The 55401-nt window shown below is 65.6% G+C and carries 56 protein-coding genes (2 of these 56 running past the window's edge); 22 read left to right on the top strand and 34 right to left on the bottom strand.

Annotated features, from left to right (window positions below):
• A protein-coding gene (locus ACX938_RS12170) for a dihydrolipoyl dehydrogenase family protein (protein ID WP_459431254.1) crosses the window boundary here: on the top strand, nucleotides 1-1005 show its 3' portion. 348 nt of this gene lie to the left of the window's left edge; the window shows 1005 of its 1353 coding nt (coding positions 349-1353); its start codon lies off the left edge, out of view; it ends in the stop codon at nucleotides 1003-1005.
• A 12-nt stretch (nucleotides 1006-1017) separates the two neighbouring features.
• Here ACX938_RS12170 and ACX938_RS12165 read toward each other — a convergent pair whose 3' ends face one another.
• On the bottom strand, nucleotides 1018-1866 hold the full coding sequence (locus ACX938_RS12165) for a cation diffusion facilitator family transporter (RefSeq protein WP_170394727.1): 849 nt from the start codon (nucleotides 1864-1866) through the stop codon (nucleotides 1018-1020).
• Nucleotides 1867-1928: 62 nt separating this feature from the next.
• On the opposite strand from ACX938_RS12165, the gene ACX938_RS12160 reads away from it, so the two are divergent.
• A complete protein-coding gene (locus ACX938_RS12160; RefSeq protein WP_170394730.1) occupies nucleotides 1929-2279 on the top strand; it encodes an ArsR/SmtB family transcription factor in 351 nt (116 codons plus the stop codon).
• Here the strand turns inward: ACX938_RS12160 and ACX938_RS12155 are convergent.
• Both ACX938_RS12155 and ACX938_RS12150 read right to left on the bottom strand, forming a co-directional pair.
• Nucleotides 2267-2860: a methyltransferase family protein gene (locus ACX938_RS12155; RefSeq protein ID WP_459431253.1), complete on the bottom strand. Its 594-nt coding sequence runs from the start codon at nucleotides 2858-2860 to the stop codon at nucleotides 2267-2269. The genes ACX938_RS12160 and ACX938_RS12155 overlap by 13 nt on opposite strands.
• Nucleotides 2857-3792: a cation diffusion facilitator family transporter gene (locus tag ACX938_RS12150; RefSeq protein WP_459431252.1), complete on the bottom strand. Its 936-nt coding sequence runs from the start codon at nucleotides 3790-3792 to the stop codon at nucleotides 2857-2859. The genes ACX938_RS12155 and ACX938_RS12150 overlap by 4 nt, the downstream gene beginning before the upstream one ends.
• Before the next feature lie 71 nt (nucleotides 3793-3863).
• Here ACX938_RS12150 and ACX938_RS12145 point away from each other — a divergent pair, with 71 nt between their 5' ends.
• Nucleotides 3864-4319, top strand: a complete 456-nt coding sequence (locus tag ACX938_RS12145; protein ID WP_459431251.1) for a MerR family transcriptional regulator — start codon at nucleotides 3864-3866, stop codon at nucleotides 4317-4319.
• A 179-nt stretch (nucleotides 4320-4498) separates the two neighbouring features.
• Here the strand turns inward: ACX938_RS12145 and ACX938_RS12140 are convergent, their stop codons facing one another.
• From ACX938_RS12140 to ACX938_RS12095, 10 genes are all read right to left on the bottom strand, one after another.
• Nucleotides 4499-4915, bottom strand: coding sequence for a ribbon-helix-helix protein, CopG family (locus ACX938_RS12140; RefSeq protein WP_459431250.1), 417 nt, complete (start codon nucleotides 4913-4915; stop codon nucleotides 4499-4501).
• A 9-nt stretch (nucleotides 4916-4924) separates the two neighbouring features.
• Nucleotides 4925-6919, bottom strand: a complete 1995-nt coding sequence (locus ACX938_RS12135; protein WP_459431249.1) for a conjugal transfer protein TraG — start codon at nucleotides 6917-6919, stop codon at nucleotides 4925-4927.
• 17 nt (nucleotides 6920-6936) lie between these two features.
• Nucleotides 6937-8694, bottom strand: a complete 1758-nt coding sequence (locus tag ACX938_RS12130) for a relaxase/mobilization nuclease domain-containing protein (RefSeq protein ID WP_459431248.1) — start codon at nucleotides 8692-8694, stop codon at nucleotides 6937-6939.
• A gap of 247 nt (nucleotides 8695-8941) precedes the next feature.
• A complete protein-coding gene (locus ACX938_RS12125) occupies nucleotides 8942-9574 on the bottom strand; it encodes a lytic transglycosylase domain-containing protein (protein ID WP_459431247.1) in 633 nt (210 codons plus the stop codon).
• Between the two features lie 64 nt (nucleotides 9575-9638).
• Nucleotides 9639-10160 (bottom strand): S26 family signal peptidase, encoded by a 522-nt coding sequence (locus tag ACX938_RS12120; protein ID WP_459431246.1) that lies wholly within the window; start codon nucleotides 10158-10160, stop codon nucleotides 9639-9641.
• On the bottom strand, nucleotides 10157-10615 hold the full coding sequence (locus ACX938_RS12115; RefSeq protein WP_459431245.1) for a DUF2840 domain-containing protein: 459 nt from the start codon (nucleotides 10613-10615) through the stop codon (nucleotides 10157-10159). Before ACX938_RS12115 ends, ACX938_RS12120 begins: the two co-directional genes overlap by 4 nt.
• 4 nt (nucleotides 10616-10619) lie before the next feature.
• A complete protein-coding gene (locus ACX938_RS12110) occupies nucleotides 10620-10901 on the bottom strand; it encodes a helix-turn-helix transcriptional regulator (protein ID WP_459431244.1) in 282 nt (93 codons plus the stop codon).
• 176 nt (nucleotides 10902-11077) lie between these two features.
• The gene (locus ACX938_RS12105; protein ID WP_459431243.1) at nucleotides 11078-11623 is read right to left on the bottom strand and encodes a DUF2285 domain-containing protein; all 546 of its coding nucleotides are present in this window, start codon (nucleotides 11621-11623) and stop codon (nucleotides 11078-11080) included.
• A gap of 28 nt (nucleotides 11624-11651) precedes the next feature.
• Nucleotides 11652-11822, bottom strand: coding sequence for a transcriptional regulator domain-containing protein (locus tag ACX938_RS12100; RefSeq protein ID WP_021100690.1), 171 nt, complete (start codon nucleotides 11820-11822; stop codon nucleotides 11652-11654).
• Between the two features lie 131 nt (nucleotides 11823-11953).
• A complete protein-coding gene (locus ACX938_RS12095; protein ID WP_459431242.1) occupies nucleotides 11954-12226 on the bottom strand; it encodes a DNA -binding domain-containing protein in 273 nt (90 codons plus the stop codon).
• Between the two features lie 140 nt (nucleotides 12227-12366).
• On the opposite strand from ACX938_RS12095, the gene ACX938_RS12090 reads away from it, so the two are divergent.
• Nucleotides 12367-12588 (top strand): helix-turn-helix domain-containing protein, encoded by a 222-nt coding sequence (locus ACX938_RS12090; protein ID WP_459431241.1) that lies wholly within the window; start codon nucleotides 12367-12369, stop codon nucleotides 12586-12588.
• A 102-nt stretch (nucleotides 12589-12690) separates the two neighbouring features.
• On the opposite strand, the gene ACX938_RS12085 is transcribed toward ACX938_RS12090, so the two are convergent.
• The 11 genes from ACX938_RS12085 to ACX938_RS12035 all read right to left on the bottom strand — a co-directional run bounded on the left by ACX938_RS12085 (nucleotide 12691) and on the right by ACX938_RS12035 (nucleotide 26323).
• A complete protein-coding gene (locus ACX938_RS12085; protein ID WP_459431240.1) occupies nucleotides 12691-13008 on the bottom strand; it encodes a type II toxin-antitoxin system RelE/ParE family toxin in 318 nt (105 codons plus the stop codon).
• On the bottom strand, nucleotides 13005-13274 hold the full coding sequence (locus ACX938_RS12080; protein WP_459431239.1) for a hypothetical protein: 270 nt from the start codon (nucleotides 13272-13274) through the stop codon (nucleotides 13005-13007). The genes ACX938_RS12085 and ACX938_RS12080 overlap by 4 nt, the downstream gene beginning before the upstream one ends.
• A gap of 180 nt (nucleotides 13275-13454) precedes the next feature.
• Entirely contained in the window at nucleotides 13455-16955 is a 3501-nt protein-coding gene (locus ACX938_RS12075) for a DEAD/DEAH box helicase (protein ID WP_459431238.1), read from the bottom strand.
• Complete coding sequence (locus ACX938_RS12070) at nucleotides 16942-17700, bottom strand: HamA C-terminal domain-containing protein (RefSeq protein ID WP_459431237.1); 759 nt, start codon at nucleotides 17698-17700, stop codon at nucleotides 16942-16944. Before ACX938_RS12070 ends, ACX938_RS12075 begins: the two co-directional genes overlap by 14 nt.
• Nucleotides 17701-17947: 247 nt before the next feature.
• Nucleotides 17948-19198, bottom strand: a complete 1251-nt coding sequence (locus ACX938_RS12065) for a three-Cys-motif partner protein TcmP (protein WP_459431236.1) — start codon at nucleotides 19196-19198, stop codon at nucleotides 17948-17950.
• 7 nt (nucleotides 19199-19205) lie between these two features.
• Nucleotides 19206-19964, bottom strand: a complete 759-nt coding sequence (locus ACX938_RS12060) for a DUF5131 family protein (protein WP_459431235.1) — start codon at nucleotides 19962-19964, stop codon at nucleotides 19206-19208.
• Nucleotides 19965-20307: 343 nt separating this feature from the next.
• Nucleotides 20308-20646: a DUF736 domain-containing protein gene (locus ACX938_RS12055; protein ID WP_459431234.1), complete on the bottom strand. Its 339-nt coding sequence runs from the start codon at nucleotides 20644-20646 to the stop codon at nucleotides 20308-20310.
• A gap of 658 nt (nucleotides 20647-21304) precedes the next feature.
• Nucleotides 21305-21757 (bottom strand): hypothetical protein, encoded by a 453-nt coding sequence (locus ACX938_RS12050; RefSeq protein ID WP_459431233.1) that lies wholly within the window; start codon nucleotides 21755-21757, stop codon nucleotides 21305-21307.
• 118 nt (nucleotides 21758-21875) lie between these two features.
• Nucleotides 21876-22802, bottom strand: coding sequence for a DUF2493 domain-containing protein (locus ACX938_RS12045; protein ID WP_459431232.1), 927 nt, complete (start codon nucleotides 22800-22802; stop codon nucleotides 21876-21878).
• Between the two features lie 251 nt (nucleotides 22803-23053).
• On the bottom strand, nucleotides 23054-24097 hold the full coding sequence (locus tag ACX938_RS12040; protein ID WP_459431231.1) for a DUF7146 domain-containing protein: 1044 nt from the start codon (nucleotides 24095-24097) through the stop codon (nucleotides 23054-23056).
• Nucleotides 24098-24196: 99 nt separating this feature from the next.
• A complete protein-coding gene (locus ACX938_RS12035; protein ID WP_459431230.1) occupies nucleotides 24197-26323 on the bottom strand; it encodes a ParB/RepB/Spo0J family partition protein in 2127 nt (708 codons plus the stop codon).
• A gap of 170 nt (nucleotides 26324-26493) precedes the next feature.
• On the opposite strand from ACX938_RS12035, the gene ACX938_RS12030 reads away from it, so the two are divergent.
• Nucleotides 26494-26883, top strand: coding sequence for an antitoxin Xre-like helix-turn-helix domain-containing protein (locus ACX938_RS12030; RefSeq protein ID WP_459431229.1), 390 nt, complete (start codon nucleotides 26494-26496; stop codon nucleotides 26881-26883).
• Nucleotides 26880-27569 carry an RES family NAD+ phosphorylase gene (locus ACX938_RS12025; RefSeq protein WP_459431228.1) on the top strand — a complete coding sequence of 230 codons (690 nt, stop codon included), beginning with the start codon at nucleotides 26880-26882 and terminating at the stop codon, nucleotides 27567-27569. The genes ACX938_RS12030 and ACX938_RS12025 overlap by 4 nt, the downstream gene beginning before the upstream one ends.
• Before the next feature lie 65 nt (nucleotides 27570-27634).
• Here ACX938_RS12025 and ACX938_RS12020 read toward each other — a convergent pair whose 3' ends face one another.
• On the bottom strand, nucleotides 27635-28825 hold the full coding sequence (locus ACX938_RS12020) for a DUF932 domain-containing protein (protein ID WP_459431227.1): 1191 nt from the start codon (nucleotides 28823-28825) through the stop codon (nucleotides 27635-27637).
• A gap of 89 nt (nucleotides 28826-28914) precedes the next feature.
• Complete coding sequence (locus ACX938_RS12015) at nucleotides 28915-30003, bottom strand: site-specific integrase (protein ID WP_459431226.1); 1089 nt, start codon at nucleotides 30001-30003, stop codon at nucleotides 28915-28917.
• A 113-nt stretch (nucleotides 30004-30116) separates the two neighbouring features.
• Between ACX938_RS12015 and dusA the strand changes: the two genes are divergently transcribed.
• Nucleotides 30117-31112, top strand: a complete 996-nt coding sequence (gene dusA, locus ACX938_RS12010) for a tRNA dihydrouridine(20/20a) synthase DusA (protein WP_459431225.1) — start codon at nucleotides 30117-30119, stop codon at nucleotides 31110-31112.
• Nucleotides 31113-31281: 169 nt separating this feature from the next.
• Here the strand turns inward: dusA and ACX938_RS12005 are convergent, their stop codons facing one another.
• From ACX938_RS12005 to ccmI, 3 genes are read right to left on the bottom strand one after another with little or no spacing between them, the layout of a single operon-like run.
• The gene (locus ACX938_RS12005; RefSeq protein WP_459431224.1) at nucleotides 31282-31527 is read right to left on the bottom strand and encodes a DUF1289 domain-containing protein; all 246 of its coding nucleotides are present in this window, start codon (nucleotides 31525-31527) and stop codon (nucleotides 31282-31284) included.
• A 12-nt stretch (nucleotides 31528-31539) separates the two neighbouring features.
• Nucleotides 31540-32013, bottom strand: coding sequence for a Holliday junction resolvase RuvX (gene ruvX, locus ACX938_RS12000; RefSeq protein WP_459431223.1), 474 nt, complete (start codon nucleotides 32011-32013; stop codon nucleotides 31540-31542).
• The gene (ccmI, locus tag ACX938_RS11995; RefSeq protein WP_459431222.1) at nucleotides 32010-33245 is read right to left on the bottom strand and encodes a c-type cytochrome biogenesis protein CcmI; all 1236 of its coding nucleotides are present in this window, start codon (nucleotides 33243-33245) and stop codon (nucleotides 32010-32012) included. The genes ruvX and ccmI overlap by 4 nt, the downstream gene beginning before the upstream one ends.
• 204 nt (nucleotides 33246-33449) lie before the next feature.
• On the opposite strand from ccmI, the gene ACX938_RS11990 reads away from it, so the two are divergent.
• From ACX938_RS11990 to rarD, 9 genes are all read left to right on the top strand, one after another.
• A complete protein-coding gene (locus ACX938_RS11990) occupies nucleotides 33450-34694 on the top strand; it encodes a sarcosine oxidase subunit beta family protein (RefSeq protein ID WP_459431221.1) in 1245 nt (414 codons plus the stop codon).
• Nucleotides 34695-34836: 142 nt separating this feature from the next.
• Nucleotides 34837-35199, top strand: coding sequence for a hypothetical protein (locus ACX938_RS11985; RefSeq protein WP_459431220.1), 363 nt, complete (start codon nucleotides 34837-34839; stop codon nucleotides 35197-35199).
• Between the two features lie 90 nt (nucleotides 35200-35289).
• Nucleotides 35290-35619 (top strand): sarcosine oxidase subunit delta, encoded by a 330-nt coding sequence (locus ACX938_RS11980; RefSeq protein ID WP_459431219.1) that lies wholly within the window; start codon nucleotides 35290-35292, stop codon nucleotides 35617-35619.
• Nucleotides 35616-38618: a sarcosine oxidase subunit alpha family protein gene (locus tag ACX938_RS11975; protein ID WP_459431218.1), complete on the top strand. Its 3003-nt coding sequence runs from the start codon at nucleotides 35616-35618 to the stop codon at nucleotides 38616-38618. Before ACX938_RS11980 ends, ACX938_RS11975 begins: the two co-directional genes overlap by 4 nt.
• Nucleotides 38611-39171, top strand: a complete 561-nt coding sequence (locus ACX938_RS11970) for a sarcosine oxidase subunit gamma (protein WP_459431217.1) — start codon at nucleotides 38611-38613, stop codon at nucleotides 39169-39171. Before ACX938_RS11975 ends, ACX938_RS11970 begins: the two co-directional genes overlap by 8 nt.
• Nucleotides 39172-39334: 163 nt before the next feature.
• Nucleotides 39335-39943, top strand: a complete 609-nt coding sequence (locus ACX938_RS11965) for a superoxide dismutase (RefSeq protein WP_232752942.1) — start codon at nucleotides 39335-39337, stop codon at nucleotides 39941-39943.
• 129 nt (nucleotides 39944-40072) lie between these two features.
• Nucleotides 40073-40303, top strand: coding sequence for a hypothetical protein (locus ACX938_RS11960; protein ID WP_232752941.1), 231 nt, complete (start codon nucleotides 40073-40075; stop codon nucleotides 40301-40303).
• On the top strand, nucleotides 40303-40758 hold the full coding sequence (locus ACX938_RS11955) for a host attachment family protein (protein ID WP_232752940.1): 456 nt from the start codon (nucleotides 40303-40305) through the stop codon (nucleotides 40756-40758). The genes ACX938_RS11960 and ACX938_RS11955 overlap by 1 nt, the downstream gene beginning before the upstream one ends.
• 95 nt (nucleotides 40759-40853) lie before the next feature.
• A complete protein-coding gene (gene rarD / locus ACX938_RS11950; protein WP_459431216.1) occupies nucleotides 40854-41771 on the top strand; it encodes an EamA family transporter RarD in 918 nt (305 codons plus the stop codon).
• Here the strand turns inward: rarD and ACX938_RS11945 are convergent.
• The gene (locus ACX938_RS11945) at nucleotides 41693-42265 is read right to left on the bottom strand and encodes an LOG family protein (protein WP_232752938.1); all 573 of its coding nucleotides are present in this window, start codon (nucleotides 42263-42265) and stop codon (nucleotides 41693-41695) included. The genes rarD and ACX938_RS11945 overlap by 79 nt on opposite strands.
• Before the next feature lie 127 nt (nucleotides 42266-42392).
• On the opposite strand from ACX938_RS11945, the gene ACX938_RS11940 reads away from it, so the two are divergent.
• A complete protein-coding gene (locus ACX938_RS11940; protein ID WP_459431215.1) occupies nucleotides 42393-44450 on the top strand; it encodes a LysM peptidoglycan-binding domain-containing protein in 2058 nt (685 codons plus the stop codon).
• A gap of 140 nt (nucleotides 44451-44590) precedes the next feature.
• Here ACX938_RS11940 and ACX938_RS11935 read toward each other — a convergent pair whose 3' ends face one another.
• Nucleotides 44591-45517, bottom strand: a complete 927-nt coding sequence (locus tag ACX938_RS11935; protein ID WP_232752936.1) for a LysR substrate-binding domain-containing protein — start codon at nucleotides 45515-45517, stop codon at nucleotides 44591-44593.
• Nucleotides 45518-45593: 76 nt separating this feature from the next.
• Between ACX938_RS11935 and ACX938_RS11930 the strand changes: the two genes are divergently transcribed.
• The 3 genes from ACX938_RS11930 to ACX938_RS11920 all read left to right on the top strand — a co-directional run bounded on the left by ACX938_RS11930 (nucleotide 45594) and on the right by ACX938_RS11920 (nucleotide 50160).
• Nucleotides 45594-46823, top strand: coding sequence for an acyl-CoA dehydrogenase (locus ACX938_RS11930; RefSeq protein ID WP_232752935.1), 1230 nt, complete (start codon nucleotides 45594-45596; stop codon nucleotides 46821-46823).
• Between the two features lie 89 nt (nucleotides 46824-46912).
• Nucleotides 46913-49069 (top strand): thiamine pyrophosphate-dependent enzyme, encoded by a 2157-nt coding sequence (locus ACX938_RS11925; RefSeq protein WP_459431214.1) that lies wholly within the window; start codon nucleotides 46913-46915, stop codon nucleotides 49067-49069.
• A gap of 287 nt (nucleotides 49070-49356) precedes the next feature.
• Nucleotides 49357-50160: a LuxR family transcriptional regulator gene (locus ACX938_RS11920; protein WP_232752933.1), complete on the top strand. Its 804-nt coding sequence runs from the start codon at nucleotides 49357-49359 to the stop codon at nucleotides 50158-50160.
• A 347-nt stretch (nucleotides 50161-50507) separates the two neighbouring features.
• On the opposite strand, the gene tsf is transcribed toward ACX938_RS11920, so the two are convergent.
• Nucleotides 50508-51386, bottom strand: a complete 879-nt coding sequence (gene tsf / locus ACX938_RS11915; protein WP_459431213.1) for a translation elongation factor Ts — start codon at nucleotides 51384-51386, stop codon at nucleotides 50508-50510.
• 109 nt (nucleotides 51387-51495) lie between these two features.
• Nucleotides 51496-52266 (bottom strand): 30S ribosomal protein S2, encoded by a 771-nt coding sequence (gene rpsB / locus ACX938_RS11910; protein ID WP_232752931.1) that lies wholly within the window; start codon nucleotides 52264-52266, stop codon nucleotides 51496-51498.
• Between the two features lie 550 nt (nucleotides 52267-52816).
• On the opposite strand from rpsB, the gene ACX938_RS11905 reads away from it, so the two are divergent.
• Entirely contained in the window at nucleotides 52817-53032 is a 216-nt protein-coding gene (locus tag ACX938_RS11905; protein ID WP_459431212.1) for a hypothetical protein, read from the top strand.
• Between the two features lie 70 nt (nucleotides 53033-53102).
• Here the strand turns inward: ACX938_RS11905 and ACX938_RS11900 are convergent, their stop codons facing one another.
• Nucleotides 53103-54404 (bottom strand): HupE/UreJ family protein, encoded by a 1302-nt coding sequence (locus ACX938_RS11900; protein WP_459431211.1) that lies wholly within the window; start codon nucleotides 54402-54404, stop codon nucleotides 53103-53105.
• A gap of 144 nt (nucleotides 54405-54548) precedes the next feature.
• On the opposite strand from ACX938_RS11900, the gene ACX938_RS11895 reads away from it, so the two are divergent.
• Nucleotides 54549-55401: the 5' portion of a PfkB family carbohydrate kinase gene (locus ACX938_RS11895; protein ID WP_459431210.1), read on the top strand. 41 nt of this gene lie beyond the right edge of the window; only the first 853 of its 894 coding nucleotides appear in the window; its start codon is at nucleotides 54549-54551; the stop codon falls past the right edge of the window.

The raw sequence follows: 55401 nt of genomic DNA, 5'->3' as shown, positions 1-55401 counted from the left end.
ACGGGAAGCAACACGCTGGAGGTTGATGGGAAGACATATCTGTCGAAGCGGTTCCTTGTCGCCGCCGGTGCCATGCCCAGGCCGCTCGGCTTCACAGGGGCCGATCTCGTGATCGACAGCACGAATTTCCTCAACCTTGAGGCCCTTCCCGAACGGATTCTCTTCATCAGTGGCGGCTTCGTATCCTTTGAGTTCGCGCATATCTCGGCGCGGGCCGGAGCCAAACCCATCATTGTGGATCGCGGGGCCCACCCATTGGGCAGCTTCGATCCCGATTTGGTCGACATGCTGGTCCAGCGCGGCGCCGGTATCGGCGTGGACCTCATGCGCGAGACCGAAATCGTCTCGGTCGCGGAAACCAGTGGAGCATTCACTGTCGAGGTTGCGTCGGGCGATCAGACCCGGACAATCGAAACCGATTTGGTCGTGCATGGCGCGGGCCGGGTTGCAGCCCTGGCCGACCTGAATCTTGAGGCGGCTGGTGTCGACCACAGTGACAAGGGCATCGTTGTAGCCCCCCATCTGCAAAGCACGACAAACAGCGCGGTCTATGCCGCAGGAGATTCCGCCGACACCGATGGCATGCCGCTGACGCCGGTCGCAGTGATCGAAGGGAAGGTCGCGGCCTCCAACATGCTCAAAGACGCGCAAACCGCACCGGATTATGCCGGTATTCCGACGGCCGTCTTCACCGTTCCGGAAGTGGCGCGTGTCGGCATGTTGGAAGACGAGGCAAGGGACGCCGGGCATGACATAGATGTCCGGTTCACCGACACTGGCGGTTGGTATTCGAACTATCGGATCGGCGAAACCTCCGCCGCCGCGAAGATCCTCGTCGATAGGTCGAATGGCAAGATTCTCGGCGCGCACCTGTTCGGCCCGGAATACGGCGAGCTGATCAATTTCTTCGGGTTGGCGATCAAGCTGGGCCTGACGGCCAAGCAGCTTCAGTCGATGACGGCGGCCTATCCAAGTGTCGGATCGGACTTGGGGTCACTTCTTTAACGCAAGCGCCCCCTACTCGTCCTTCAGATCATTCCGCGCGTCGCGGATGATCATCCACGACGAATGCAGGAAAAGCCCCGCGATCGCGAACGCGACGATCAGGTCGGGCCATGCACTGCCAAGCCACGCGACCAGCCCGGCGGCGATGACCACGGCGAGGTTGCCGATGGCGTCGTTGCGCGAAAACAGCCAGACGGCCCGCATGTTGGCATCGCCCTTGCGGTGCTTCAGCAGCGGCAGGACCGCGAGGACGTTCACGATCAGCGCACCCACCGCGAAGGCTCCCATCAACCCGGCTTCGGGTGTCGTTTGGTTGAGGACACGCCAGAGCGTGCTGCCGACGACGCCGAGGCCCAGAAGCCCCAGAAACACGCCCTGGATCATCGCTGACCGCGCACGCCATGTCAGGCTCCAACCGATGGCGAGCAGGCCCAGAAACGTGATCGCGCCGTCGCCGAGGAAATCGAGCGCGTCCGCCTTCAAAGCCTGCGACCCGGACAGGAACCCGCCGAACATCTCGACCACGCCGTAGCCGAGATTGAGCAGGACCACGATCCAGAGGGCGCGGCGATAACTCGGGTCCTTGTAGGCCGGATCGGAGGATGTATCGCCGTCCTCGATCTTCTCAAAGCCGTAGCCGGTCGCATCGAGCGCGGGCCGCACCTTCGACAAGTCACCCTCCGCGATCCGTAATGTCATGACGTGGGTTGCGGCAGACACCTTCACATCGCCTTCGGCCACGCCCGCAGACCGGGCCGCGCGCTCGATCTCGGCCGCGTCCTTGGCGCAGTCCATGCCCTGCACCCGCATTCGGATCGGCGTGGAGGCCGTCGGCAACGTGCTGTTCTCGGCCTGGTTCATGTGCGATCCTCTTCAAAGTGGCGAGCAAAAGTGCCGCCGCTAACGTATCAGTGGATAATGATATGACGACGCAAGACGTTCAAGACGATCTTTTGGCACCCGACGCCCTAGAACTGCGGGCAAAGCTCTTTCGGGGCCTCGGCGATCCCAGCCGTCTGGCGATCCTCGATGCGCTGGTGGCGGGCGAACGCAGCGTTCAGGAGATTGTCGCTCATACTGGGTTGGGGCAACCCAATGTCTCGAACCATCTGCGCTGCCTTCTGCATTGCGGGCTGGTCAGCCGCCGCAGCGAAGGTCGATTTGTCCGGTATCGCCTGGCGGACAGGCGGGTTGCCGAGCTGATCCGTGCCGCGGATCGGCTCCTTGCCTCAACCGCGACCGGGCTCGGCGACTGCGAACGCTACACAGAGTAGTCAGCGTTCTGTCGGCTTGGAAACCCGAAAAACCGCGGCGTCCGTTTCCGATACGTGCGGTAGGGCGCGCCATAGACCTCTTCCAGCCATGGCTCTTCGGCAAAAGGGGCGAGAGCAAAGGCGACCACACCGCCCGTCGCGATGATCAACGCAGCGGGAGTGGCGGACAGGATTGCCCATCCGACCAGGATGCCCATGTCTGCCACGTATTGCGGGTTGCGCGACCAACGATAGAAACCATCGGTTTTCAGCTCGGCTTCCGCGCCGCTGGTCGCGTCGAGGCCGATGCCCAAGGCAGCAGGCCAGACCACGGCATTGCCCGCCATGATCAGCGGCAGGCCTACGCTCCAACGAAGCCAGAGCGGCCAATCCAGAGCATTCCATCCGGCGGAGCCCACAAGGATCGCGCTACTGAAGACCGCGAGGGTCGGGAGCCAGACCATGAGTTGGCTGAGCCAGTTCACCCGTTGCGGGGGCCAGAGACGGCGGGATGGGACAAGGATCGACCAAAGCAGCATCGCAATAAGAACTGTTTCACAGACAAGCGCGACGGTCAGCGCCACGGAAGCAAAGTCGGTCATCCGTGCCGCTCCTCGCCATGCCCGCGCCCGCCGAACTCGGACGGGTCGTCGCAGGCGTGGCGCGCGCATTCCAGCTCCAGCGTTGTGTGCTCGATGTCGAAGCGGTCTGCCAGCGCTGTTTTGATCCGCTCCTTCACCGCGTCTGCGTCGGACCAACGGCCCTCGGTTATTACGATATGTGCGTCGAGGGCCGCTCGGTGTTCGTCCATCTGCCAGAAATGCGCGTGGTGGATGCCGGTCACCCCGTCGATTCCGCGCACGGTCTCCAGCACCGCTTGCGTCTCGATTTCCGGTGGTGAGCCGAGCATCAGGATACGGATCACCGGGCCAATTTCCCGGAACGACTGCCAAAGTATGTAGCCTGCGATCAGCACCGTCACGAGCGGGTCGATCAGCCGCCAGTCGTAAAGCAGGATCAGCGTGCCAGCGACAATCACCGCGACGGAGCCGAGCGCGTCGGCGACGTTGTGCAGGAACGCCGCGCGGATGTTCACACTGGATTTGGACATGGCGTAGGTCAGCGCAGCCGTCACGGCGTCCACGATAAGCGCAATTCCGGCGATGATGACGATCAGCCAGCCCTCGACCGGCTGCGGATCGGCAAAGCGCATCGCGGCTTCGTAGAGCAGGTAGAGGCCGATCACGATCAGCGTGGTGTAGTTGATGAGCGCGGCCACGACCTCGACCCGACCGTAGCCGAACGTCATGTCGGCATCGCGAGGTCGCCGCGCGATTTTCCGGGCGGCGAAAGCGATGATGAGCGAGATTGCATCGGAAAAGTTGTGCAGCGCATCGGCGATCAGCGCCAGCGAACCGGAAACGATGCCGCCGACGATCTGAGCAACCGTCAGGCCCATATTGACTGCGATGGCGGCGAAGACCCGGCGGTCGCCCGCTTCCGGATCGACGTGATGATGATGGCCGTGCCCCATAGTAGCTCCTTTCGATTCGTATCACTTCAGTGTAGATACGATCTACAGCGACTGGAGGTTCAAGAGGCGACATGAAAGAATATTCCATCGGGCAGATGTCGCGCCGGACGGGTGTGAAGGTGACGACGATCCGCTACTACGAAAGCCGGGGCCTGATACCGGCACCGGCGCGGACGACAGGCGGGCAGAGGCGCTATGATGCAGCGGCGCTCGAACGCCTCGCTTTCCTCCGTCACGCGCGGGAACTGGGCTTCGGGCTCGATGACATCGCCGATCTGATGGCCTTGGCAGAAGCCCCGTCAGAGGATTGCGCACCTGCCCATGAGATCGCACGCAAGCAGCTCGCGGCGGTGGACCGGCGCATGACCATTCTCGCGCAGCTTCGGGAAGAACTGGTGCGGATGGCCAGTGCGGACGATCCAGGCCACGCCGGAGAGTGTCGCGTCATCGAGGTTCTGGGGGATCACCGGCTCTGTATCGGTGCGCATGATCTGCCGGACGGTAGCGCAGACTTATCCGGAAGCTAGGCGAAATTCAGTTGCTTGTGACAACATCGACGGTTTCGTCGAAGGACCGAAAGCCGCCGTTGGCGCAGCCGCAGCGAATGCACGCTTTGTCCGCACATCTCACGTTGATGACGGATGCTGGGAACGACCGCTTTGCTCTGTCGGGAGGCGCGAAAGACGACTGGTGACCCGGCTAAACCTTATTCCATGGAGGCTGATACGTCCTGTGAAAGCTCCTTGGTCAGGGTCGATCCCTTGGCCAACCGACGCGCGAGCGTTTGAACGAACCCACCATACCGCTCCTTCCCCTTCGCCTTGGCCGCTGCGTAGGTGGCATCCGGCAGCGGTGGCGTTGTCGTCAGCCAGAAGCGAACAAACAGCGCCAGCGCCTCGGTCGTGATCTCTTGGTCGCGTTCCAGCCGCTCGAGCGACCTTGTCAGGCGGTCCAGCCTGCGGACGATCGCGGCCTCGCTCTGTTCGGCGCTGTCGGGGGAGAGGAACGACGCCAAGGCCGCTTCGATGATCTGGGTTTTGGGGACGCGCCGCCGCGCGGCGAGCGCGTCGATTTCATCGAAGAGGGCTGCGTCGACATAGGCGGTGATCTTGGCTTTCTTCATGTCGTCACCTCACAGTTCGATGCCATCATCCGGATCGAGGGCCGCTTGACGCGCGACGGTGCGGAAGCGGGTTTGCATGGCGCGGGCGCGTTGGGCCTCGTCGTCGGGTTCGTCTTCGAGGTCTGCGAACTCCTCGCGCAGGAACGGCAGTTCGGGCGCCACATCCTCATGATCCGGGATCTCAGGTTCTCGTCGGATGCCACCATCCCCGTCGTCAGCGGGCTTGTTCGTGGCAGCTTCCCGAGGCGGCGCTATCGGCTGAAGACAGCTCCAATCATCGGATCCCGCAGGGCTGACGGATCCAGATGCTTCGACGATAGGCGGCTTTTGGATTCTCGCCGTCAGTTGCGCATCGCGGAAGTACCGCACTTTTTGTGCCCGGATCGGGGCTGCGCCCGACACGAGAATGATTTCGTCGTCGGATGGCAGCTGCATGATCTCACCAGGCGTGAGCAAGGCGCGGGCGGTTTCCTGACGCGAGACCATCAGATGCCCGAGCCAGGGTGACAGGCGGTGCCCGGCATAGTTTTTCATCGCGCGCAGTTCGGTTGTGGTACCGAGGGCGTCTGACAGGCGCTTCGCCGTGCGCTCGTCATTGGTCGCGAATGCGACGCGGACATGGCAGTTGTCCAGGATGGCGTTGTTCTGGCCATAGGCCTTCTCGATCTGGTTCAGCGACTGGGCGATCAGGAAGGCCTTGAGGCCATAGCCCGCCATGAAGGCCAGTTGGCTTTCAAAGAAGTCGAGACGTCCGAGGGCGGGGAACTCGTCGAGCATGAACAGAAGGCGGTGCTTGCGGTTGGTGTTGTGCAGCTCTTCCGTCAGACGGCGGCCGATCTGGTTCAGGACCAGCCGGACCAGCGGTTTCGTGCGGGAAATATCCGACGGGGGCACCACGAGGTAGAGGGTGAGCGGCCGCGCATCTGAGACCAGATCATCGATCCGCCAGTCGCAGCGCCGGGTCACGGCGGCGATCACAGGGTCGCGGTAGAGGCTAAGAAAGGACATGGCGGTGGACAGGACGCCGGAGCGTTCGTTCTCGGACTTGTTCAGCAGCTCGCGCGCGGCTTGGGCAACAACAGGATGCGGGCGATCTCCGAGATGGGCAGTCCGCATCATTGCATTTAGTGTGGCGGCGATGGGACGCCGAGGATCTGACAGGAAGGCGGCGACGCCTGCCAGTGTTTTGTCCTTCTCGGCATAGAGAACATGCAGGATCGCGCCGACCAGAAGGGAATGGCTGGTCTTCTCCCAATGATTGCGCCGCTCGAGCTGGCCTTCGGGATCGACGAGGATATCCGCGATGTTTTGCACGTCCCGCACCTCGCGCTCCCCGCGGCGAACCTCGAGCAGCGGATTGTAGGCGGCGCTGGCGGCATTGGTCGGATCGAAGAGCAGGACACGCCCGAACCGCGCCCGCCATCCGGACGTCAGTTGCCAGTTCTCGCCCTTGATGTCGTGGACAATCGCGGAGCCGGGCCAGGTCAGCAGGCTTGGGATGACGAGACCGACGCCCTTGCCGGAGCGGGTGGGGGCGAAGCACAGCACGTGTTCCGGGCCGTCATGCCGGAGGTAGCGCTTGTCGAGGCGGCCGAGCACGACCCCGTCTTCCGCGAAAAGTCCGGCGGCGGTGATATCTTTGAGGCCTGCCCATCTGGCCGAGCCATAGGTCGTCACGTCGCTGGCCTCGCGCGCCCGCAGGACCGACAGCAAGATCGCGACGGCAATGGCGGCGATCCCGCCTGCGCCGGCGATTGTGGCTCCTTCCATGAAGACGCGGGGCGCGTAGGCGTCGTACCAGTACCACCAGGTGAAGACCTGCCACGGGCGATAGATCGGCAGGCCGAACAGGGTGGTGAGAGGCGCGCCAAGCTGGGGCTGGAACCCCAGACGGAACGCGACCCATTGCGTCGCTGCCCAGACGAAGAGCAGCGCCACGATACTGACGATGAGGATCTGGCCCCAGAGGATCTTGGTGGCCGATGACGTTTCCTGACGGCTCATGGTGATGTCCTTTCTGCTCAGAGGCTCAGCCCGCGCTTGCGCCCGAGGCTCCAATCGATCCCGCCGCCGGGCGTTATCGTGCCCGTGACGGTCTGGCCGAGATGGCGTTCGAGTTGCGGGGTCCAGGGGACGAGCGAGAATCCGAGGCCGTCGTCGATCATGGCGAAGCGGCCCGAGGCGAGATCCAGGCGTTGACGAAACGTCCCTGCGACGGGTTCGCCCTCGGTTGGTTTGTGGTGGGGAAGCCCGGTTTGTGTGCTGAGGTCTTGAGCGATGGCGTCCAGTCCGCGGTTGCGCAGGGTGGCCAGCAGATCGCGGGCAAAGGTGACCCGCTGCCCTTGCCGTCGGGCGAGGCCTTCGGCGACAAGGTGATCCGAGCGGCGCTCCAAGGCCTGGCGAACATCTGCGCCAAATCCGGCACCACTCAGCGGCGCGCGGTCCCGGGCAAGATGCAGGCGGTCGAGCCAGGTGGCGCCATCCGCCTCGATCTGGGCGGCCAGCGAAAGATCGGAACGACCGACAAGAGACAGTTGCGGTGTCCCGTCCGTTTTCCCCGTCCAGAGCCGGGTTTCGACGATACCACCTTGCGGCGTGTCGCCGGTCGCATCGAGATCCCGGAAACGCAGGTGATGAACGCGACCGTCAACACCGTCGATGATCGCGTAGCCGCTACCGGCGTGGTCGTCATGAAAGCCGCGTTCCACGAGCCGCCCGAGGATCGGCGCGGTGGGCGTGCCTTCGATGGCGAAATCACCCGCCGCGCGGTTGCGGTCGGCGCCCATGGCCCGGTGCATCCGTTTGATGATGTCGCCGCGCATCCCAAGCTCGCGCAGAGTGTCTTCGGCGTTTGGTTTCAACTCCCAGACGGCAGGGGCGATTTGTTCGGCCAGCCCGAGCCTCTCCAGTGTCTGGGCACGCCCGATCATCAAGCGGCGCAGCGCCGGATCGCGGGGCTCCGGCGTGCCGCGCCGCAGGTCGGCGATGCTGGCATGATCGTCCGCCAGGGATCGTAGGCCCCGGTCCAGATCAGTCCAGCGTTCCGCTGTGACCTGCGTTTCGAGCGCTTGGGAAATCTCCCGCGCGCTGCGGGGGCCCAGTTCCAGTTGTACGAGGTCTTCTGCGCGCGCTCGAAGCCCCCGGCTGATGTAGTCACGCGAGATGACGAGATCGCGGCCATCGTCGGCCTTTCCACGCACCAAAATGTGGATATGCGGATTGTCGGTGTTCCAGTGATCGACGGCGACCCAGTCGAGTGTTGTGCCGAGATCCCGTTCGGCTCGGGCCATCAGATCCCGGGTGAAGGCGTGCAGATCCTCGAGATCGCCCGCGTCTTCCGGCGAGATGATGAACCGGAAATGATGCCGGTCGTCTTCGCAGCGCGCCGCAAAGCCGCCCCGGTCGAGATCATTGCTTTCAGGCCCAAACAAGTCTGCGTCGCGCCCGTCCTGCCCGACGCCGTCGCGCTGCAGGTAGCCGAGATGTTTGGCCATGGGCGCGGAGCGAAAGCGCTTGCCCTGGTGCCGTACGATGCGAGCCTTCACGACGACGCGCCGGGACGTGCGGGTCAGACCTTTGGCGGTTCGGGCAAACCGTCCACGCCCGAAAGCGGCGTTGCCGGAGCGCGTGCTGCCCGCGCCGATACGATAGCCGGTATGTCCGGATTTCCGCGCAGCTCGCATGACCTCGTTGACGAAACGTGTCGGTTGCTTTGAGGTTCTGCCGCCGTCGCGGATACGTCCGGGCCGGATACGAAGGTCGTCGTCGCGCCGGGTCATGGCCGCACTCGCTCGCAGAACATGCTGCCGCACAAAGAATATCGCAAAATCAGTAATTTAAATGAAGTCCTGCGGCATGCAGCTTGGATGTGCCGCGCAAATCGTCGCAGAGAAACAACAGCTTGAGGTCCGCTTGCGGCACCTCTTTTATCTCGCGCTCTTTCTGTTGAGACCCTGCGCGTCGACCCGCCCCGGCACATTCCTGCGACGGGGCTTTCCAGACCTCGCCATGGGGCGAATCCGCAGATCATTGTGTTCGCCCCTGGCTGAGAGGCACGAAAATCCCGTTCTGAGACGCGTCAGACGCAATCCGTTGGGCGTCATCGCCGGGGGTCTGACCCTCCTCGGCCATTGCCGCGAACAACGGGGCGTCGCGCCAGTCCTGCGTCCTCTGCGGGCGACTGACTGCGCGCGCAACGTTGGTCCCGTCGCCGATGAGTGGCGCGAGGATGGCAAGGTAATTGCGGGTTTCACGCGGCAAGGCGCGACCGGTATCAAGGTGCTCCTGGTAGCGCGCAGGCCCGGCGTTGTAGGCCGCGAGAAAGCCGGGTGACCCGAACCGGTCGTACATCTGCCGTAGATAGGCGGTACCGGCGAGGATGTTGTCACGTGGATCGAAAGGGTCATTGCCAAGCCGGTGGGCTGCGCGCAATTCGGCCCAGGTACCGGGCATGATCTGCATAAGCCCCATGGCGCCTGCGTGGCTGACAGCGCGTGGAATACCGGCGCTTTCAGCCTCCATAACGGCAAGGATCCAGTGCTCTGGGATGCCGAACCTGCGCGCGGCGTCTGCGATATGGATGTCGATGGGTTGCTGCTCAGATGCTGGAACACTGCGGTCCTGAGCGATCACGGCGGATGGAGCCACGGTGTTCGGCATGCAGAGGATCAGTACAAGCGCGGTCTTGACGCCCGCTTGCCGACGGCTGTGCCCAGGTTCAAGACTACGCATCTTCCGCCCCTCCAAATGTCCAAAGAGGGATGGCACGCCCGAGGATCGTGTCCGCTGACAAGGGCCCGAAATAGCGTCCATCGAGGCTGTCGGTGACACCAGCAAGGAGCAGGAAGACCTCGTCCGAGGCGAGCGTGACACATCCCGTCCAACGGGGAAGCGGGCGACCCTGTTGATCAGCCGATGCTGCCTGGGCAACAACGGTGCCACCGATGGCGATATCGAGACCATCGCGACAGACGGTCATGCCGGAGACGGTCGCGATGCGTTTCAACAGCAAGGTATCCGCACCGATATAGCCATGTTCAACCACCCAGGATGACAGGTCTTCCGGCAGGCGCACGGCAACGAGATCGCCCAGCGATGGTCCGGGTGACGCCCGAACGACGTAGAGGCCGATCGGCACGCTTGCTGAGGCATTCCAGATCAGACGCGGTGCGCGGTCGATCTGTGCAGCTGAGAGCAGACCAAGGGACAAACCGGCCGCGAGGAGGGGAGGGGCCGCCGCGTTCATGTCGTCACCATGCGACGCTTGAGCCAAGCCGCATGCCGGGCAGGGGTGTAGGGCCGGGGCTCCAATGCCGCGGTCAGGCGGTTGTGGACGTGCCGCCAATGATCGGGGCAAACATCTTCCGGCGCGATGCCATAGCTTTCCACGATATCGACGGACCGCAGGGCCGCCTCGACCTTGGGCCAACCGGAGAGGCGCAGCAAAATGTCGCCACCGGGAGTGACGCAGGGCACCGTGGAGCAGGGCTCGCCTGCACCAACGGCGCGCAGAATATCTATCCGGCTTTCAACAGTGCCGTGGTCGTTCGACGACCAGCGGACGAGCGCGAAGATCGCGCCGGGAGCGAAGGCCACGCGCTTTTCCGTGCGCGTCAGGATGGTTTCCTCGGCCATCCGACCGAAACGGATCCAGCGCTCGATACGCCCTTCGATCCAGGTGAGATGGACAAGTGTCTGCATCGGCTCAGCGCCCCCGCCGCAGATAGGCCGGCGAAACGGCGGCATGGGGTTTGGCGGGCAGAACACGGTCTTCGGTCTGGTCCGAGGTGGAGGTCTTCTCGCCCCTCGTGACCCAGGCCTGTAGATCGTCGACCGCATAAACGACACGTCCGCCGATTTTCGAATAGCGCGGGCCGGTCCCGTAGGTCCGGTGTTTTTCCAGCGTACGGCCAGACAGGCCGAGAAATCGGGCGGCTTCCGGAGTTCTGAGGTAGCGGGGCGGGAGTCCTTCCTTTGGGTCGGGCATTTGAGCATCTCCGGTGGCTAGGGCGCGCGACGGCGCGTCGCGGGCTGTCGGAGGTCATCAAAACGGAAGAGCGCCATGGGGAGGGATGACGAAGATCGCGGCGCGAAAATGTCACCCCCAAAGGCCAACAGGATCAGGGGCTGATGGGGGTTCGATATTCCGGGACCGCGCGGTGTTCACTTGCGCGGCTTGAAGCGCCCCGTCGGTCCTTTGCCGAGAAGGAGAAAGCGATAGCCTTTGGTGGTCAGATGCGTGCCATGGGCCGACAGTCGGGTGATCTGGGCCTTGAGGGAGCTGGTCTTCCAATGCTCGCGCGACACAGCCTTTGCGCCGAACAAATGCCCCGCGATTGTCTGGTAGCTGGCACGATCCCGGCGCGCGTCGAGCGTGCGCAGTGCAAGCTGAATGCGCCGTCGCTGCTGCGACGTCAGGGGCGAAGGGGATCGTTTGTGATGCAGCAGTTGCGCGCGGAGCGACTCGAGCGAATTGATCCGTGCCGTCCAATGTTCGTCCAGCGGCACCAGGATGCCGAGGGGCCGGTGCAGGTTCTTTGCAACCAGCACGAGCAACGCGCCTGTTGCGAGGCGCACATACATCAGGCCGTCCTGCGTTCCGATGACGGTCAGATTATCTTCATCGATGTGCGGCGCGGCGGTGTCGCCGCCGGGGACCGGCACAGCATACCCGACCGCTGCCGGGGCGATTGAAGGCGTCCAGAACACGGGTGCTTTGGGTGCTTCGACGTCCGGATCAACCGGGAAATCGCAACCCCCATGCGGCCGGTGATTTCAATCCATCACGCATTTGCGGGTAATAGGCACGATAGTCGGAATTGCGGCGCAAGCATTCCCAGGCCAGCCCGGACAGGTCGAGACTGTCGAAATGCTTGTATGCCGCTTCGTCTTGCCAATCTTTGGTCATGGCGAAGCTCCGCGTCAGCTGTTTCGATGGACAATGAGTATAGCTTGGTGACGCGCCAAAACGACGGCAGGAACGGTTGCCCTGCGCAACCTGCGCGGGTGTTCGCCGATGTCTTACGGATAAGGCGAAGTTCAGCCGTTACCGCCCTCAAGCAGCTTGCGATAGCCTTGCTCCGTCATCCAGCGAGCGCGGGCGAGGTGGCTGTCGTACATCCTTTTGGCACGCACTGGTTCCTCGGCGGCATCTATACCGAAAAGAATCTCACTGACTTCCTGCAGGCTGGCACCGCTTTCAGCGGCATCAAACAGGCGCAAGTACAGTGTCATATGCGCGTGGTCGTAATCGGTCAGCTCATCGCTTTGTGGTGCGAGATCAGCGATCGGCGTGGTGCCGGTGGCAGACATGATTCCCCCTCGCCGTTGGGCGTTAAGGCTCATAACAGCACATCAGATTGCATGTGCAAGGTCGGATTGCGGTCAGTCAAACTGCAGATGAGTATTATAATACGTCGCACCAAAATACGCGATAGGTTCTTTACTCGCGGATGGACATCCGCGTTGTTTTTGCAAGGAATCTCAAGCACTACCGCCAACTGCGCGGGCTGACACAGGCCGCATTGGCGGCGGCGATGGATGTCGACCGCGCCCATGTCAGCGCGATGGAGCGCGGCCAACAGAACGTCACCCTGCAAACCCTGCAGCGGGTCGCAGCGCATCTGGACGTGACGCCCGCCAAGCTGATCGAAGAACACTCGGAACTCGACTAGGGTATCAGGATCACGAAATCTCTATCTGGTTTCGGAGGCCGGAATGGATAGAGGCACTGGATTGCTTGGACGGGTGAGTTTGGTTGACTGCCCGAGTTCTGTTTATCGGCCGCGCGCTTTTCTGCGCGTGATCCAGTCGGCCCCGGCATAGGTCACGGCGTGGACATGCATCTCACGGGCTTCATCGTCGACGGTAAAAGCGACCACGGCCTTGCGACCTGCAGGAACTGCGCGCAGTTCGGGTGCGCTCTCGTCCTGGCAGTTGCCCTTTTGCGGCAGGTCGGTAAGGCTGGCAATAGTAGCCTCGATTTCGTCCAGTCTGCGCGCGGCGGATTGCGGGCCGGCATAGTCGATAAGCCAGCATGTGATGGCGTTGAGATCATCCGTGACCGCAGGATGGAACCGGATGCGATAGCTCACGGCTCGCGCGCTGTCTGAAGGCGGGCCCGGGCGGCGGCAAAGGCTTTCTCCGCCGAGACATAGTCGGCGCGCGGCCTGTCGAGCCGCGCCAGAATTTTTTCGGCCATCGCGCCAAGGGCCAACTCGCGTTCCTCTTCATCGCGCATCATCTGCTCCAGAGCCGCTGCCACAGCCGCGCTTTGCGAGGCGAAGACGCCTTGGCCCACCTTGTCGGTCAGGAACCGATGGTGGCGGTCGGTGAAACTTATGGTTGTCTTGACGGTCATGCTGGGCTCCGAGGTATGACTTAGCCATATAGGCGAAGGCTTGAAGACCAACAAATTCTTCGAGGAGGACGGGTAGCGGACCTTCGCCGCTGAAGCGAACTATCCTGCAATCGAGCGAGAAGCGGACCTTCGCTTTGCAAGTTTCTGGTACCACAATGAAGTTTTTTTGGCTCTAGTCCCTTATGGTTCTGATCTCGGCCAGCGTAGCTTGCCGCGGCCAACGCGCGATGCTTGTACCAGCCTAGTCTTTCCCGGCGAATGCCCAAAGAACAGGCTTGGCTTGGGATCTACCGCCGACTTCCTGAATGCAGCTACCCGCTGGTAGTCTGGGGTGGCTAGCCAAGTTCGACCTTCACCTTCGTCGGTGACAATCCGATAAAGGCCGGCGGGTGGACTAGACGCGGTATCGAGCAGACGTTTGTAGTGTTCGACCGACCATTTCTGAATGCCGCCACTCAGGGCCTCCGTTCGGAACCGCGCCCACAGCGCCGCTGTGTCGGGCGTCGGCCAATCACCAGCATCGGTGTAGGTCGTGATCTTGTCAGATTCGAGCCAGGTCCGCATTTCGGCGGGTGTACCGAAGACCGGATTGGTATCTTCGATCGCGGCTATCGCGGCGCGTCTTGATGGAAGACCGGCACGGATCAACATCGCCGCCATAAACTGTGGCACGCCAGTTTCGATCGTTGCCGCGGCACCGCCCGCCACTGTCTCCGGCGACCAGCCAAGCGAAATGCGGCGGGTACGGACTGCTTCCAACGCCCAGACCAAACGATAGGTGAAGGCTTCCTCGACTGCCCGCATATTCTGCGGTCCGATCTTGGCAACATCCTCGCCGGAAACCCAGCTGCGCAGGATTTCCTTCCAATTCGCCGGCAGCGAGTTCGTCTTGTCGGGGATGAAAGGCCGCGTAAACAACAGACGTTCCCCGAGACCGCAGAGGGCGTCGACAAGCTCTTCGACATCGCCACTTAGCGCAGCAACGTCGGCTCGATCTAGGAGTTCGGCTAATTCGTCCGCCATGGCATCAATGGCGAGGCCAGCCTCGAGCCCAACACCCATCGCGAAGTGTCCACGCCGCGCCTGCGTTGTAGTGGTCTTCCATATGAGATCGGCGCGCACCTCGAACACCTTCTTGTGCAATGGCGCGATGTCCTCGTCTTCTCGGGCTATCTGGCGCGCCCAAAGTGACCCTTTAAGCGCCTCGTCTAAGAGCTTCGGCAGATCGGTTCGGTCGGAATCCAGTGCTTCGATCAGCCCAAATACAGTCGCATCGAGGCGTTCGACTATTTGCGAAAGCGGTTCCTCTTCAATAGTCTCTTCTTCGCCATCGCCGTCTTCATCATTATCGTCATCAGCCTCGTACTCCGCACCAGCTGCCAAGCGCTCGGCGACTGCGGCTTCCTCCGCAGGAGATCTCCATGCTTCGCGAGCATTGGCAAGATACTCCCAAGCATCATCGCGCTCGAGAACACCCTCACGGGACAGGCGTTCAAGGATCTCCGCGACGATTTGGATAAGGCCGCTCTTCAGCGTACGGGCTTTGGCGGAAGCAACCAGCTTACGCCACTCTCTTCTCCGCCACCTGATCTTGTCGAACATCACGTGGACGATAAGACCTTCGACATCCACGAAAGCGCGCCCCGCACGCCCGGCGACATTCGCGAACTCCTCGCCTTTAATTTTCTCGGATGCTCGATATAGCGCAGGCACCAGTAGGACGGCGGCGTTGAGGTTAAGACCCTGTGACAGCGTCGGCGATGCTACAATGACCTTCAGGACTCCCTCGGATAGCAGGGTTTCCAACTCGCGGAGAAACGGGGCCGGAAGCCGACCGTGGTGGATGGCGACGCCTGCTTTCAGGCAGGCGACAGCAGGGTGCTCTTCTCCAAGCCACTCCTTGCCGACTTCCAGGGCGCGGGCAATCGACGCCTCATCCTCCAACAACGTTTCCAGATAGCCACGCTTGCAGAGGTCCACGACCTGCTTGCCGTAGCTTTCAACCCAATTCGCCTGGGTGGAGAAGATCAGAGTCCTTTTGCCCTGGCCAGCGAACTCCCATGCAGCGAACAAGGTGAGATGCGAGTTCTTGCGCGGATAGGGCTTCTTCTCCTTTCCTCGCGCCGGCTTCTCCACGACGAACTTGTCAAGGAACGGACCGTTGTCGTCGAGGTCGAGACGGAGGAGTGCGTCCCTACCTCGCCACGTGAGCGCACCAAACCGTTGTCGGGTTGGTCGCCAGTTTGAGAGCACCGGATCGCCGGGCTCGTCGGAACGTATCCACGCAGTGAGATCGTCGAGTTCATCGCCGCTGGGAAGGATTGCTGACAGACAGACAATTCGGCGGTTCGCAGCGTCTGCGCGCCGAAGCAGGCGCTGCACCAGCGTCTCATATCGGATCTCACGTTCGCTCGGGCCGATCATGTGGCCTTCGTCGAGGACGATCAGGCCGACATCGTCGATCAGCGATGGGTCGCTTCGCAGCGCGAAATCGAGCTTCTCAGGCGTAGCTATGATGATTTCGCGGCTGCGCAATGCGTCTTCATCACCAGCCGAAAGACCGCTCGCACCATAAAGAGAGGAGACGCTGAAGCCGAGGGGCGCGAAAGTCTTTCTGAAGGATCGCTCAGTTTGTGCCGACAGCGCGCGCAGCGGTGTGACAATCAGCACCCGGCGCGCTGACGACAGGGTCATCAATGCGGCGATTTCGGCCACCCGTGTCTTGCCCGCACTGGTCGGCAATGCGACAACCAGATCATCCGTGACGTCGGTGGAGCGCCGGGCTGCTTCGCGCTGCGATGGCCATAACTCCACCTCAGCAGTCTTCCGAGCATAGAGCGAAGAGATGAATAGCCTGCGCAGGTCCGGGTATCGTTCCTCCGTTCCTTCCGGTGGCTCGGTCGGCAAGTTTTTGTGCAGAGAATGCTGCCACAGATCATCGATAAGGTGCCGACAGAGGTTCGACATCCACCACAGGGGTACATTCTCCGCATTGTCTGCAAGACTGACTGCGGCGTCGAGCAACACCCTTGCTGTCTCGATCGGCTCGGTTACGCCCGTCTCAAGTGCGAAATCAAAATACGCCAGCGCCCGGCAGATCGTCGTGTTGAGGATGGTCGACAGTTCCTCATCGACATCGGGCTCGTCACCCCGTAGCGCCTCGGCGATCTGCTCATCCTTGTGAGCGTCGTGGTCCAGCCACTCACGAACGAAGCCGCGCAATTGGCTGAGATCGCGCAGGATCAGATGTCGGATCGCTGTTTCGCCGGGTGAGGTGTTGAGATCGCCAGCGGTCTCATTGAAGAGCGAATAGGCAACGGCTGAAAATCCGGCGAGATGATATGCTGCGGCGGCGATGGTGCGGCGGAAGCCCCGGTCTGGCGACTCAGGATCACCATTGCGAACAAGGGCTTCGAAGGCGTTCGCAGCGCGCTCGAACGCCCTGCTGGTCAATTCCGAGGTGCCGGCCAAAGCACGCAAGGCCATAGCGCCACGAAGCAGGGCGAAGCCGTGTTCAGCGAGATCGGTTTCGATCGTGGTGCCGAGCTGCGGCGCATTCGGCGGCAGCACACCGTTTTCGCGCATCAGTGACCAGGCTGTGCCGCGATACAGGAGGCGTCCGAGTATACCATCGGCGGTCGCGGTCGTCAGGAAGGTGGTCAGTTCATCAACCGACTCCAAGGTCTTCCGCCTCCTGGTAAATGGCTGCGATGAAGTTTTGGTGGTCTTCGATGTGTATATTCACGACATATTGGTCGCGATTGGTGCCCGCCGCCTCGAGGTCCTTTTTCAACGAAGCGTGCGGACCGTTGCCCGACACGGTGAAAAGCATGTGATCGATGCGATCCGCGCGGAGAGACTTAATGCCTACTTCATCGCGAAGGCTGCGGCCCAGTGTATTGTCGTCCGCATCGTCGCTCTCCAGCAAGCGGTTGGCAACGAACAGCAATGAGTCGGGTGTGCAGCGACCGCTATCGCGGTTGAGCACCTTGCGAGCGCTCTTAACTGTAGACTTGCCGAGCACCTTGTTACTCTTGGCTTCGCCTTTCAGGAGCCAGAGCTTCTCGCCTTCGCCGTCATACCCGGCGCCGATGAAGTCGTCGCCACGCATGGCCATATTGCGGCCGTCCTTATAACGGAGACGACGCACCGGAACACGGAGACCCATCTCCTCTTCAACTAGCTCGGTCGCCAGGATTTCGCCAAGATCGCCTGATCGGCCCCTAGAAGTCTGCGGCATCGCCTCGCTAAGTATCTCTGCGGCAACCTTGTATCCGAGGCGATCCACGTCCTCGGCAATGCGCTCCAACCGATCGTAATGCGACCGGATCGTTTCTGCCAAGTCATCGTGGATCGCGTCGCGTCCACCGTCCTTCTCGACATAGGTCCAGAAATACTTGCGGTTATCTTGCTGCTTGGTTGGCACACACCATCTTTTGTAAAGCTTCAAATAGGTTCCTCGCTCGATCTATCGTCACCGCTAGTCCGACCGAGCCAAATACACTGGGCTGAGGTCGTACAGTTCCGCGCATGTCGGCCTTTATCTGCCAAGAGGCAGCAATCCATCTGATTCTGAAAGAGTTGTGCTCGGGGCCATGCAATGGTCACCTCCGACACGTCGCTTAAAAATTGGCTTGAGGCCTGCGGCACCTTGGACCGGACTAAGGTTGAAGCTACCATTTTGCAGGAAAGAACAGGGTCGGCTGATTTGGCAATATCAACCGATCCTTGACCGATATCTGCGTGCCAGCCCGCTTTGGTTTACCCTTCGAAGACAACACCTCCAATTCACGTGCATGCGCTAATTCCGACAGGACTTGAAAAATATCCTCATTGGTCCCTGCCGTGCGGTTCCCAATCTCGGATAACAGACGTGATACCTCTAATTCCCCGCCGTTCATTATTCGGTGGACTTCCGAAGGCAGCGCGGTGACCAACTCTTTGTTAAGAGTGGTTCTGTCCATATCGGAGAAGTTGAACAGCGAGTCGCAACTTTCCTTCAGTCGAGTGTCGTATCCGAGGTTAAACAACCCGCCAGAACCGACATGGGTGAAGCTGTTCTGCTCCTGCCAGTGAACGCCGAGCATCTTATCGCGCGCCGCTTGATGCTGCGACAGGTGGGCGAGCATCATCCAGCGGTTATCCGTTCGGGACCACAACATGAACGGCGTGAAGAACTTGGCTCCGCTGTTTTTGTGAATGTGCGCCATCAACGCGCGCTGCGTGATCGCGCGGCCCATACTTTCATCTTTGCGCTGCTGCCAATCAGCGATGAACCGGGCATCAATACCAAATTGCCGGTACAGCAAGAGGTCCGCTGATGTGTCTTGCAAATAGTTCAGCAGGCTATCAATCGCGAAGTTGAGCACGACCTCCGCGCGGTCCAGCGACCTAAAAATGGTCTGGATCGCCGACATCGGCACGTCGGAATACCCGAACTGATCCAAGAAGAAGATCGAACGCCCTTTGCGCTGCGTTGCCGTGATCTGCTGCATGATGGTTGGCAGGTGATCTACAAAGGTTCCTTCGAAGATTGTAATGCGCGGATCGTCGGCGGCGTATCCTCGGCCCAGCAGTTCCCGACGCAGCGCTGCCACATGTTCCGGTTCATCATCGACAAAGATGAACCGGGCGTTGATCTCTAAAGGCTTCTCTCGCCCTTCGTTCAGTCTAACCGCTGCTTCCTCGACAGCGTTGAGCAGTACGAGTGGACTGCCTGCCCGTGTTTCTGCACAATCCGAGTAGGCACCGCCGCCGCTGAAGCCATCAACCAGTGTGATGTTGAGACGGTCCTGCGCCGGGTTGCGGACGACCGTATCAAAGTAGACGTCTAGGTAATTCTTGAGGACGTTGAGTTTGCGCTTTGTATGTTCTTCGATGTGCGGCAGCAAACCGTCTGGTCCCCAGATGAAGTTTTTCGCCATTCGCACCCTAACCCGTTAATTCTGCCATTATTGCCTCGGGCACGATCTGCCACGGGAACCCGTTCCATTCCTCGCCCTCAAGCAGTCGCCCACCTGACTTCGGACGAGGCCCACCCCACTGCTTGAAGAAGAAAGCCACATCGTAACGCTCGCAGGCAATTCGCAGTTCGGTCGCCCATGCAGGCTCCATTGGTCTTGCTCTTGGACCACTTTCGCCGCCGACAATCGCCCATGCGATGCCTGCCAAATCAACTTCGCCAATTGGCCCGAGAAGTGGTTCAAAAGATATGAACCGCGCGTCCGAATTGATCTGGCGCAGGTGCTCGATGCGGCCTTTGTGCGCGCTATCTTCGACCGAGACACCGAGCCAGATGTGCGATGGGACACGTCCGCCCTCATACCGTCGTTTGACGTAATTTCGCATCAGTGATGACCGCTTGGTCAGCACCTGATAGACGTGCCAGTTCGCGGCCTCCATCGCATCGAACACCGCGTCAATGTGCGCCTTCGGAATGTCCTTGTGGAACAGGTCGCTCATCGAATTGACGAAGATCATCCGCGGCTTCTTCCAACGGGTGGGTTGTCCCAGCCTCGACGGCCAAAGGCGCAGGTCGAAGCCCTGTTCATACGGATGCCCTTCAATTCCGCGCCAGCGTTCCGCAAACCGCTCTGCATAGCAGTTGTCGCAGCCGGGTCCGATCTTCGTGCATCCCGTCACCGGGTTCCACGTCGCATCCGTCCATTCTATCTCAGATTTCTGTGCCACGCCTCGCATCCTGTTTTTGTGGATAGCTCTACGCCAAGGTGCACAAAAAGGGAACATCCAAATCTGTTCGAGTCGGAGACAGTGCAATGCACGCGTGGTCGAGATGATTGATTGACAGATGCATGGCTTACTGTTCGGTACACGCTGCGGTCATCGAGGCCAGCATCTCGCGATAGCAGCGAATGTCTCCTTCAGCGAGCCGCAGGGCAGCATGCGATCTTCGAGTCCAGGTCCGGTATAGGCCGGACCCATTGCGGTCAAGTATAACCGCGAGTCGCTCGCGGTCGATACAAGACGAGCAAGTTTCACCCCGCCCGGTGATCCCGGGCGCGGCGGTTTGCTGTCAATCGCCGTTGCGGCGGGTGTTGGGGCGAGACCAGATGAGGCTGAAGGTCTCTTCGCTGCCTTCGATAACCGTGTCGTCGAAGAGGTTGGCGTAGATCGGCTGGGTGAAGCTCGGGTCGTCGAGCTTGAGGCTCAGGTAGTCGCGGCCCTCGGTGGAGCGCTTGGACCAGGCGGCCCCGATCTCGGCACGGCCGACGAAGACCCGGTGGGAGGGGGCGTTCTCGTTCAGGGTGCTGTCCTCGGGGACGATGCGGACGGCTTTCGCCTGAACGCTCAGGGTGACGATTTCGCCGACGTATTCGCTGCCGGTCTTCTTGAAGGTTCCGATGGTGGCCATGTCATATCTCCTTTTGGCTTGTCCGAGGCCGCGCCCTTCGCGGCCTCGATGGCGATCGTCAGGACCGGGACGACCCGCCGACGCAGCCCCTGTGGCCCGCAGCGCCAGCGGAGGACGGCAAGGCCGGGCTTTCTTGTTCCGCGAGGAATGGCGGACCCGATATTGTTCGGGGGCGCCAGGGGAAGAAAGTCCGGACCGGCCGTTGCGGCCAAGGCGGTCGAGGCGTTAGCCGATCCCGGTCAGATCAGCCGCTGAGAGGCCCGCAAAGGACGCGTGGCGCATGCCATGGAAGAGGGGATGACAGGCTACCTTTGGATCGCGCAAGACCCCGGCAACCGCCGTCGTACAAAGACAGGTTTTGGCGTGCAGGCGGAAGCGGTGCATGTCCGGGACGTGCCTCGCTCCTCCGGGATTGCCCCCTCTCGCCGTGTCCGTGTTTGTCTGCCGTGATGTTCGGTTTGCCGACGATCCAGGTGCATGCGCGACCGGGGCCATGCGCCACAACGTGGGTCTCAGTGATCTGGCTTTGCTCAGCCGATCCTGCCCAACCGCAAAGCTGCTGTGTCGGCGAGGATCGAGACCTGCTGCAGCAATCGGTTGCGGCGCACGCTGACGATGTGGCGGGACGGCAGGCTCCGGCGCAAGCTTCACAGGGCGTTCAGTGTTCGTCAAAAGACCTGTGCGGATGCGGGTCGGACATGGCGTTGACCTCGGACCAGCCCGATACTCGCGCCCAAGCGGTCCCGCCCACGACCAGCGCGCCCAGCCAAGACAGGAGGGTGATGGTCGCAGCGCCCGCGCTGCCGAATTCGGCAAGACCCTTTGCCGCATGAAACCCGGCAATCCCGGCGGGGACCGCGTAGATCAGACCGATGGCGAGTTTGAGCGGGGCCCATCGGATGCGGTCAAAGGCGAATTCTCCGAGAGCCGCGATGAAGCCGCCGATGAAGAGGCCCGCAATGATCGACAGGAAAACGCCTTGGCCCGTTTCATACAGATACATGCCGGACGTCAGCCCGATCGCGAAGGGCAGGGCGTAGACAGCCAGGTTGAACAGGATCCAGCAGAGGGCACCAAGGCCGAACAGCGTGAAGAGGGTGGAGAAAAACATGAGGCACTCCTTTCGAGAACAAGGATCGCGCCGCCACCTCCTCCATTGGCACGAGCAGATCATAGCAGAAAACGGCCCGCCCCGGGAGAGTCCGGGGCGGGCGTCGGCGGAAATCCGGTCATGCCGTTGGTGCGCATTTCGGCCGGAAGTCGAAGAGGGGAATGCCCATCGCGCGGGCCTTGTCGGCGAGATTTTCGGTGATGCCGGAGCCCGGGAAGACAATGAGGCCGATGGGCAGGGTGTCGAGTAACTGGTCGTTGCGCTTGAAGGGGGCCGATTTGCCGTGCCGCGTCCAGTCGGGTTTGAAGACGATCTGCGTCACGCCGCGGTTGTCGGCCCAGGCGGCGGCGATCCGTTCGGCCCCGCGTGGCGCGCCGCCGTGCAACAGGACCATGTCGGCGTGTTTCGCGTGGACGCGGTCGAGGACCGCCCAGATGGCGTTGTGATCGTTGCAATCGAGCCCACCGGTGAAGGCGATTTTAATGCCTTTGGGCAGGAGCGGTTCCAGATCGGCCCGGCGCTTCGCAGTGAGATGATCGCGGCTGTCGATCAGTGACGCGGTCAGGGTGCGGCGGTTCACATGGCTGCCCGTGCGCGGGTGCCAGGTCTGGCCGAGATGCGCCTCGAAGCCCTCGGCGGCGAGATCGCGCATGGCCTCAAAGGCATTGCGCCGCTCGACGAGTGTGATGCCCTCCGCGATCAGGGTTTCCAGTTCGACCGAGCGAACTTCGGAGCCGTCCTGTTCGCGCTGTGCCCGTTTCTGCGCCTGTTCGTTGCTGTCGAGTTCGCGGCCGGTCCGGGTCGCCATGCGGTGGAAAAGGTTCGTGGTGGACCAGAGCAGATCTTCGAGGTCGGGTTCCAGCCGCGTGTCGGACAGGGTCGAGACGAGCGCGTCGAAAATGTCGACGACGGCGGTGCGAATGGCGTCGGGTTCCGGCAGGGGGCGGGGATCGGGCTCGTCGGTGAAGGGGCGCCAGCCGTAGAGCTGCAGTTCCTCGAGCACGACGGCGGTGGAAGATCGGGTCTGAAGATGTGTGTCGGTCATGATGTCGTCTCCGGTTGTCGAAGCCCGCGCCTCTCGCGGCCTTCCCGGGCAACGGAAAAGCGGGGGCTGGACGGGTCTGCATTCTCAGGGGTCCCCGTCGCGCCCGCGCGATGGGGTGGAACCGAAGCGCAGCTCAGGACGGCCATGGCCGTTGCGGGCCCGTCCGGGCTCTGCTCCGTTTTGCCCGCTCTCGGAAGGCCGGAAGGCGTGGCTTTGATCGCGGAGGCGCTGACCGGCTGCGCCAATCCCGGTCAATCGATGGCGTGGTCGAGGAAGGTCACGGCATCCTCGGGCGCCAGTTGCGGACGCAGATGCGCGCGCAACGCGTCGCGGCCATTGGCCCGCAGATCGTCATTGAAATCGCCGAGACAGGGGGAGAGGTGGATCGCGTCGATCCCGGCCCCTCTGGCCCGATGCGCCAGTTGGTCCGCGGCGGACAGGCCTGCCGGATCGGCATCGACGGCAATGTAGAGGCGGCGAAGATCAGCGGGCAGCTGCAGGGCTGCGAGATGGTTGGCGGACAAAGCCGCCACGACAGGAAACTTCGGCAGGGCCAGATGCAGGGAGAGCATGGTCTCCAGTCCTTCGCCTGCGGCCAGCACGCTGACCGGTTTGCCGATACGAACACCATGGCCGAGGAGATTGCCCATGGCCTTGCGCGGTGGAATGACCGGGGCCTTGTCCGCAGTGGCGGGGTCAAGCCAGGTGCGGTGCAGGCCGGTAAGCCGTCCGTCGAGGTCCGTCACCTTGGCGAGCAGGGCGGGCCAGGCCTCGGGCGGATCGTTCAGTGCGTGATCCTCGCGCCAGTAGAAGCAGTTCGGGTGAAACCGGAGACTGTCGAGATGGCCCAGCCTGGTGAGGCCGCGCCTTGCGAGATAGCGTTCTGCCAAGGTGCCCGACATCGGCTGGCCCATGGCCCAGAGCCGCCGCGCTGCCTCAGGTGAGCCACGAGAGGCTGGCGGATTGTTGGCGCGGTGCCTGTCCGTCTGCGGCAGGCTGAGAAACCTGCGCGCTTCGTCCAGCGTGTCCCTCAGGGTGGTGATCCCCATGTTCAGGGCGATCAGGTCCAGAAGGTCGCCATGCTGCCCGGTTGCGGAGTCGGTCCATTTTCCGGCGGCACCGGGACCAGAGATCGGACCGGTCAGTCTGAGATAGAGGCTGCGGCCTGGTGTGTTCTGCACATCGCCAACGATCCAGTAACGGCCCTGTTTGCGGCCGTTCGTGAGGTAGTGACGGCAGACGGCCTCGGCATCCTCGGCAAGGCGGCGGGCGATGTCGGCGGCGGGGCTGTGCATGCTTTGAGCCTCCTGTCGTGGATAGAAAAAGGGGCCCGCCATTTCTGGCGGACCCCGGCTGCCGGAACTCGGGGGAAGGAGCTCCGACCTGCTCGAAGGTCACTCGGCTGCTGTCCGGGCGAAGGCGTCACCGGCGACGGGATCATCTTCCCCCGTGGGGTCGGAATCTCCGATAGCCGGTTCGCCGCCGTCTTCCGCCGATTGCGCTTCGCCACCGTCGGGATCGTCGTCCGAAGGTCCTCCATCGGCGGTGTCGGCGTCGTCGATCAACTCGATCTCAGACGCGTCCTCTTCCGGCAGGGGCGGCGTGCGCAGCGGGTCTGGCAGCCAGCCGGTGCCGACGAGCAAGTCCTCCGCGGCGGTCACCATCTCGGCCTTTTTCAGCCCCGCGATCCGGTCGGCGGCATCTTCGCCTTTCGCCTCTCGCACGGCCTCGAGGATGCGGGCCTTGGTCACGCGACCCAGATAGTTGTCGCCCGTTGCCGTCCAGCCCGCCTTGGCCATGTCGAGCCCGACGGTCCCTGCCAGCACATCCGCATGCGCAATGGCGCGCGGCCGGCGCTGGTAGGGGTCGTGGACGGCATTCACGCTCATCGCCACGCAATGGGCGAAGAGCGCCTCGCGGCTGCAGCTGTCGAACTCGGTCAGTGCCTCCCAGAGGTCCTCGGGCGCTTTCGGCAGGTTGCGCGCCCAGGTCTCGTTGCGCTGGTCAATGGCCTGCGCATAGGCCGCGTCGCCGAGGCCCGGCACCTGCGATCCGAACCCCGCGTTGCGCGGTTCGATCTCGACGCAGCTGTCGACGGCGTAGCGGTAGAAAAGCCGCAGGACCATCGCGTGCAGCGCCGCGAGGAAGGCGACCTGCGTGTCCTGGGCCAGCGCATTGCGCAGCGCCAGGGTGCGATGGGCTGTCAGTTCCATGACGAGGCGGTCGGAAAGCGGCTTCAGGCCGTCGTCCTCTTCGTCGTCGAGGGCGGGTGCGATGGGATCATCCGCGTCTTCGATGGTCGGCTCTTCGGACGTGCCGTCGGCGATGTCCTCCACCTCCTCGACCGGCTCATCCTCGGGCCGCACGTAGCCGCGCTCGATGCGCAGCCGCCCGGAGCTGTCGATGCTGACGAAGGCTCCGGCCAGCGCAAGGTCGTCGGCCTCGAACCGGATCGGACGCGCCTCGAGCACCTCCATCGCCTCCTCGATTTCGCCCAACCGGGTATCGACGTCGTCGGGCAACTCGTCGGCCTCCGCATGCTCGGCCTCGAGCGCCTCGCATTCGGCCTTCAGCGCCTGGTAGCTAGCGGCTTCCTCGTTGCTCATCGCCGCCGCCTCGCCATGGACCCGGCGCATCCCGAAAGTGTGGCCATAGGGGAACTCGGTATCGACCTCGACCCATTTCCAGCCTTCGGCAAGGACCGCCTCGGCCTCCTCGGCGAGCTTCTCGCGCACCATGACGTCGAGCAGGGCGGCATCCTGCAGCCAGCCGCCATCGTCCTGCTGAAACAGGTCGCGCAGGATCTCGCCCCCGGCCTCGATGTAATCGTCGAGCCCGACGAATTGCGCCCGTTTGTCCGACGCCCGCACCGCGCCTTCGGTCAGCATGCGGCGGATCTCGTAAGGCTGCCGGGAATAGTGCCGCTGCAGCGCCTCCCAGACCTGCTCCTGCCGTGCGTGATCGGGATTGACAGTGAAGGCCATGAGCTGGTCGAGCTTCATTTCCTCCTCGGCATAGGCATCATGCAGCGATGGTGCCACGGCGGCTAGCTTCAGCCGCTGCTTGACCACGCTGGCCGAGACGAAGAAGGCGGCGGCGATCTCCTCCTCTGTGCGACCCTTCTCGCGCATCGCCTGGAAGGCGCGGAACTGGTCGAGCGGGTGCAGCGGCGCACGCTGGACGTTTTCGGCCAGGCTGTCCTCTTCAGCGAGGCCATCCATGCGCACGATGCAGGGCACAAGTGTTGTCTTGTTCATGCGCTTCTGTTTGACGAGCAGTTCCAGCGCCCGGAACCGCCGCCCGCCGGCGGGGATCGTGTACATGCCGGTCTCGGCGCCGCTGTCATCCAGCACGGGCCGCACGGTAATGGAGCTGAGCAGCGTCCGCCGCGCGATGTCTTCGGCCAGTTCCTCGATCGACACGCCCGCCTTGACGTGGCGCACGTTCGACTGGCTGAGCATCAGCTTGTTGAAGGGAATGTCGCGCGAGGCGCTGAGGGTGATTTTCTGTTGCTTGGTCATCGGGATATCTCCGCGACGGGCCAGCCGGGAGCCTCTCTCCCGACCTCCAAACCCGTCACGGAAAACCCGGCACCCCTCTTACTCTTGGAGCACCAGGCGGGTCATGTGGACTTGCAACGCAATCCATATGGACTTATGTTGTCAGTCAAGCTAGGAAGGAGCGCGAACAAATGAAAAACGTAGTTCTGGAGCGACCTGCACCGGACCGGCAGGGTGTTGCTCTCAAGGCCTTCGCTCGGATCGCGGACGCCTGGTCGCTCACCCTGCGGGAAGCTGCGGCACTGGCGGACATGTCGGAGTCGACCTGGAAGCGGGCGAAGAAGCCCGATTTTGCGGGGGATTTGACGCGGGACCAGATGCTGCGATTGAGCGCGCTGATCGGCCTCTATAAGTCGCTCGAACTCTATTTCAACGAGCCGATCTCGCGGAACTGGGCGAAGCTGCCGAACCGGGGTCCGGAGTTCGACGGCGCGCGGCCCGTGGACGCGATGATCGCGGGCGGGTTGCCCAAGATCCTGCGCGTGCGGGGCTATGTCGATGCGCTGCGGGGCGGGGTTTGAGGATCACGTCGGTCAATGACCGTGCTCTTGTCAGGCTGATCTCCGAGACCCATCACAAGCCCCCAGTGCTGCGGGGGCTGGTCGACAGCGACGGGGAGGCCGCAGTTCTCGCCGAGATCGAAGGCGAGACCAGTGCCCGCCTGATCGCGGAAGCGCAGGGCAGCCCCGCACTCGACCGTCGCGAACTGGCCTTCGCGCGGCGGTCTCATGACCTGACCCTTTACGGTCAGAGCCATATCAATGCGGCCTTCACCTACACGCGACCCTCGGGCAACCGGTTCAACACCGGTGAGCGCGGCGCGTGGTACTGCGCCTGGGACATGCTGACGAGCGCGCAGGAGGTTGGGTTTCACCGGACCCGTGAATTGGGCTTCATCGGCCGCTACGAGGACGAGGCCCGCTACGTGGAACTGCTGGCGGATTTCATCGGGGATTTCCCGGATCTGCACGGGGAGGAGCATCTGGCGCTCGATCCGGTCCCCGAGCGGGGCTACGCGGCCGGGCAGCGCCTTGCAGGGGATCTGAGATCAGAGGGGCATCGTGGACTGATCTACCCATCCGTGCGCGACCCGGGCGGGCGGTGCTTCGTCGCCTTCGATCCCAGTATCATCCAGAATGTCCGTCCGGGCGCGAGCTGGAAGCTTGTCTGGCAAGGCGCGCCGGAATTCACGATCGAGGGGCTGTAACGCCCCTCGATATCCTCATGCGACACTTCAGATCTTGGCGCTAAGATGCTGAAAAATCCCATCTGTCAGGCCTTCTCCAACAACGCCTTCGCCTTTCCCTCCATCGCCAACCGCGCATCCTGCTGCGGCTTCGAGCGCGCGACCGCTGTGATGCCCTGCACGAAGTCGAAGACGCTCTCGGGCGGGCGGCCTTCCTCGGCCAGAACGGTCTCGACGATCCGCCCCGTCTCCGCCTTCGAGAACCCGCGCTTGCGCAGGAAGTCCTGCCGGTCCTCGTCCGACCGCGCGACGATCTTCTCCCGCGCCGCCCGGATACCGTCGATGAAAGGCGCGGGCGAGGACTCGGCGAAGCGGCTGAGCGCAGGCGCGGCCTCGTGGGCGAAGCGGGAGGCGGCGTATTTTGAGTGCCGGATCGTGATCTCCTGGAAGTCCTCGACGCCCCAGAGGTTGCGGTTCTGGCACACGGCGCGGAGGTAGAAACTGGCGATGCCAAGCGTCTTGGCGCCAACCTCCGAATTCCAGCAATAAAACCCCCGGAAATAGAGGTCGGGCGAGCCATCGGGCAGCAGCCCCGCCTCGATCGGGTTGAGGTCATCGACGAGGAACAGGAACACGTCGCGGTCGGAGGCGTAGAGCGTCGTCGTCTCCTTCGTCACGTCCACGCGCGGGTTGTAGATGCCGGTCGACCAGTCGAGCACGCCCGGCACCTTCCAGCGCGTGTCGCCCGTGCCGTTCCCTGCGATGCGCTGCACGGCGGAGACCAGTTCATGGTCGTAGATGCGGCCATAGTCTGGGCCGGTCACGGCGCGCAGTTCCGTGCGACCATGCGCGACCTCCATCGTCTTGATCTGCTCGGCCCGGTGGTTGGTCAGACCGTATTGCAGGTTGATCCCCGCCAGCGGCGCGGGCAGCTGCCGCAGATAGGCCGCGGGCGCGCCGACGAGGCTCGAGAGCTGGCTGAAGCTCCAATGCGTCGGCGCGACTGGCTCATCCGTGCCCGGCAGAACAAGCCCCAGCTTCTCCGGGTGGTCACGATGCGCCTCGACCCGGATCCCTGCGCTCTCCACCGTTCGCGTCCGGCTCCGCTCCGCCCGACCCTTGACGGATGCGAAGAGATCGTCGAGCGACAGATACCGCTCGTCATCCGGCCGCGAGAACCACTCCGACGACACGCGATCCATGTTCGTGCCGCGCGACACATCCACCTTGTAGCCGCCGCTGATATCACGCCCGGCTTCGATAATCTCGGTATTCATGGGTTTTCTCCCGCGACGGGCGGCCGAAAGCCTCTCTCTCGACCTCCAAACCCGTCACGGGCCGGGACGGCATCCCTCTAACTCTCCGATCACTCGGCTGCGCGGGTCTCGAGCGGGGAAGGGGCGCGCAACGCGGCGAGCCGGTGCAGCGTTTCCGGGCGGATATGCGTGTACCGGCGCAGCATTTTCCAATCCTTGTGGCCGGTGACCAGCGAGACTTGTTCAATGGCGAAGCCGGCCTCGAACAGGCGGCTGGTGCCCTCATGGCGTAGATCGTGGAAATGCAGGTCCTTCACGCTGACCTCGACGCAAGCGCGCCGGAACGCCGTTCCGACCGATCTCGAGTTGTAGGGAAAGATCCGGCCCCTTGCGTGCCCGAGTTCCTTTGCCTGCTCGGTGACCAGCGCCCATGCGTCGAACCCCGCGGCGGCGAAGAGTGGGATCCGCTGGTCGTTCCCGGTCTTGTTGCGCGGGTCCTTTCTGTCGCGGATCATGAGCATCCGGCGGTCGACGTCGAGATCGGTCCATTCGACGCGGCAGATCTCGTCGAGCCGCATGGCCGTGGCCACCGCGAACTTGACGATCCGCGTCATCGGGAGGGTCAGGCGTTCGTTGTCATCGAAGCAACGGAAGAGGCGGTTCAACTCATCGATGGTAGGGCGACGATCCCGCTCGGTGCCTTTGCCGATCAGCCCGAGACGCTTGAGCGCCACGCGCGCCAGATCGACGGGTTCCGGAGAAATGTCGAGCCCGTGCACGGCTGCCGCGTGGGTGATGATCATCTTGATCACCCCGATATCGATCCCGAGCGTCACCCGGCCCGCGCCTTGCTCCGCCCGCATCTTGCCGTAGTCGATCAGCTTCTGCCGGTCGAGGTGCCCGATCTTCTCTTTGCCCAGATCGCGCTTGAGCGTCGTGAGCGTGGCGGCCTTGCTGCGACGCGGCGGTTTCCCTACCTCGCACATATCGGTTATATGAAGATCGATGAGGTCGCCAAAGGTCTGGAGGCGGGAAACGGACGACTTGTTCGGTGCCAGCCCCTGATCGACCCGGGTCTCCGCTTGGCGGGCCCAACGATGGGCGTCGTCGCGGCGGAGGAACGTCTCGCTCGCGTAGCGGCCCTTTCGTCTGATCTGGACCCGGTATGCACCGGAGGGGAGCTTGGTGATGGAGGCCATTTTCGTGTGCGCTGTGTGTGCAATGAGTCGTCGTAGAGGGGCAAATTCGGGGATATTGGGGCGTATTCCAGCGTAGCAGCATCCGCCGCCAACAGTTTGAAGATACACAAAAAATGCAAATAAATCAACATGCTAGATTGTCCACGGCACCCATGATGGAATGGACCGACCGGCATTGCCGGGTCTTCCATCGCCAGCTCAGCCGCGAGGCGCTGCTTTACACCGAGATGGTCACCGCGCCGGCGTTGGTCCGGGGCGGGGCGCTGCATCTTCTGGACCACGACGCCGTTGAGCATCCGCTGGCGCTGCAGCTCGGCGGCAGCGATCCCGAGGAGCTGGCCGAGGCGGCGCGGCTCGGGGAAGAGGCGGGTTACGGCGAGATCAACCTCAACTGCGGCTGCCCTTCGGACCGGGTGCAATCGGGCACCTTCGGGGCGGTCCTGATGCGCGACCCGGCGCTGGTGGCCCGCGGTGTCGCGGCGATGCGCCGGGCGGTCTCGGTGCCGGTCACGGTGAAATGCCGGATCGGGGTCGACGACCAGGAGCCGTCAGAGGTGTTGCCGGCCTTCCTCGAGGCCGTGGCCGAGGCGGGCGCCACGCGGCTCATCGTGCATGCGCGCAAGGCCTGGCTGCAGGGGCTCTCGCCCAAGGAGAACCGCGATATTCCGCCGCTCGACTACGAGCTCGTGATGGAGATGAAGCGGCGCTATCCCGAGCTGCACCTGTCGATCAACGGGGGGATCACCTCGCTCGAACAGGCGCGGGGCTTCCTTGAGGCCGGGCTCGACGGGGTCATGGTGGGCCGCGCGGCCTATCACCAGCCCTGGGACGTGCTGGCCGGGGCGGATGCGGCGATCTACGGGATCGACCGCGCGCCGGTGGCGCCGGAAGCGGCGGCGCGGGGGATGCTCGATTACATCGACGCCCATGTCGCCTCGGGCGGCAAGGTGCACCAGGTCACGCGGCACATGCTGGGGCTTTTCGCGGGCCGGCCGGGCGCGCGGATCTGGCGGCGGGTGCTGTCGGAGAATGCCACCAAGCCGGGCATGGACTCGGGGCTGGTGCTGCGGGCGCTGGACGAGATGACGGCGGCGCGGGCGGCGGCCTGAGCGGGAGGCGGGAGCGCCGGTCTAGGCGGTGTCTCCGGTCTAAGCGGCCTTTGGCGCCTTCATTGGTTAGTCTGCAAAGACGCGCGCGGCCTTCGATGCGCCCTGCCGCACAGCAACCGCTTTGACCTCAACCCTCTGAAAACCGGGCACAAACCCGCCCCGCGACCCCTCAGCCCTGCCGGGCCATCCGGGCGCGGCGGCCGCCGCGGCGTTTCTGCAGGCGGGGCGCGCGGGCGGGCAGGGCCTCCATGATCTCGCGCCGCTCTTCGGGGCTCATCCGCGCCCAGGAGGTGATCTCCTCGATGCTGCGGAAACAGCCCACGCAGATGCGTTCCTCGGGGTGCACGACGCAGGTCTGCACGCAGGGGCTTTCGATCGCCCCGCCGGTCGCGCCGCCTGTCCTGCTCTTGCCCATGAAAGCCTCGTCTCAGCCCTGGCGGAGATGCCTAATCCGGTCCAGCGCGCCCTGCAAGATGTAGCTCGCCGCGACGTGATCGATGCGCTCGGCGCGCTTGGCGCGCGAGGTGTCGGCCTCGAGCAGCGCGCGCTCCGCGGCCACGGTCGAAAGGCGCTCGTCCCAGAAGGTGATCACCCCTGGCCAGAGCCGCGCCAGGTTGCGCGCGAAGGCCCGGGTCGACTGGCAGCGCGGCCCCTCGGTGCCGTCCATGTTGCGCGGCAGGCCCAGGACCACGCCGCCGATCTCGCGCTCGGCGAGGATCGCCATGAGCCGCTCGGCGTCCTGGGTGAACTTCTTCCGGCGGATCGTCTCGAGCGGGGTCGCGATCGACAGGAGCCGGTCCGAGACCGCCACGCCGATGGTCTTGTCGCCGAGGTCGAGCCCGGCCAGCGCCGCCATGGGCGGCAGATCCGCGACGGCCTCTTCGATGCTTTCGTGGATCATTGGACCACCCCCGCCTCGCGGGCCCCGGCGCGCACGGTCTCGAGCGCCTCCTCGTTGCCCAGGAAGACCTCCTGCGCGTTGCGCCAGATCTCGCGCGCCTGGTCGGTTTCGCCCAGGACGCCATAGGCGGTGATCAGCCGCGCCCATTCCTCGGGCGAGCCGCCCTGGTTGGCGAGCCGGTCCGAGAGCCGCGCGACCATGCCGGCGATCATGCCCTGGCGGTCCTCGGCGCTCATCTCGCCGGCGGCCTCGATGTCCTCGGCGCTGGGGCCGGAGAGGGCCGAGGCAGGCACCGGCGGCTGGTAGTCATTGACGCCCGCGCGCCAGGCGATCTCGGGGATCTGCGCCATGACCGGCGGCACCCAGGGGTCGCCTTCCGCCGAGCGGCGCAGGAGCGCGTCCCAGATGCGGAAGGCGCGGTCGGGGCGGCCGGTCTGGGCCATGGTCAGCCCGGCGTAATAATTGCCGACGCCGCTTTCGGGGTCGCGGCGCAGCGCCTCCTGGACCGCGACCTCGGCCTCGGGCGAGACATAGCCGCCGGCGGCCAGCACCATCATGTCGGCGAGATCGGCGTAATCCTTGGCGGTGGCCTCCTCGCCCTTGAGCGCGATGATCCGCTCCTGCGCCGCATAGGCCGCGCGGTAGTTGCCAAGCGCCGCCTCGGAGCGCGCCAGAAGCTGGAAGCCGCGCAGGTCGTCCTGCCGCTCGGCGACCGCCTGGCGGAGCCGGTTGACCAGCGCGAGATACTCCTCGGTCGGAGCCTCCTCGGGGGCGGAGGCGGGCACCTCGGCCTCGGCGGCGGCCTGGTCGGGGCGGTTGCGGCGGGCCTCCTCGGCCTGGGCGATGCGCGCCTCGAGGCCGAGGTCGCCGTAGCCCGGAGCGCCGAGGCTGAGATAGATCCCGACCGAGCCCACCAGCAGGAACAGCGCCAGCGCCGCCATGGTCAGCCGCGAGAGCCCGCGCGCCTCGCCCCCCGCACCCGGCGCGGAACCAGACCGCGCGTCGGCGGCCAGAAGCCGGCGCGAGACCTCGGTGCGCAGCCGCTCGGCCTCCTCGGGGGCGATGATGCCGCGTTCGGCGTCGCGATCGACCTCGGTGAGTTGCTGGCGATAGACCTCGATGTCTGATTGCGCGGCGTCGCGCGTGCGCCCGTGGCCGCGCAGAAGCGCAATCCCGATCAGCGCCGCGACCAGCAGCGCCATGGCACCGGCTACGATCCAGAAGGCGATCATGGGGTCTCCTCAGACGTTTGGCCTGACATATCCGCGCGCCCTTCCGACCAAAAGGCAAAAAACCCCCGGGGCGCGCCCATGTCGCAAAGCGCCGCGGGCGATGTCGCAACTGCGCCGAAATATGACGGGTCCCGGCATGGCGCGGCGCCCGCACCCATGCGAGGAGGGCAGGCAAGGGGACATCGAGCCGGGAATCGCCACTCCATGACACGCTACTCCGCCTTCGCGCTGGCCCGCGAGGCCTTCCGCAACCACCAGGGCTGGGGCCGCGCCTGGCGCGATGCCACGCCCAAGGCGCATTACGACGCGGTGATCGTCGGGGCCGGCGGCCACGGGCTGGCGACGGCCTTTTACCTCGGCAAGAACCACGGCATCCGCAATGTCGCGATCCTCGAGAAAGGCTGGCTCGGCGGCGGCAACACCGGGCGCAACACCACGATCATCCGGTCGAACTACCTGCAGGACCCCTCGGCGGCGATCTACGAGAAGTCGCGCAGCCTCTACGAGACGCTGAGCCAGGACCTGAACTACAACATCATGTACAGCCCGCGCGGCGTGATGATGCTGGCGCAGACCGAACACGAGGTGCGCGGCTACCGGCGCACCGCCCATGCCAATGCGCTGCAGGACGTCGAGACCCGCTTCATCGGCCCCGAGGAGGTCAAGCGCCTGGTGCCGATCATCGAGCTGAAGGGTCCGCGTTACCCGGTCCTGGGCGCGCTATGGCAGCCGCGGGCGGGCACCGCGCGGCACGACGCGGTGGCCTGGGGCTATGCGCGCGCCTGTTCCGACATGGGCATGGACATCGTCCAGAAGTGCGAGGTCACCGGCGTGCGGACCGAAGGCGGCCGCGTCACCGGCGTCTCCACCACCCGCGGCGAGATCGGCTGCGACAAGCTCGGCCTCGTGGTCGCGGGCCATTCGGGGCACCTCGCCGACATGGCGGGCTTCCGGCTGCCGGTCGAAAGCGTGGCGCTGCAGGCGCTGGTGTCCGAGCCGATCAAACCCTGCATGGATGTGGTCGTCATGGCCAATACCGTGCACGGCTACATGAGCCAGTCCGACAAGGGCGAGATGGTGATCGGCGGCGGCGCGGACGGCTATAACAACTACACCCAGCGCGGCTCCTTCCACCACATCGAGGAGACGGTGCGCGCGCTCTGCGAGACCTTCCCCATGATCTCGCGGCTGAAGATGCTGCGGCAATGGGGCGGCATCGTGGACATGACCGGCGACCGCTCGCCGATCCTGTCGAAGACGCCGGTGGAGAACTGCTTCATCAACTGCGGCTGGGGCACCGGCGGGTTCAAGGCGATCCCGGGCTCGGGCTGGGGCTTTGCCGAGCTCATGGCCAAGGGCCATTCGCCGCTGACCGAGGCCTTCGGGCTCGACCGCTTCCGCGAAGGCCGCTTCGTCGACGAGTCGGTCGCGGCGGGGGTGGCGCATTGAGCCTCGGGCGGGAACCCGCCGAGGCGCACCTGCCGACTTTGGCAAGCCTTCGCCGATCCGCGCGCCAGGCCGGCGCGGCGGGAACGGCGCGGGGGGTGGCTCTCGTTGTCTGCGCAAATATCGCAGTCACGGAGGCATCCAGATGTCCGACACGAACCACAGCCATCACACCCGCGAAACCCACGTCGAGAAGTCCGGCGCGAGCGGGCCGATCGTCTTCATCGTCGGCGGCCTCGTCGTCGCCGTCGGCGTCCTGGCCTGGGCCCTCACCGGCAGCGCGCCCGAGGGCGGCAGCGCCGCGAACGGCAATGGCGACGTCTCGATCTCGGTCGACGGCGGGGATGCCGCCGCCGAAGGCAGCGCCGGCGCCGGTGAAGGCGCCGAGGCCGGGGCCGCGGCCTCGGGTGGCGATGCTGCCGAAGGTTCGGGCGCTGCCGAGGCCGAAGCCGATGCCGCAGCCGGCGACGGCGGCGCGGCCGCAGGCGCGGACGCCCAGCAGAACTAAGACCGCGCGCGGGGTTGTCCCGCCGCGCACCCCTGACCACGCCCCGACCGCTCCGCGCGGCCGGGGCGCTTTGCGTGCCCGGAGGTCCCCGTGCTGATCCTGACCTGTCCCTATTGCGGCGTCGCCGCCGACGAGACCGAGCTGCATCCCGGCGGCGAGGCGCATCTGACGCGCGAGGGCCCCGAAAGCGATGACGCCGCCTTCGAGGGCTACCTCTTCCACCGCAAGAACCCCAAGGGCGTGCATTTCGAGCGCTGGCGCCACGCCCATGGCTGCGGCAAGTGGTTCCACGCCGCGCGCTGCACCGTCACGCTCGAGGTCTTCGGCACCTATGCCGCCCAGACCACGACCCCCCCGCAGGAGATCCGCGAGATCCTCACCGCGCGCCGTCCCGGCTGGGACCAGGAGGCAAAGGCATGAGCACCCGTCTGGCCCAGGGCGGCCGCCTGATCGACCGCGCCAAGACCCTGCGTTTCACCTTCAACGGCCGCCAGATGAAGGGCTATGCCGGCGACACGCTGGCCGCCGCCCTCCTGGCGGGCGACCAGATGCTGGTGGGGCGCAGCTTCAAGTATCACCGCCCGCGCGGCATCCTCGCCTCGGGCGCCGAGGAGCCCAACGCGCTCGTGGGCCTCGGCACCGGCGACCGCTTCGAGCCGAACCAGCGCGCCACGGTGACCGAGCTTTTCGATGGGCTCTCGGCGGGGTCGCAGAACCACTGGCCGAGCCTCGAATACGACATCGGCGCGATCAACACCAAGCTGGCGCGCTTCCTGCCGGCGGGCTTCTACTACAAGACCTTCATGCAGCCCCGGGCCTTTTGGAAGCACGTCTACGAGCCTTTCATCCGCCGCTCGGCGGGGCTCGGCAAGGCGCCCGCCGCCGAGGCGCGCGATCCCGACGACTACGAGCATTACTACGCCCATGTGGACCTCCTGGTGATCGGCGGCGGTGTCGCCGGGCTGCAGGCCGCGCGCATCGCGGGGCAGGCGGGCCGCTCGGTTCTGCTGATCGAACAGGCGCCTGTCTGGGGTGGCCGCGCGCCCGTCGACGGCGGCGAGATCGAGGGGCTTCCGGCCGAGGAATGGGTCGACCGCACGCTCGAGGAGCTCACCGCCATGCCCAACGTGCGGCTGCGCGCGCGGACGCTGGGCGCGGGGCTCTACGACCACGGCTATGCCATCGCGCAGGAACGGGTCTCGGACCACGCGCCGGGCGCGCAGGGGCCGCGCCACCGGCTCTGGCGCATCCGCGCCGAGCGCATCGTCACCGCGACCGGCGCGATCGAGCGGCCGCTCTCCTTTGCCGGCAACGATCTGCCCGGCGTCATGCTGGCCTCGGCGGTGCGCGACTACCTGGTGAACTACGCCGTCTCGCCGGGCGACCGCACCGTGGTGGTCACCAACAACGACGACGCCTATCGCACGGCGCTGGCGCTTCTGGACGCCGGCCTCAGCGTGCCCGCCATCATCGACGCCCGGCCCGCGGGCGGCGGCGCGCTCATGGCCGAGGCCGAGGCGCGCGGCATCCGGGTGCTCAAGGGCAAGGGCATCGCCAAGGCGACGGGCGGCGCGCGGATCACCGCCGTCGAGGTCTGCGCCCAGGCGGGCGAGGGCGCCTGCGAAGAGATGATCACCTGCGACGCCCTGGCGATGTCGGGCGGCTGGTCGCCGGTGGTGCACCTCTGGTCCCATGTCGGCGGCAAGCTCAATTGGGACGAGAGCGAGAACTTCTTCCGCCCCGACCCGCAGCGCGGGCCGGTCAGCCACGACGGCAGCGCGCATGTGGCCGTTGCGGGCGCGGCCAACGGCCACCTGGGCCTGTCGGAGATCCTCGAGGATGCGGGCAGCGCCGCGGCGCTGCTCTTCGGCGGCGCGGCGCCCGAGGCCCCCGAGGCCAGCCCCCGCGACGAGGCGCCCATGGCGCCGGTCTGGCTCATGCCGCAGGGCGCGAAACAGGCGCTGCGCGCCAAGGCCTGGCTCGACTTCCAGAACGACGTGAAGGTGACCGACGTGCAGCTCGCCGCGCAGGAGGGCTTCACCTCGGTCGAACACACCAAGCGCTACACCACGCTCGGCATGGCGACGGATCAAGGGAAGTTGAGCAACATCAACGGCCTCGCCGTGCTTTCTCAAGCATTGGGTGAAGGCATCCCGCAGGTCGGCACGACCACCTTCCGGCCGCCCTATACGCCGATCTCGCTGGCCTCGATCGCCGGCGAGGCCAAGGGCGCGCTGTTCCAGCCGGTCCGCAAGACCGCGCTGCACGGCTGGCACGAGGCCCATGGCGCCACCTGGGAGCCGGTGGGCCACTGGCGCCGCCCCTATGCCTACCCGCGCCCCGGCGAAAGCGTCGAGGATGCGGTCAACCGCGAGGTCACGGCGGTGCGCGAGGGCCTCGGCCTGCTCGACGCCTCGACCCTGGGCAAGATCTTGGTGAAGGGCCCCGACGCGGGACGCTTCATGGACATGCTCTACACCAACATGATGTCGAGCCTGAAACCCGGCGCCTGCCGCTACGGGCTGATGTGCAGCGAGAACGGCTTTCTCTCCGGCGACGGCGTGGTGGCGCGCCTCGACGAGGAGACCTTCCTTTGCCACACCACCACCGGCGGGGCCGAGCGCATCCACGCCCATATGGAGGAATGGCTGCAGACCGAATGGTGGGACTGGCAGGTCTGGGTGCTGAACCTGACCGAGCAATACACCCAGATCGGCGTGGTCGGCCCGAAGTCGCGCGCGGTGCTGGAAAAGCTCGGCGGCACGGATGTCTCGGCCGAGGCGCTGCCCTTCATGCGCTGGTGCGACGGCGAGATCGGCGGGCTGCCGGTGCGGATCTTCCGCATCTCCTTCTCGGGCGAGCTGTCCTTCGAGCTGGCGACGCCCGCGCATCGCGGCCGCGAGCTCTGGGACAAACTTGTCGCGGCAGGTGAGGAGTTCGGCGTAACCCCTTACGGCACCGAGGCAATGCACGTGCTGCGCGCCGAGAAGGGCTTCATCATGATCGGCGAGGAAACCGACGGCACGGTGATCCCGCAGGACCTGGGCCTCAACTGGGCGATCTCCAAGAAGAAGACCGATTACATCGGCAAGCGCGCCCAGGCCCGCAGCTTCATGGACAATGCCGACCGCTGGCAGCTTGTCGGCCTCGAGACGCTGGACGGCAGCGTCTTGCCGGATGGCGCCTATGCGGTGGCGCCCGGCAAGAACGACAACGGCCAGGTGAACACCCAAGGCCGGGTCACCTCGAGCTACCATTCGCCGACGCTCGGGCGCGGCATCGCCATGGCGCTGGTGCACTACGGCCCTGAGCGCATGGGCGAGGTGCTGGAGTTCGCCATGACCGACGGCCGACGGGTGCCGGCGAAGATCACCGGCACGGTTTTCTTTGATCCCGAGGGGGAGAAGCAGAATGTCTGACATCGCGCGCGACGGCGCCCGGGCCGAGGGCGAGGTGCTGGTCGAAGGGCAGGGGCCGCAGGGTATGATCTCCTTGCGCTGCGACCTCGGGGCGGAGGCGCTGAAAACGGCGCTTTCGGGTGAGGGGCTGGCGCTTCCCGCGCCCCTGTCGCTGACGCGCGAAGACGCGCGGGCCGTCCTCTGGATGTCGCCCGACGAGCTGCTGCTGCTCTGCCCCTACGACGAGGCGCCCGCGCTCTGCGCCCGGCTCTCCGAGGCGCTCTCCGGCACCCACGCGCTGGTGGCCGTGGTCTCCGACGCCCGCGCGGCCTTCAAGCTCACCGGCGAAGAGGCGCTTCTGCGCGAGACCCTGGCCAAGCTGACGCCCGCCGACATGCGCCCCGAGGCCATGCCCGAGGGCCGCGTGCGGCGCACAAGGCTGGCCCAGGTCGCCGCCGCGATCTGGTTCGAGGGTTGCGCCGCCCATGTCCTGGCCTTTCGTTCGGGCGCCGATTACGTCTTCGGCGCGCTGGCCTACGCGGGCCGGAGCGGCGCGCGGGTGGGCCACCTCTGAGGCGACGCCCCGGGGCCCCGGACCAGGCTTCCAACCGCCGGAACCACGGCGCGCGCCTGGCGTTGATCCCGTGACCGCAGGCGCCGGCTATTGACCCCGTCCTCTTGTCGGCGCACGAACGGCACTACGTCGCAGATTAACGTTTCATCGAACGAGGACTGTCATGGCATTTGAACTTCCCGATCTTCCCTATCCCCACGACGCGCTCGCCTCGAAGGGCATGTCGCAGGAGACGCTCGAGTTTCACCACGACATTCACCACAAGGCCTATGTCGACAACGGCAACAAGGCGATTGCCGGCACCGAGTGGGAAAACAAATCCGTCGAAGAGATCATCAAGGGCACCTATGACCCGAAGGCCGTCGCGCAGTCGGGCATCTTCAACAACGCCTCGCAGTACTGGAACCACAACCAGTTCTGGGAAATGATGACCCCCGACAACGTCGGCATGCCCGGCGAGCTGGAAAAGGCCCTGGTCGAGAGCTTCGGTTCGGTCGACAAGTTCAAGGAAGACTTCGCCGCCGCGGGCGCGGGCCAGTTCGGCTCGGGCTGGGCCTGGCTGGTGAAGGACACCGACGGCGGGCTGAAGGTCACCAAGACCGAGAACGGCGTAAACCCGCTGTGCTTCGACCAGACCGCGCTGCTTGGCGTCGACGTCTGGGAGCACTCCTACTACATCGACTTCCGCAACAAGCGCCCGGCCTATCTCTCGAACTTCCTCGAGAACCTGGTCAACTGGGAGAACGTCGCGGAGCGTTTGTCCAAAGCCTAAACGACGCCGCGTAAGTCATTGACTTGCAAGCGCCTCGGCCCCTCGGCCGGGGCGTTTTTTATGGCCGGGTTCGGAACGTGACTTCTGGTTGCGCGTTTTTATTCCAGCAACGGTCAAAGGAGACAGGTCATGGCAGAACGCATCAGATCCAAGGACGGCGACCGCGAAACGGAGAAGGTGCTCGGCGAGAAACCCGAGGACCTGCCCGAGGCGCCCGACCAGGCCGGACGCGCCGGCGGCGAGATCAGCCGCAAGGTCGGCACCCGCGACGAGGAAAAGCGCCGCGACGCCACCTCGAACGGCCCGACGCGGCCCAAGGCACAGGATCAGGACGGAAGCGGCGACAAGGAGAACGTGTGATGGCAACGCTGACGAATGGCACCTGGGTTCTGATCGCCGACGGCGAGAAGGCGATGTTCCTGCGCAACGACGTGGACGCGATGAACCCCGATCTGAACGTCGTCCGGCTCGAAGAGCAGGACAATCCTTCGGACTACGACCAGTCGGCCAATCGCCCGGGCCGCATGGGCGACACCGGCGTCGGCCAGCGCTCGGCCTTGGATGACACCGACTGGCACGAGCTGGCGAAGGAGCGGTTCGCCGACGAGCTCTCCGAGATCCTTTACAAGCAGGCCCATGCCAAGCGCTTCGAGCGCATCGTGCTGGTCGCCCCGCCGGTGGTGCTGGGCGAGATGCGCGACAAGCTGCACCAAGAGGTCCGCGAGAAGGTGGTGGCCGAGGTCGACAAGACCCTGACGAACCACCCGCTCGACAAGATCGAGCAGCTCCTGCACGACGAGCTGGAAGCGGCCTGAGGCCCGCGCGGCGCCCGGTGTGACAGCCGGGCGCCGATTGCCTTCGCCGCGTGGCTCTGCCACACCGCTCGGGCAGGGCCGGGCGAGGGGACGACATGCAGGACAGGCAAACCGGGATCGCGGCCGTGGTGGCCGCCTGCGTGATCTGGGGCCTGTCGCCGATCTACTACAAGCTCCTGGCCGATGTGCCGCCCGACGAGGTGCTGGCCCATCGCACGCTCTGGTCCTTTGTCTTCTTCGCCGCGGTGCTGGCGGTGCAGGGGCGGCTTGGCGCGATCCGCGCGGCGCTTTCGGACCGGACGCGGTTCCTGACCATCGCCTTCGCCGCGGTGGTCATCTCGAACAACTGGTTCCTCTTCATCTACGCCATCCAGATCGGCCGGGCGACCGAGGCGAGCCTGGGCTATTACATCTTCCCGCTGGTGGCCGTGCTGATGGGGGTGGTCTTCTTCCGCGAGAGGCTGGGCCCGGCGCAGATCCTGGCGGTGGGTCTTGCGGCGCTGGCGGTGATCTTCCTCTCGGTCCGGCTTGGCGCGCCGCCCTGGCTGTCGCTCATCCTGTCCTTCAGCTTCGGGCTCTATACCGTTGCGAAGAAACGGCTGGACGTGGGGCCGGTGGTCTCGGTCACCGCAGAGGTGCTGCTGCTGACCCCGCTGGCGCTGGCCTGGCTCTGGGTCCTGCACGCGGGCCCTGAAGGCGGCACCTTCGGGACGGACCTCAAGACCTCGACCCTGCTGATCTTTTCCGGGCCGCTGACGGCGCTGCCGCTGATCCTCTTCAGCGTCGCTTCGCGGCGCGTGGCGCTCTCGACCGTGGGGCTCATCCAGTACCTGAACCCTACGCTGCAATTCCTTGTGGCTACGCTGATTTTCCGCGAACCATTCGGGCTGTCGCAGGCCCTGGCCTTCGCGCTGATCTGGACCGCGCTGGCGATCTATTCGACCGCGAGCTGGCGCTCCGAGAGGGCGCGGCGCAGGGCCGCGACGGTGCTCTCCACGTCGTCGGAGACCTGAACCGAGGCGCGGGTCTCGGCGCCCGCGAAGCCCTCGGCGACCACATGGTCGAGCAGCGCGACCAGCGGGTCCCAGTAACCCGCGACGTTCATCAGGACGATCGGCTTGTCGTGCAGCCCGAGCTGGCGCCAGGTCAGCACCTCGAAGAACTCGTCGAGCGAGCCCGCGCCGCCGGGCAGCACCACGATGGCATCGGCGTTCATCACCATGACCTTCTTGCGCTCGTGCATGGTCTCGGTGACGACGAAATGGGTCAGGTCGCGCTTGCCGACCTCCCAGCGCACGAGGTGCTCGGGGATCACCCCGAAGGTCTCGGCGCCGGCCGATTGCGCGGCGCGCGCCACGCGGCCCATGAGCCCCACGTCGCCGGCGCCGTAGACCAGCCGCCAGCCGGTCTGGCCGATGGCGCGTCCCAGCGCCTCGGCGGCTTCCGCATAGGCCGGGCGGGCGCCGTCGCGGGCCCCGCAATAGACGCAGATCGAGGCTTGTTGCATTGCAGTGACTCCGGGATTGCGAGGCTTTTGACCGGCTATAACGGCGTTGCTATACACGCTCAACTGACCTTGGCTGTCTTTCAGGGTCTTTCGGCATGCGCCGACATGTCTTGGGGATGGGACGAAAATGACAACAAAAGCGGGCCTTTCCGGACCGGGTGGTGCCGTCTTCCTGGTGGCCGGCGTGCTGGCGCTGGCGCTTGGCGGGCTTTACGCGACAGGGCAGCTAGACCCGCTTCTGGAGCGCGAGGCCGGGGCCGAGGTTGGCGCGGCGGACGGGTCTGCGGAAGATGGCGAGGGCGCGCCTGCGCCGGAGACGGACACCGCAGCCGCGCCGGAGAGCCCGGCGGAGGCCCCCGCAGTCGAGGGTGCGGAGAGCGCCGAAGCAGGTGAGGAGACGGATGCGCAAGAGGCACCCACCGAAGACGCGACCCCGGACCCCACCGAAGAGGCCGCGACCGAAGAGGCCCCCGCCGCCGACGACACCACCACCGAGAGCCCGCCCAGCTTCGATCTCGTCCGCGTCTCGCCCGACGGCAACGCGGTGATCGCCGGGCGCGCAGCGCCGGGGGCGCTGGTCACGCTCTACCTCGGCGGCGCGCCCGTGCGTGAGGCCGAAGCGGATGCCTCGGGCAGCTTCGTCTTCCTGACCGACCTGGGCACCAGCGCGGCCCCGCGTGTGCTGACCCTCTCCGAGCGCCCCGAGGGCGCGGAGGAGGAACGCTTTGCCGAGGCCGAGGTGATCCTTGCCCCGGCGGCCCAGGTGGCCGAAGCGCCGGAGACCCCTGCGGAAGCGGAAGAGGTCGCGGCGCTGGAGAGCGCCGAGGCGGGCGATGAGATGCCTGCAGAGGATTCGGCTTCTGCGGACGGCGATATGACCGAGACTTCGGAGGCCACGACGCCCGAGGCCGAGAGCCCCGAGACCTCCGAGCAGGTGGCCGCGGCGGATGACGCTGGGACCGCGTCCGAGACCGCGACGCAGAACGCGCAGAACGGAATGGACGCCACCATGCCGGACGCTTCGGCGACCGGGGATGTCGAGACGGCGCAAGCCGACGCCACGGCTGAGACAGACGGTCAGGACGCGACCTCGGAAGCTGAGACTGAAGAGGCGACTTCTGAAACCGAAACGGCCTCTGCAGGATCGCAAGCGGACATCAACGGCAGCACGGCGTCGGAGCAGAGTGCTGCGAGCGACGGGGACACCACCGGTTCCGAGACAACCGAAACGCCTGACGCGGGCGACGTGACCGAAGCCGCTGAAGCAGCCACTGGCAGCGAAGACCGCGCGACAGGTGAGGACACCCAAGTCACTGCCGAAGCCCCGCAGGCGACCGGCGACAGCCCGGCGCCGAGCGCCGAGGCGGGGGATGGCAGTTCCCAGAGCGGGACTGGCGAGACCGCCGAGGCGACCGCTGCGGACACGGGGGGCGAGGCTGCCGCCACGGTCTCGGCGGACACCACCGCCGAGACAGACACCACCACCGACACCGCCGCCAATACCGGCACCACATCCGACACCACCCCCGGCCAACCCCAACCGACCGACGCACAGCCCCAGGTCGCGCTATCGGCCCCGGAGGCCCCGCAGACATCCGCCGGCAGCGCGCCTGCCGCGGACGACGCGCCGGCGCCGGGGGCGGCGCCGACCGCGGTTCTGCTCTCGGGCCCCGAGGGCGTCGAGGTCGTGCAACCGGCCACCGAACCGGCCTTGCCGCCCGAGGGCGAATTTGTGGCGCTCGACGCGATTTCCTACGACGACAGCGGCGCGGTCTCGCTTGCGGGCCGGGCGACGCCGGGGGGCAGCGTGCGCATCTACCTCGACAACCGCGAGATCGCGCTGACCGATGTGGGCGAGGCGGGCCGCTGGCGCAGCAACCTGCCCGAGACCGGCGCGGGCACCTATACGCTGCGGCTCGACCGGGTCGACGGCGAGGGCCGGGTGCTGGCGCGCATCGAAAGCCCCTTCCAGCGCGAGAGCCGCGCGGCGCTCGAGGCGGCATCGCCGGGCGAGGACGCGCCGGTCTACGCGGTCACCGTGCAGCCCGGCAACACGCTCTGGGGCATCTCGCGCGAGCGCTACGGCGAGGGCATCCTCTACGTGAAGGTCTTCGAGGCCAACCGCGGGCAGATCCGCGACCCGGACCTGATCTACCCCGGCCAGGTCTTCGCGCTGCCGGAGTAGGCGGCGCGAGACGGGGAAAGGCTGCGCGCTGGCGGTAAGCCCGCGCTCGGCCTAGGTGCTAGCCCCCCGCATAAGCGGGATGTCAGCATGCGGGCCGAGGCCGGTCCCGCATTCCTTCAGAGCACCACACCACAAACACCCTACCGCGGCAGCGGATCGTCCTCGGGCTGGCCGGCATTGGCCAGCCAGTCGCGGAAGGCGGCGAGGGCAGGGGTCACGGGCCGGCTGTCGGGCCAGGCCAGGTGATAGGCCCCGAGGCTCGCGGGCTCGGCCTCGGCGGCCAGCACCAGCCGGCCCCGCGCGCGGTCCTCCTCGCTCAGGTAGTCCGGCAGAAGCGCCACCCCGAGCCCGTGCAGCGCCGCCTCGAGGATCGTGGTGAACTGGTCGAAGGAGGTGCCGGGCAGGGCGCCGGTCTGCATCCCCTGCGCCGCGAACCAGCTTTCCCAGGCCTTGGGGCGCGTGTCGATATGCAGAAGCGGCAGGGTCGCCAGCACCCGCAGGCTCACCGGACCCTGCGGCAGCACGCCGGGCGCGGCGACGGGCATCACCCGCTCGGGTCGCAGCATCAGCCGCTGGGTGCCGGGGCGCGCATCAGTACCGTATTCGATCGCCGCGTCGAAGCCCTCGGCGTCGAAATCGGGCGGCCGCAGCCGGGTGGTGAAATTGATCGTCACCTCGGGGTGGCGGCGGGTGAAATCCGGCAGCCGGGGCACCAGCCAGCGCATCCCGAAGGAGGGCAGGATCGCCAGCGACAGCGAGCCCGCCCGCGAGGGCATCCGCAGGCTCAGCGAGGCCTGGGCGATGCGGTTCAGCGCGGCGCGCACCTCGGTCGCATAGCCGCGCGCCTCGGGGGTGAGCGCCAGCGCCCGGCCTTCGCGGCTGACCAGGCTGACGCCCAGCTGATCCTCGAGGGTGCGGATCTGCCGCGAGATCGCGCTCTGGCTCAGGTCGAGCTCGCGCGCGACCGCCGCCGCGGTGCCGAGCCGGTCCAGCGCCTCGAGCGCGCGCAGCGCGGGCAGGGGCGGCAGAAGCCGCCGCGAGAGGGGGGATGCTTGCGTTTCCTGCATCTTTACTTGCGGGATAGTCGCTTTTTATTGCCGTGCACGCAAGATAACCTTCGCGCAAATTGTCGGAGGAGTCGATATGAAAGACCTCGAACAAACCCCCGAGCTCAAGGCCAAGGACGCGCCGAACCTGGGCTCGTTCGATTGGGAAGATCCGTTCCGCCTGGTGGACCAGCTCGAAGAAGACGAGCGCATGATCGCCGAAAGCGCGCGCACCTTCGCCCAGGAGAAGCTGCAGCCGCGCGTCTTGGAGGCCTTCGAGAAGGAGACCGTCGAGCCCGGGATCTTCCGCGAGATGGGCGAGATGGGCCTTCTGGGCACCACCGTCCCCGAGGAATACGGCGGGCTGGGCGCGGGCTATGTCTCTTACGGGCTTGTCGCCCGCGAGATCGAGCGCGTGGACTCGGGCTACCGCTCGATGATGTCGGTGCAGAGCTCGCTGGTGATGTATCCGATCTACGCCTATGGCACCGAGGCGCAGCGCAAGAAATACCTGCCGAAGCTCGCCTCGGGCGAATGGATCGGCTGTTTCGGCCTGACCGAACCGGACGCGGGCTCGGACCCCGCGGGCATGAAGACCCGCGCCGAGAAGACCGCCAATGGCTACAAGCTGACCGGCTCGAAGATGTGGATCTCCAACTCGCCGATCGCGGATGTCTTCGTGGTCTGGGCGAAATCCGAGGAACACGGCGGCAAGATCCGCGGCTTCGTGCTGGAAAAGGGCATGAAGGGGCTGTCGGCCCCGAAGGTCGGCAACAAGATCTCGCTGCGCGCCTCGGTCACCGGTGAGATCGTCATGGAGGGCGTCGAGGTCGGCGAGGATGCGCTCCTGCCCAATGTCGAGGGTCTGAAGGGTCCCTTCGGCTGCCTCAACCGGGCGCGCTACGGCATCGCCTGGGGCGTCATGGGCGCCTCGGAGTTCTGCTGGCAGGCGGCGCGCGGCTACGGGCTCGACCGCAAGCAGTTCGGCAAGCCGATCGCCCAGACGCAGCTGTTCCAGAAGAAGCTCGCCGACATGCAGACCGAGATCGCGCTGGGGCTGCAGGCCAGCCTGCGCGTCGGCCGGCTCATGGACGAGGCCAAGGCCGCGCCCGAGATGATCTCGATCATCAAGCGCAACAACTGCGGCAAGGCGCTGGATATCGCGCGCATGGCCCGCGACATGCACGGCGGCAACGGCATCTCGGCGGAGTTCCAGGTGATCCGCCACATGGTCAACCTCGAGACGGTGAACACCTACGAGGGCACCCATGACGTGCACGCGCTGATCCTGGGCCGGGCGCAGACCGGACTGCAGGCCTTCTTCTGAGGCCCCGGGTTGCGGTCCGCGGGCCGCAGCGACATCTTGGCGGCGCGGGGTGAAAACCTCGCGCCGTTTTCATGAAGGAGATCAAAGGCATGGATGCAGCGACGCGGGTGCACGAGGGATTTCTGGAGCGGGTGCGATCGGGCGGGCTGCCGGATCTGCCCGAGGCGCAGATCGACCGCGACACGCTGCTGACGCTCTGGCGCGCCCAGCTCATCTCGCGTCACATGGACCGGGCCGGGCGCTGGCTGCAATCGCGGGGGCAGGGGTTCTACACCATCGGCTCCTCGGGGCACGAGGGCATGGCCGGCGTGGCCCTGGCGCTGTCGGTCGAGGACCCGGCCTTCCTGCATTACCGCGACGGCGCCTTCCAGGCGGCCCGGGCGCTGCAGGCGGGCCACGACCCGATCATGGATTTCGCGCTCTCCTTCGCGGCCTCCTCCGAGGATCCGATCTCCGGCGGGCGGCACAAGGTGCTGGGCTCGCGCGCGCTGAACATCCCGCCGCAGACCTCGACCATCGCGAGCCATCTGCCGAAGGCGGTGGGCAGCGCCTTCGCGCTGGGGCTGAACAAGCGGCAGGGACGCGCGGAGAACCGGCTGGCCTTCTGCTCCTTCGGCGATGCCTCGATGAACCATTCCACCGCGCTCGGCGCGCTCAACACCGCCGGCTGGACCGCCTGGCAGGGCGCACCGCTGCCGCTGATGTTCGTCTGCGAGGACAACGGCATCGGCATCTCGGTGAAATCGCCCGAAGGCTGGGTCGAGGCGGTGCTGCGCGGCCGCCCGGGGCTGAGCTATGCCCAGGCCGACGGCTGCGACGTGGTCGCGGCCTATGAAGCGGCGCAGCGCATGGCGGGCGAGATCCGGCGCGGACGGCGGCCGGGGCTCCTGCATCTGACCTGCGTGCGGCTTTATGGGCACGCCGGGGCGGATGTCGAAAAGGCCTATCGCCCCGAGGCCGAGATCCTCGCCGAAGAGGCCCGCGATCCCTTGCTCTTCACCGCGCGGCGGCTGCTTCACGCAGGACTTGAAGAAAGGGATATTGTTCAGTCTTACGAGGACGTTGAAAGCCAATGCTTCAGCGCCGCTGAAAGTGCGGCGACGCGACCGCGGCTCACCTCGGCGGCGGATGTGAAAGCCGCCTTGCTGCCGCCCAAGCGCAGGCTGCCGAAATCCAACACGCCGACGCCCGAGGATCGCAAGGCCGCCTTCGGGCCCGCCGACATGCGCGCGCTCGGCGAGCGGCAGCCGATGAACAAGCTCATCAACCTCGGTCTTTCCGACCTGATGCTGGAGCACCCCGAGATCGTCATGGCCGGCGAAGATGTCGGCAAGAAGGGCGGCGTCTACGGCATCACCCGGGGCCTTCAGGCGCGCTTCGGCGCGATGCGGGTCATGGACACGCTTCTCGACGAACAGTCGATCCTGGGGCTGGCCATCGGGCTTGGCCAGCAGGGCTATCTGCCGATCCCCGAGATCCAGTTCCTGGCCTATCTGCACAACGCCGAGGACCAGATCCGCGGCGAGGCGGCGACGCTGCCGTTCTTCTCCAACGGCCAATACGCCAACCCCATGGTGCTGCGCATCGCGGGGCTCGGCTACCAGAAGGGCTTCGGCGGGCATTTCCACAACGACAACTCGCTGGCGGTGCTGCGCGACGTGCCCGGCATCGTGATCGGCTGTCCCTCGGATGGCGCCGACGCGGTGCGCATGTATCGCGAGGCGGTGCGCCTGGCGCGCGAGGAGGCCCGCGTGGTGGTCATGGTGGAGCCCATCGCGCTTTATCCCATGCGCGATCTTCTGGAGGAGGGCGACGGCCTCTGGATGCGCGATTACCCGGAGGCCGGCGAGACCGCGCCGCTCTCGGAGCCACGGCGGCTGGGGGACGGCACGGACCTCGCCATCGTGACCTATGGCAACGGCACGTATCTCTCCGAACAGGCGCGCCACGATCTCGAGGCCTCGGGCGTCTCGGCGCGCGTGGTGGACCTGCGCTGGCTGGCGCCGCTGAACGAGGCGGCGATCCTGCGCGAGATCGAGGGCTGCGGCGCGGTCTTGGTGGTCGACGAATGCCGCAGGACGGGCTCGCAGTCCGAGGCGCTGATGACCTTGCTCTCTGAGCAGAGCGCGCTGCCGCGGGCGCGGGTGACGGCCGAGGATTGCTTCATCGCGACCGGGCCGGCCTATGCCGCGACGCTGCCGTCGCGCGAGGGCATCGTCGAGGCCGCGCGGGCGCTCCTGGGCTGACCTTCGGCGCACGCGCAGGCCCACGCGCACAAATTCCGCCGCCGCGACCCGACGGGGGGCCTTCGCGGCGGCGCGACACGGGGGTCCGTTTCCACCCTGGCTTGATTCGTATAATCAGTATTATGTTAAATACGAAATCCAGAACCTCCGATAATGGCCTGAATTTCTTGCGACTGTGCAACGGAACTCCCCCGGCGTCACCCTGAGCAGCCCGCATATGGCGGAATAACTGGACTCCGTTTTCCGCCCTTCGCTACAACTCTGGGGCCGAGCCTTGGGGAGACAGGATGACTTCGAAACCGACCGTGGAGCAGCCAGCGGACTCGCTGGAGACGCGCCTCCTGCGCCTGACCCATTGCGACCGGATCGAGGAAGTCTGGACCGCGCATCTCGAGGCCATGGCGCTTTATGGCTTCGACCGGCTGCTCTACGGCTTCACGCGCTTCTGGTCCGGCTACAGCTTCGGCGATCCCGATGACTTCCTGGTGCTGACCAATCTCGACCCGGCCTACACCGAGCGCTTCATCGGCGAAGGCATGTATCGCGAAGCGCCCATGGCCCGCTGGGCGCTGCACAACGAAGGCGCCTGTTCCTGGAGCGTGCTGCAACAGATGAGCGACGCCGGCGTGCTCAGCGACACCGAGCGCAAGATCATCGAGTTCAACCGCACCCACGGGCTGACCGCCGGCTACTCGATCTCCTTCCGCTCGGTTTCGCGCCGCTCCAAGGGCGCGATCGCGCTGATGGCGCGCGACGGCATGAGCCAGGCCGAGGTCGACGCGGTCTGGGAGGCGCACGGCGACGAGATCCAGCTGTTCAACAACATCCTGCATCTCAAGGTGCTCACCCTGCCCTACACGCCGCCCAACCAGATGCTGACGCCGCGCCAGCGCGAGGCGCTGGAATGGGTCGGCGACGGCAAGACCACGGCCGATATCGCGACCATCATGGGGCTGACCTCGGCGACGGTGGAAAAGCACCTGCGGCTCGCCCGCGCGGCGCTGAACGTGGAGACCACGGCCCAGGCGGTTCTCAAGGCCGCCTTTCAGAATCAGATGTTTGTCGTCGATCTGGACGCGCACCAGACCTAAAGGTCAGGAATTCCAGACTATCGGGAATCGCGGTTAATCTGGCAACTTATACGTGTCCCGTGAGTGATGGCCCTTTGGCCAGGGACAGGAGGTGCGTAAATACCCCTGTAATTTCAGGGCTCTACGATGCTTCTAGAGGCGAAAGCTTTCCCGTCGCAGGCTCGAATTTCCGGGCATGCGCGGGGCCCGACCGGCCTTACTCTCATCCCCAATGTCTTGGGCCGGTCGGGGAAACCACTTGTTCAACCAAAGGGTTGGGCGCGATCGTTGACCACGACACGCGAAAAGGCCGCCGGGCATCCCCGGCGGCCTTTCTTCATCTCACAACCCTCGCGGGTGGCGCGGACTCAGCCGCCCTGGGCCGCTTTCGCGACCTCGGCTGCGAAGTCCTCTTCCTTCTTCTCGATGCCTTCGCCGACCTGCATCCGGATGAAGCCGGTGATCTCGGCGCCGGCGTCCTTGGCCGCTTCGCCGACGGTCTTGTCGGGGTCGATGACGAAGGCCTGGCCGAGCAGCGTGACCTCGGCAAGGAACTTCTTCATGCGGCCCTCGATCATCTTCTCGATGACCTGCTCGGGCTTGCCGGATTCGCGCGCGATGTCGATCTGGATCTGGCGCTCCTTCTCGACGATGGCGGGGTCCAGATCAGCCTCGGAGAGCGAGGCGGGGTTCGCCGCGGCGATATGCATCGCCACCTGGCGGCCGAAGGCCTCGTCACCGCCGGTCGTGGCGACCAGCACGCCGATGTTGCCCATGCCCTCGGTCGCGGCGTTGTGGATGTAGGAGGCGACGGAGCCGCCCTCGATCTTCTGCATCCGGCGCAGGGTCATGTTCTCGCCGATCTTGGCGATCTTGTCGGTGATGACCTCGGAGACCTTCTTGCCGCCGACCTCGGCCTCGGCCAGCGCCTCGACGCTGTCCTGGCTCAGGGCGGCCTTGGAGATGTCGGCCACCATCGACTGGAATTCGCCGTTCTTGGCGACGAAGTCGGTCTCGGCGTTGATCTCGACGGCGACGCCGGTGCCACCCTCGACGGCCACGGCGACGAGGCCCTCGGCCGCGGTTCGGCCCGACTTCTTCGCGGCCTTGGCCAGGCCCTTGGTGCGCAGCCAGTCGACGGCGGTGTCCATGTCGCCATCGGCCTCGGTCAGCGCCTTCTTGGCATCCATCATGCCTGCGCCGGTCATTTCGCGCAGTTCTTTCACCTGTGCAGCAGTGATCGCCATGTCGGCTCTCCTCAATCTCGGATCAGTTTCCGGGCGGCTCCCCCCAGGGGTGTGCCGCCCGGTCAATGCAATCGGTCCGTGACAGCGCCGTGACGGCGCCGTGCAGGGATCAGGATTCCGCGGGGGCCTCGGCAGCGGCCTCTTCGGCGGGCGCTTCTTCAAGCGCGCCCAGGTCGACGCCTGCGGCCTCCATCTGGCCGGACATGCCGTCGAGCGCGGCGCGGCTGGCGAGATCGCAGTAGAGCGAGATCGCGCGCGCGGCGTCATCGTTGCCGGGGATGATGTAGTCCACGCCCTCGGGCGAGCAGTTGGTGTCGACCACGGCCACGACCGGGATGCCGAGCTTCTTGGCTTCCGCCACGGCGAGCTGCTCTTTCTTGACGTCGATGACGAAAAGCAGGTCCGGCAGGCCGCCCATTTCGCGGATGCCGCCGAGCGAGAGGGTCAGCTTCTCCTGCTCGCGCTCCATGCCCAGGCGCTCTTTCTTGGTGAGGCCCTCGGCGCCGCCTTCCATCTGCTCGTCGATCGACTTCAGACGGTTGATCGACTGCGAGACGGTCTGCCAGTTGGTCAGCGTGCCGCCGAGCCAGCGGTGGTTCATGTAGAACTGCGCGCATTTCTCGGCCGCCTCGGCGATCGGCGCCTGTGCCTGGCGCTTGGTGCCGACGAAGAGCACCGAGCCGCCCTTGGCGACGGTCTCGCGGATGACGTTCAGCGCCGCGTCCAGCATGGGCACGGTCTGGGTCAGGTCGACGATGTGGATGCTGTTGCGCTCGCCGTAGATGAACTCGCCCATGCGGGGGTTCCAGCGCTGCGTCTGGTGGCCGAAGTGAACGCCAGCTTCGAGCAGCTGACGCATGGAGAACTCGGGAAGAGCCATGCCGTTTTCCTTTCCGGTTTACGCCTTGGCGGGGCAAGAGGGCGCGGATTGCGCCAACCGGTGGACACCTGGGGATGTCTCCCCCAAAGGCCCGACCCCGCCTGCGGGATTGAATGGAGGCGCGCTTACACCGCCCCGCACGGCTTGGCAAGGGGCCGGGGGTGGTGTTTGGTGGGCTTTCGCGGGGTTTTTGCCGAGGGCCTCCGCCTTCGTGCGGACGGATGGGATTTTTCCGCGTCTTGAGCGCGCAAACCGAGAATGATTGACCGCCCAAACAACTTAAAGCAGAATGATGGGCGGGGCGTTGCAATCTGGCAGCAGTTTACCGCGTTTCAATCCTTCCTGGTGTATCGAGTGAAAAAGCCGATCCTTCCGCGCTGCCTCACCAAGGTCCTCGGATGCGGCGGTGCGGCTTTCATCGGGCTCGCGGCCTGCGCGGAAAACCTCGAGACCTATCTCTTCGGGTCTGCCGCGACTTGGATTACCTGTGGTACGATATTAGCTCTGCTGTGGGGCGTGGAGACCTTCTGCAGCGCCCCGGGAGGTGACGATGACCAGCAACCGTGAGGCCTTTTGCCTGATTTGCTACCTGCTCGGGGTGGCAGCTCCCTGGGTGCTGTTGCTCGTCGCGGCCATGCTGAGCCTTCTAACGACCTCGCCCGCGATGGGGGCGACGGCGGCCTATCTTGCGGCTGCGGCACTCGGGTTACTGCTCATGTCCTACATCGTGCAGCGCGCGGCGCATATGTGGAAATCCGCGGACTGATCGCAGCACCGTCTTTTCGGCTGCCTGCAGAGGGGCAAGGGACCACCCGGGCCCCCTGCCCCAAAGGCTCTTACAGGAACACCCGCTCGACGAACCAATAGGCTCCGACGAGGCCGATGGCCGCCGAGGCCGGCACCGCCACGAAGGTCTGGTAGGCGTTCAGCTTGTCGACATTGGTCGCGGCCAGAAGGCACAGGAGCGACAGCGCCGCGAGCGGCACCAGGAAGAGCGGCGCGGAGACCTCGAAGGCGGCCAGCACCTCGGTGTTGTTCAGAAGCACGCTCAGCGCCACGAAGACCAGCGCCAGCACCCCGTAGAAGACCTGCCCGGTGCGGTCGTTGAAATCCAGCGCATCGACGCGCAGCGCCACCCAGACGACCAGGAAGGCCACGGCGATCACCGTGAGCTGGCCCAGTTCCACGCCGATGTTGAAGCCCAGGAGCGCCGGGATGAACTGGCCCGGCGGCAGGCCGAACTCGCCCAGGACGCTGGCGAAGCCCAGCCCATGCAAGAGCCCGAAGATGAAGACCACCAGCGGTCGCCAGCGCGAGAACCCGCGCGAGAAGATGTTCTCGAAGGCGACGAAGACGATGGAGGCCGCGATGATCGGCTCGACGATGCTGCCGGGCACATTGACGATGCCGAGCGCGCCAAGCGCCAGCGTCACCGTATGGGCCAGGGTGAAGGCCGAGACCTGCCAGAGGAGCGGGCCGAACTTCGGCGTCAGGAAGAAGAGGCCCAGGACAAAGAGGATATGGTCGAGGCCCATGGGCAGGATGTGCTCGAAGCCCACGGGGATGTAGCTCAGGAAGGCGCCGAGGCCGCTTTGCGCGCCGCCGCCCGCGAGGGCGATGGGCTCGGAGGGCGTGCCGCCTTCGAGGTAGCCGGTGAAGGGCGCCTCGACGCCCTGCTGGCGCAGGACCAGCATGCCCCAGTCGGCGGGCCAGGTGACCGTGAGGCTCTGGGCGCCTTCCGGCAGGGGCGCGGAGAAGCTCAGCGCGGTGTCGCGGGGCAGCTCGGTGTTGCCGACCGGGCCCGGGGCGACGTCTGTCAGCTCCAGCGGCAGCGCTTCGCCGCCGGCGATGATCTCGATCCGATCCGCGATCTCAGCGGCGCGCGCTTCGATCTCCTCGGTCAGCGCCTGTGGCTCCAGCGCCCGCAGCGCGTCGATCCGGTCGGTCTCGGCCAGGGTGTCGGTGTCGGCCACCCCTTCGAGGTCGGCGCCCGCCAGGATGGCCTCGGCGTTCAGCGTCACCTCGAGGCTCAGGCCCTCGGGAGTGGTGGTCAGATCGCCCACCGCCGGGCGCACCTCATGGGCTCCGGCGAGCCCCGCTGTCAGAAGGAAGAAGAGAAGGCTGAGACACCGAAGCATGACGCAAGAACCTGTTCAAAAAAATTTGCCTGCGCCAAGACTTGGGGCTGGGGCTGCATTGTCAATAGCGCAGGCGGCGTGGGCCCGCCGGAATTGCCCGGAATCGCGCTTGCGGCGCGGCGCGGCTTTGGCCAAAACCCGGGTATGAGCCAGACACCCGACATTCTGTGCATCGGATCGGTCCTCTGGGACGTGATCGGACGGTCGCCCTCGCATATGGAGAAGGGCTCGGACGTGCCGGGCCGGATCATCCGGCTGCCGGGCGGCGTGGCGCTGAACATCGCCATGACGCTGGTGCGCTTCGGCATGCGGCCCGCGCTTCTGAGCGCGGTGGGCCGCGACGCCGAGGGCGAGGACCTGGTGCGCCAATGCGCGGGGCTGGGCCTCGAGACGGCGCATCTTTATCGCTCCGACGACCTGCCGACCGACCGTTACATGGCGGTCGAGGGCGCCAACGGGCTGATCGCCGCCATCGCCGACGCCCATTCGCTGGAGGCGGCCGGGGCGAAGATCCTGCGGCCCCTGCGCGAGGGGCCGCTCGGGGATGGGGATGCGCCCTACTCCGGCCCCGTGGCGCTGGACGGCAACCTGACCAGCACGCTGCTCGAGGAGATCGCGCATGACCCGCTGATGGCGGTGGCCGACCTGCGCATCGCGCCGGCCTCGCCGGGCAAGGCCGAACGGCTCCTGCCCTTCCTGCGCGCGGGCCGGGGCACGCTTTACGTCAACCTCGAAGAGGCGGGCATCCTTTGCCAGACCCGCTTTGCCGAGGCCTCCGAGGCCGCGCGGGCGCTGATCGCGCGCGGCGCGGAACGGGCGCTCGTCACCGATGGCTCGGCGCTGGCCGCCGATGCCGATGCCCACCAGGTCCTGACCCGCGAGCCGCCGCGCGTGCTGGTCACACGGGTGACCGGCGCGGGCGACACCTTCATGGCGGCGCATATCGCGACCGAAGCGGGCGGCGCGGACCGCGAGGCCGCGCTGAGCCGGGCGCTGA

The organism is Roseivivax sp. (genome assembly GCF_054552075.1).
The sequence above is the reverse complement of the archived record's forward strand: the minus strand, read 5'-3'. Positions and strand labels throughout refer to the sequence as shown.

Coding starts and splice junctions, on each gene's coding strand:
- ACX938_RS12165 (WP_170394727.1), bottom strand. CDS start 1,866: ATGAACCAGGCCGAGAACAGCACGTTGCCGACGGCCTCCACGCCGATC.
- ACX938_RS12160 (WP_170394730.1), top strand. CDS start 1,929: ATGACGACGCAAGACGTTCAAGACGATCTTTTGGCACCCGACGCCCTA.
- ACX938_RS12155 (WP_459431253.1), bottom strand. CDS start 2,860: ATGACCGACTTTGCTTCCGTGGCGCTGACCGTCGCGCTTGTCTGTGAA.
- ACX938_RS12150 (WP_459431252.1), bottom strand. CDS start 3,792: ATGGGGCACGGCCATCATCATCACGTCGATCCGGAAGCGGGCGACCGC.
- ACX938_RS12145 (WP_459431251.1), top strand. CDS start 3,864: ATGAAAGAATATTCCATCGGGCAGATGTCGCGCCGGACGGGTGTGAAG.
- ACX938_RS12140 (WP_459431250.1), bottom strand. CDS start 4,915: ATGAAGAAAGCCAAGATCACCGCCTATGTCGACGCAGCCCTCTTCGAT.
- ACX938_RS12135 (WP_459431249.1), bottom strand. CDS start 6,919: ATGAGCCGTCAGGAAACGTCATCGGCCACCAAGATCCTCTGGGGCCAG.
- ACX938_RS12130 (WP_459431248.1), bottom strand. CDS start 8,694: ATGACCCGGCGCGACGACGACCTTCGTATCCGGCCCGGACGTATCCGC.
- ACX938_RS12125 (WP_459431247.1), bottom strand. CDS start 9,574: ATGCCGAACACCGTGGCTCCATCCGCCGTGATCGCTCAGGACCGCAGT.
- ACX938_RS12120 (WP_459431246.1), bottom strand. CDS start 10,160: ATGAACGCGGCGGCCCCTCCCCTCCTCGCGGCCGGTTTGTCCCTTGGT.
- ACX938_RS12115 (WP_459431245.1), bottom strand. CDS start 10,615: ATGCAGACACTTGTCCATCTCACCTGGATCGAAGGGCGTATCGAGCGC.
- ACX938_RS12110 (WP_459431244.1), bottom strand. CDS start 10,901: ATGCCCGACCCAAAGGAAGGACTCCCGCCCCGCTACCTCAGAACTCCG.
- ACX938_RS12100 (WP_021100690.1), bottom strand. CDS start 11,822: ATGACCAAAGATTGGCAAGACGAAGCGGCATACAAGCATTTCGACAGT.
- ACX938_RS12095 (WP_459431242.1), bottom strand. CDS start 12,226: ATGTCTGCCACCGGCACCACGCCGATCGCTGATCTCGCACCACAAAGC.
- ACX938_RS12090 (WP_459431241.1), top strand. CDS start 12,367: ATGGACATCCGCGTTGTTTTTGCAAGGAATCTCAAGCACTACCGCCAA.
- ACX938_RS12080 (WP_459431239.1), bottom strand. CDS start 13,274: ATGACCGTCAAGACAACCATAAGTTTCACCGACCGCCACCATCGGTTC.
- ACX938_RS12065 (WP_459431236.1), bottom strand. CDS start 19,198: ATGGCGAAAAACTTCATCTGGGGACCAGACGGTTTGCTGCCGCACATC.
- ACX938_RS12055 (WP_459431234.1), bottom strand. CDS start 20,646: ATGGCCACCATCGGAACCTTCAAGAAGACCGGCAGCGAATACGTCGGC.
- ACX938_RS12050 (WP_459431233.1), bottom strand. CDS start 21,757: ATGTTTTTCTCCACCCTCTTCACGCTGTTCGGCCTTGGTGCCCTCTGC.
- ACX938_RS12045 (WP_459431232.1), bottom strand. CDS start 22,802: ATGACCGACACACATCTTCAGACCCGATCTTCCACCGCCGTCGTGCTC.
- ACX938_RS12040 (WP_459431231.1), bottom strand. CDS start 24,097: ATGCACAGCCCCGCCGCCGACATCGCCCGCCGCCTTGCCGAGGATGCC.
- ACX938_RS12035 (WP_459431230.1), bottom strand. CDS start 26,323: ATGACCAAGCAACAGAAAATCACCCTCAGCGCCTCGCGCGACATTCCC.
- ACX938_RS12030 (WP_459431229.1), top strand. CDS start 26,494: ATGAAAAACGTAGTTCTGGAGCGACCTGCACCGGACCGGCAGGGTGTT.
- ACX938_RS12020 (WP_459431227.1), bottom strand. CDS start 28,825: ATGAATACCGAGATTATCGAAGCCGGGCGTGATATCAGCGGCGGCTAC.
- ACX938_RS12015 (WP_459431226.1), bottom strand. CDS start 30,003: ATGGCCTCCATCACCAAGCTCCCCTCCGGTGCATACCGGGTCCAGATC.
- dusA (WP_459431225.1), top strand. CDS start 30,117: ATGCAAATAAATCAACATGCTAGATTGTCCACGGCACCCATGATGGAA.
- ACX938_RS12005 (WP_459431224.1), bottom strand. CDS start 31,527: ATGGGCAAGAGCAGGACAGGCGGCGCGACCGGCGGGGCGATCGAAAGC.
- ruvX (WP_459431223.1), bottom strand. CDS start 32,013: ATGATCCACGAAAGCATCGAAGAGGCCGTCGCGGATCTGCCGCCCATG.
- ccmI (WP_459431222.1), bottom strand. CDS start 33,245: ATGATCGCCTTCTGGATCGTAGCCGGTGCCATGGCGCTGCTGGTCGCG.
- ACX938_RS11990 (WP_459431221.1), top strand. CDS start 33,450: ATGACACGCTACTCCGCCTTCGCGCTGGCCCGCGAGGCCTTCCGCAAC.
- ACX938_RS11985 (WP_459431220.1), top strand. CDS start 34,837: ATGTCCGACACGAACCACAGCCATCACACCCGCGAAACCCACGTCGAG.
- ACX938_RS11975 (WP_459431218.1), top strand. CDS start 35,616: ATGAGCACCCGTCTGGCCCAGGGCGGCCGCCTGATCGACCGCGCCAAG.
- ACX938_RS11970 (WP_459431217.1), top strand. CDS start 38,611: ATGTCTGACATCGCGCGCGACGGCGCCCGGGCCGAGGGCGAGGTGCTG.
- ACX938_RS11965 (WP_232752942.1), top strand. CDS start 39,335: ATGGCATTTGAACTTCCCGATCTTCCCTATCCCCACGACGCGCTCGCC.
- ACX938_RS11960 (WP_232752941.1), top strand. CDS start 40,073: ATGGCAGAACGCATCAGATCCAAGGACGGCGACCGCGAAACGGAGAAG.
- ACX938_RS11955 (WP_232752940.1), top strand. CDS start 40,303: ATGGCAACGCTGACGAATGGCACCTGGGTTCTGATCGCCGACGGCGAG.
- rarD (WP_459431216.1), top strand. CDS start 40,854: ATGCAGGACAGGCAAACCGGGATCGCGGCCGTGGTGGCCGCCTGCGTG.
- ACX938_RS11945 (WP_232752938.1), bottom strand. CDS start 42,265: ATGCAACAAGCCTCGATCTGCGTCTATTGCGGGGCCCGCGACGGCGCC.
- ACX938_RS11940 (WP_459431215.1), top strand. CDS start 42,393: ATGACAACAAAAGCGGGCCTTTCCGGACCGGGTGGTGCCGTCTTCCTG.
- ACX938_RS11935 (WP_232752936.1), bottom strand. CDS start 45,517: ATGCAGGAAACGCAAGCATCCCCCCTCTCGCGGCGGCTTCTGCCGCCC.
- ACX938_RS11930 (WP_232752935.1), top strand. CDS start 45,594: ATGAAAGACCTCGAACAAACCCCCGAGCTCAAGGCCAAGGACGCGCCG.
- ACX938_RS11925 (WP_459431214.1), top strand. CDS start 46,913: ATGGATGCAGCGACGCGGGTGCACGAGGGATTTCTGGAGCGGGTGCGA.
- ACX938_RS11920 (WP_232752933.1), top strand. CDS start 49,357: ATGACTTCGAAACCGACCGTGGAGCAGCCAGCGGACTCGCTGGAGACG.
- tsf (WP_459431213.1), bottom strand. CDS start 51,386: ATGGCGATCACTGCTGCACAGGTGAAAGAACTGCGCGAAATGACCGGC.
- rpsB (WP_232752931.1), bottom strand. CDS start 52,266: ATGGCTCTTCCCGAGTTCTCCATGCGTCAGCTGCTCGAAGCTGGCGTT.
- ACX938_RS11905 (WP_459431212.1), top strand. CDS start 52,817: ATGACCAGCAACCGTGAGGCCTTTTGCCTGATTTGCTACCTGCTCGGG.
- ACX938_RS11900 (WP_459431211.1), bottom strand. CDS start 54,404: ATGCTTCGGTGTCTCAGCCTTCTCTTCTTCCTTCTGACAGCGGGGCTC.